The sequence below is a fragment of the Klenkia sesuvii genome (assembly GCF_037083825.1).
GTDB classification, from domain to species: Bacteria; Actinomycetota; Actinomycetes; order Mycobacteriales; family Geodermatophilaceae; genus Klenkia; species Klenkia sesuvii.
Map to the genome: position 1 here is coordinate 1 of NZ_JBAPLU010000021.1, position 57,395 is coordinate 57,395.

At 75.0% G+C, this 57,395-nt stretch carries 51 protein-coding genes, 1 tRNA gene, 1 pseudogene and 1 riboswitch (1 of these 54 running past the window's edge); of the genes and pseudogenes, 21 read left to right on the forward strand and 32 right to left on the reverse strand.

From position 1 onward, the window contains the following. A pseudogene (locus tag TEK04_RS17130) lies at positions 1-233 on the forward strand (hypothetical protein); the annotation flags it as partial. A 95-nt stretch (positions 234-328) separates the two neighbouring features. Beyond that, positions 329-1,531, forward strand: a complete 1,203-nt coding sequence (locus tag TEK04_RS17135; protein ID WP_336405568.1) for an MFS transporter — start codon at positions 329-331, stop codon at positions 1,529-1,531. On the opposite strand, the gene TEK04_RS17140 is transcribed toward TEK04_RS17135, so the two are convergent. Beyond that, complete coding sequence (locus TEK04_RS17140; RefSeq protein WP_336405569.1) at positions 1,532-2,026, reverse strand: hypothetical protein; 495 nt, start codon at positions 2,024-2,026, stop codon at positions 1,532-1,534. Positions 2,027-2,069: 43 nt separating this feature from the next. On the opposite strand from TEK04_RS17140, the gene TEK04_RS17145 reads away from it, so the two are divergent. The 6 genes from TEK04_RS17145 to TEK04_RS17170 all read left to right on the forward strand — a co-directional run bounded on the left by TEK04_RS17145 (position 2,070) and on the right by TEK04_RS17170 (position 12,088). Then, on the forward strand, positions 2,070-4,301 hold the full coding sequence (locus TEK04_RS17145) for a helicase-associated domain-containing protein (protein WP_336405570.1): 2,232 nt from the start codon (positions 2,070-2,072) through the stop codon (positions 4,299-4,301). Between the two features lie 109 nt (positions 4,302-4,410). After that, positions 4,411-5,655, forward strand: a complete 1,245-nt coding sequence (locus tag TEK04_RS17150) for a class I SAM-dependent methyltransferase (protein ID WP_336405571.1) — start codon at positions 4,411-4,413, stop codon at positions 5,653-5,655. Between the two features lie 130 nt (positions 5,656-5,785). Continuing rightward, the gene (locus TEK04_RS17155; RefSeq protein WP_336405572.1) at positions 5,786-6,709 is read left to right on the forward strand and encodes a DUF4240 domain-containing protein; all 924 of its coding nucleotides are present in this window, start codon (positions 5,786-5,788) and stop codon (positions 6,707-6,709) included. Positions 6,710-6,776: 67 nt separating this feature from the next. After that, complete coding sequence (locus tag TEK04_RS17160; RefSeq protein WP_336405573.1) at positions 6,777-8,462, forward strand: DNA repair helicase XPB; 1,686 nt, start codon at positions 6,777-6,779, stop codon at positions 8,460-8,462. 56 nt (positions 8,463-8,518) lie between these two features. Then, positions 8,519-10,135 (forward strand): hypothetical protein, encoded by a 1,617-nt coding sequence (locus tag TEK04_RS17165; protein ID WP_336405574.1) that lies wholly within the window; start codon positions 8,519-8,521, stop codon positions 10,133-10,135. A gap of 186 nt (positions 10,136-10,321) precedes the next feature. After that, the gene (locus tag TEK04_RS17170; protein WP_336405575.1) at positions 10,322-12,088 is read left to right on the forward strand and encodes a DEAD/DEAH box helicase; all 1,767 of its coding nucleotides are present in this window, start codon (positions 10,322-10,324) and stop codon (positions 12,086-12,088) included. A 29-nt stretch (positions 12,089-12,117) separates the two neighbouring features. On the opposite strand, the gene TEK04_RS17175 is transcribed toward TEK04_RS17170, so the two are convergent. Together TEK04_RS17175 and TEK04_RS17180 are read right to left on the reverse strand one after the other, a co-directional pair. Then, the gene (locus TEK04_RS17175) at positions 12,118-12,681 is read right to left on the reverse strand and encodes a DapH/DapD/GlmU-related protein (RefSeq protein WP_336405576.1); all 564 of its coding nucleotides are present in this window, start codon (positions 12,679-12,681) and stop codon (positions 12,118-12,120) included. Then, on the reverse strand, positions 12,678-13,964 hold the full coding sequence (locus TEK04_RS17180; protein ID WP_336405577.1) for an MFS transporter: 1,287 nt from the start codon (positions 13,962-13,964) through the stop codon (positions 12,678-12,680). Before TEK04_RS17180 ends, TEK04_RS17175 begins: the two co-directional genes overlap by 4 nt. Positions 13,965-14,167: 203 nt before the next feature. Between TEK04_RS17180 and TEK04_RS17185 the strand changes: the two genes are divergently transcribed. Further along, positions 14,168-15,586: a glucose-6-phosphate dehydrogenase gene (locus TEK04_RS17185; protein WP_336405578.1), complete on the forward strand. Its 1,419-nt coding sequence runs from the start codon at positions 14,168-14,170 to the stop codon at positions 15,584-15,586. 211 nt (positions 15,587-15,797) lie between these two features. Here TEK04_RS17185 and TEK04_RS17190 read toward each other — a convergent pair whose 3' ends face one another. After that, complete coding sequence (locus TEK04_RS17190; RefSeq protein WP_336405579.1) at positions 15,798-16,544, reverse strand: LURP-one-related family protein; 747 nt, start codon at positions 16,542-16,544, stop codon at positions 15,798-15,800. On the opposite strand from TEK04_RS17190, the gene TEK04_RS17195 reads away from it, so the two are divergent. After that, on the forward strand, positions 16,543-17,841 hold the full coding sequence (locus TEK04_RS17195) for an ArgE/DapE family deacylase (protein WP_336405580.1): 1,299 nt from the start codon (positions 16,543-16,545) through the stop codon (positions 17,839-17,841). The genes TEK04_RS17190 and TEK04_RS17195 overlap by 2 nt on opposite strands. Then, entirely contained in the window at positions 17,838-18,464 is a 627-nt protein-coding gene (locus TEK04_RS17200; RefSeq protein WP_336405581.1) for an HD domain-containing protein, read from the forward strand. Before TEK04_RS17195 ends, TEK04_RS17200 begins: the two co-directional genes overlap by 4 nt. A 45-nt stretch (positions 18,465-18,509) precedes the next feature. Here the strand turns inward: TEK04_RS17200 and TEK04_RS17205 are convergent, their stop codons facing one another. Further along, positions 18,510-18,770, reverse strand: coding sequence for a DUF4031 domain-containing protein (locus TEK04_RS17205; RefSeq protein WP_336405582.1), 261 nt, complete (start codon positions 18,768-18,770; stop codon positions 18,510-18,512). Between the two features lie 32 nt (positions 18,771-18,802). On the opposite strand from TEK04_RS17205, the gene TEK04_RS17210 reads away from it, so the two are divergent. Beyond that, on the forward strand, positions 18,803-19,786 hold the full coding sequence (locus TEK04_RS17210) for a Gfo/Idh/MocA family protein (RefSeq protein WP_336405583.1): 984 nt from the start codon (positions 18,803-18,805) through the stop codon (positions 19,784-19,786). Positions 19,787-19,910: 124 nt separating this feature from the next. Here TEK04_RS17210 and groL read toward each other — a convergent pair whose 3' ends face one another. From groL to thrC, 8 genes are all read right to left on the reverse strand, one after another. After that, positions 19,911-21,536 (reverse strand): chaperonin GroEL, encoded by a 1,626-nt coding sequence (groL, locus tag TEK04_RS17215; protein ID WP_336405584.1) that lies wholly within the window; start codon positions 21,534-21,536, stop codon positions 19,911-19,913. 187 nt (positions 21,537-21,723) lie between these two features. Continuing rightward, the gene (gene wecB / locus TEK04_RS17220) at positions 21,724-22,818 is read right to left on the reverse strand and encodes a non-hydrolyzing UDP-N-acetylglucosamine 2-epimerase (RefSeq protein WP_336405585.1); all 1,095 of its coding nucleotides are present in this window, start codon (positions 22,816-22,818) and stop codon (positions 21,724-21,726) included. Continuing rightward, positions 22,815-23,672: a choice-of-anchor P family protein gene (locus tag TEK04_RS17225; RefSeq protein ID WP_336405586.1), complete on the reverse strand. Its 858-nt coding sequence runs from the start codon at positions 23,670-23,672 to the stop codon at positions 22,815-22,817. The genes wecB and TEK04_RS17225 overlap by 4 nt, the downstream gene beginning before the upstream one ends. After that, positions 23,669-25,537, reverse strand: coding sequence for a glycosyltransferase family 2 protein (locus TEK04_RS17230; protein WP_336405587.1), 1,869 nt, complete (start codon positions 25,535-25,537; stop codon positions 23,669-23,671). The genes TEK04_RS17225 and TEK04_RS17230 overlap by 4 nt, the downstream gene beginning before the upstream one ends. Further along, positions 25,534-26,130 carry an archaeosortase/exosortase family protein gene (locus TEK04_RS17235; RefSeq protein WP_336405588.1) on the reverse strand — a complete coding sequence of 199 codons (597 nt, stop codon included), beginning with the start codon at positions 26,128-26,130 and terminating at the stop codon, positions 25,534-25,536. The genes TEK04_RS17230 and TEK04_RS17235 overlap by 4 nt, the downstream gene beginning before the upstream one ends. Next, a complete protein-coding gene (locus TEK04_RS17240) occupies positions 26,127-27,200 on the reverse strand; it encodes a GAF domain-containing protein (protein WP_336405589.1) in 1,074 nt (357 codons plus the stop codon). The genes TEK04_RS17235 and TEK04_RS17240 overlap by 4 nt, the downstream gene beginning before the upstream one ends. 86 nt (positions 27,201-27,286) lie before the next feature. Next, positions 27,287-28,207, reverse strand: a complete 921-nt coding sequence (locus tag TEK04_RS17245) for a nucleotidyl cyclase domain-containing protein (protein ID WP_336405590.1) — start codon at positions 28,205-28,207, stop codon at positions 27,287-27,289. A 151-nt stretch (positions 28,208-28,358) separates the two neighbouring features. Then, on the reverse strand, positions 28,359-29,648 hold the full coding sequence (gene thrC, locus TEK04_RS17250) for a threonine synthase (RefSeq protein WP_336405591.1): 1,290 nt from the start codon (positions 29,646-29,648) through the stop codon (positions 28,359-28,361). 12 nt (positions 29,649-29,660) lie between these two features. After that, a riboswitch (SAM riboswitch) is annotated at positions 29,661-29,778 on the reverse strand. Between the two features lie 32 nt (positions 29,779-29,810). On the opposite strand from thrC, the gene TEK04_RS17255 reads away from it, so the two are divergent. After that, positions 29,811-30,629: an HAD family hydrolase gene (locus TEK04_RS17255; RefSeq protein WP_336405592.1), complete on the forward strand. Its 819-nt coding sequence runs from the start codon at positions 29,811-29,813 to the stop codon at positions 30,627-30,629. Here the strand turns inward: TEK04_RS17255 and TEK04_RS17260 are convergent. From TEK04_RS17260 to TEK04_RS17300, 9 genes are all read right to left on the reverse strand, one after another. Beyond that, complete coding sequence (locus TEK04_RS17260; protein WP_336405593.1) at positions 30,626-31,489, reverse strand: ABC transporter permease; 864 nt, start codon at positions 31,487-31,489, stop codon at positions 30,626-30,628. The genes TEK04_RS17255 and TEK04_RS17260 overlap by 4 nt on opposite strands. Continuing rightward, complete coding sequence (locus tag TEK04_RS17265; RefSeq protein WP_336405594.1) at positions 31,486-34,356, reverse strand: alpha/beta fold hydrolase; 2,871 nt, start codon at positions 34,354-34,356, stop codon at positions 31,486-31,488. The genes TEK04_RS17260 and TEK04_RS17265 overlap by 4 nt, the downstream gene beginning before the upstream one ends. A 77-nt stretch (positions 34,357-34,433) precedes the next feature. Beyond that, on the reverse strand, positions 34,434-36,005 hold the full coding sequence (locus TEK04_RS17270; protein ID WP_336405595.1) for a LytR C-terminal domain-containing protein: 1,572 nt from the start codon (positions 36,003-36,005) through the stop codon (positions 34,434-34,436). A 21-nt stretch (positions 36,006-36,026) separates the two neighbouring features. After that, positions 36,027-36,386 (reverse strand): DUF3263 domain-containing protein, encoded by a 360-nt coding sequence (locus tag TEK04_RS17275; RefSeq protein ID WP_336405596.1) that lies wholly within the window; start codon positions 36,384-36,386, stop codon positions 36,027-36,029. A 79-nt stretch (positions 36,387-36,465) separates the two neighbouring features. Beyond that, the gene (gene rarD / locus TEK04_RS17280; RefSeq protein WP_336405597.1) at positions 36,466-37,380 is read right to left on the reverse strand and encodes an EamA family transporter RarD; all 915 of its coding nucleotides are present in this window, start codon (positions 37,378-37,380) and stop codon (positions 36,466-36,468) included. Positions 37,381-37,627: 247 nt separating this feature from the next. Beyond that, positions 37,628-38,176 carry a hypothetical protein gene (locus tag TEK04_RS17285; protein WP_336405598.1) on the reverse strand — a complete coding sequence of 183 codons (549 nt, stop codon included), beginning with the start codon at positions 38,174-38,176 and terminating at the stop codon, positions 37,628-37,630. Between the two features lie 142 nt (positions 38,177-38,318). After that, complete coding sequence (locus TEK04_RS17290) at positions 38,319-38,765, reverse strand: PTS mannitol transporter subunit IIA (RefSeq protein ID WP_336405599.1); 447 nt, start codon at positions 38,763-38,765, stop codon at positions 38,319-38,321. Then, positions 38,758-39,066, reverse strand: a complete 309-nt coding sequence (locus TEK04_RS17295; protein ID WP_336405600.1) for a hypothetical protein — start codon at positions 39,064-39,066, stop codon at positions 38,758-38,760. Before TEK04_RS17295 ends, TEK04_RS17290 begins: the two co-directional genes overlap by 8 nt. Before the next feature lie 65 nt (positions 39,067-39,131). Further along, a complete protein-coding gene (locus tag TEK04_RS17300; RefSeq protein WP_336405601.1) occupies positions 39,132-39,893 on the reverse strand; it encodes a DeoR/GlpR family DNA-binding transcription regulator in 762 nt (253 codons plus the stop codon). A 123-nt stretch (positions 39,894-40,016) separates the two neighbouring features. Between TEK04_RS17300 and TEK04_RS17305 the strand changes: the two genes are divergently transcribed. Next, entirely contained in the window at positions 40,017-40,415 is a 399-nt protein-coding gene (locus TEK04_RS17305) for a DUF5313 family protein (protein ID WP_336405602.1), read from the forward strand. Here TEK04_RS17305 and TEK04_RS17310 read toward each other — a convergent pair. Continuing rightward, positions 40,415-40,486, reverse strand: a tRNA-Thr gene (locus TEK04_RS17310). The two genes, TEK04_RS17305 and TEK04_RS17310, sit on opposite strands and share 1 nt — an antisense overlap. Before the next feature lie 177 nt (positions 40,487-40,663). Between TEK04_RS17310 and TEK04_RS17315 the strand changes: the two genes are divergently transcribed. Both TEK04_RS17315 and TEK04_RS17320 read left to right on the forward strand, forming a co-directional pair. Then, positions 40,664-42,031: a S1C family serine protease gene (locus tag TEK04_RS17315; protein ID WP_336405603.1), complete on the forward strand. Its 1,368-nt coding sequence runs from the start codon at positions 40,664-40,666 to the stop codon at positions 42,029-42,031. 69 nt (positions 42,032-42,100) lie between these two features. Beyond that, a complete protein-coding gene (locus tag TEK04_RS17320) occupies positions 42,101-43,369 on the forward strand; it encodes a DUF445 domain-containing protein (protein ID WP_336405604.1) in 1,269 nt (422 codons plus the stop codon). A gap of 3 nt (positions 43,370-43,372) precedes the next feature. Here TEK04_RS17320 and TEK04_RS17325 read toward each other — a convergent pair whose 3' ends face one another. From TEK04_RS17325 to TEK04_RS17350, 6 genes are read right to left on the reverse strand one after another with little or no spacing between them, the layout of a single operon-like run. Continuing rightward, positions 43,373-43,744 carry a cupin domain-containing protein gene (locus TEK04_RS17325; RefSeq protein ID WP_336405605.1) on the reverse strand — a complete coding sequence of 124 codons (372 nt, stop codon included), beginning with the start codon at positions 43,742-43,744 and terminating at the stop codon, positions 43,373-43,375. Positions 43,745-43,780: 36 nt separating this feature from the next. Beyond that, entirely contained in the window at positions 43,781-44,860 is a 1,080-nt protein-coding gene (gene rlmB / locus TEK04_RS17330; protein ID WP_336405606.1) for a 23S rRNA (guanosine(2251)-2'-O)-methyltransferase RlmB, read from the reverse strand. A 49-nt stretch (positions 44,861-44,909) separates the two neighbouring features. Further along, positions 44,910-46,310 carry a cysteine--tRNA ligase gene (gene cysS / locus TEK04_RS17335; RefSeq protein ID WP_336405607.1) on the reverse strand — a complete coding sequence of 467 codons (1,401 nt, stop codon included), beginning with the start codon at positions 46,308-46,310 and terminating at the stop codon, positions 44,910-44,912. Then, positions 46,307-46,810 (reverse strand): 2-C-methyl-D-erythritol 2,4-cyclodiphosphate synthase, encoded by a 504-nt coding sequence (ispF, locus tag TEK04_RS17340; protein ID WP_336405608.1) that lies wholly within the window; start codon positions 46,808-46,810, stop codon positions 46,307-46,309. Before ispF ends, cysS begins: the two co-directional genes overlap by 4 nt. Beyond that, positions 46,807-47,520: a 2-C-methyl-D-erythritol 4-phosphate cytidylyltransferase gene (ispD, locus tag TEK04_RS17345; RefSeq protein WP_336405642.1), complete on the reverse strand. Its 714-nt coding sequence runs from the start codon at positions 47,518-47,520 to the stop codon at positions 46,807-46,809. The genes ispF and ispD overlap by 4 nt, the downstream gene beginning before the upstream one ends. Beyond that, a complete protein-coding gene (locus tag TEK04_RS17350; RefSeq protein ID WP_091057700.1) occupies positions 47,517-47,999 on the reverse strand; it encodes a CarD family transcriptional regulator in 483 nt (160 codons plus the stop codon). Before TEK04_RS17350 ends, ispD begins: the two co-directional genes overlap by 4 nt. Positions 48,000-48,129: 130 nt before the next feature. Here TEK04_RS17350 and TEK04_RS17355 point away from each other — a divergent pair, with 130 nt between their 5' ends. Further along, complete coding sequence (locus tag TEK04_RS17355; RefSeq protein ID WP_336405609.1) at positions 48,130-48,990, forward strand: UbiA family prenyltransferase; 861 nt, start codon at positions 48,130-48,132, stop codon at positions 48,988-48,990. 6 nt (positions 48,991-48,996) lie between these two features. Here TEK04_RS17355 and TEK04_RS17360 read toward each other — a convergent pair whose 3' ends face one another. Then, entirely contained in the window at positions 48,997-50,529 is a 1,533-nt protein-coding gene (locus TEK04_RS17360; RefSeq protein WP_336405610.1) for a cryptochrome/photolyase family protein, read from the reverse strand. Between the two features lie 103 nt (positions 50,530-50,632). Here TEK04_RS17360 and TEK04_RS17365 point away from each other — a divergent pair, with 103 nt between their 5' ends. The 3 genes from TEK04_RS17365 to disA all read left to right on the forward strand — a co-directional run bounded on the left by TEK04_RS17365 (position 50,633) and on the right by disA (position 53,789). Next, positions 50,633-51,190: a copper chaperone PCu(A)C domain-containing protein gene (locus TEK04_RS17365; protein ID WP_336405611.1), complete on the forward strand. Its 558-nt coding sequence runs from the start codon at positions 50,633-50,635 to the stop codon at positions 51,188-51,190. A 42-nt stretch (positions 51,191-51,232) separates the two neighbouring features. Continuing rightward, positions 51,233-52,600, forward strand: a complete 1,368-nt coding sequence (gene radA, locus TEK04_RS17370) for a DNA repair protein RadA (RefSeq protein WP_336405612.1) — start codon at positions 51,233-51,235, stop codon at positions 52,598-52,600. Between the two features lie 106 nt (positions 52,601-52,706). Next, positions 52,707-53,789 (forward strand): DNA integrity scanning diadenylate cyclase DisA, encoded by a 1,083-nt coding sequence (disA, locus tag TEK04_RS17375; protein WP_336405613.1) that lies wholly within the window; start codon positions 52,707-52,709, stop codon positions 53,787-53,789. A 9-nt stretch (positions 53,790-53,798) separates the two neighbouring features. Here the strand turns inward: disA and TEK04_RS17380 are convergent, their stop codons facing one another. Next, positions 53,799-54,518 (reverse strand): MucR family transcriptional regulator, encoded by a 720-nt coding sequence (locus tag TEK04_RS17380; protein ID WP_336405614.1) that lies wholly within the window; start codon positions 54,516-54,518, stop codon positions 53,799-53,801. A 108-nt stretch (positions 54,519-54,626) separates the two neighbouring features. Between TEK04_RS17380 and TEK04_RS17385 the strand changes: the two genes are divergently transcribed. Then, on the forward strand, positions 54,627-55,499 hold the full coding sequence (locus tag TEK04_RS17385; RefSeq protein WP_336405615.1) for an HhH-GPD family protein: 873 nt from the start codon (positions 54,627-54,629) through the stop codon (positions 55,497-55,499). Between the two features lie 76 nt (positions 55,500-55,575). Here TEK04_RS17385 and TEK04_RS17390 read toward each other — a convergent pair whose 3' ends face one another. Beyond that, on the reverse strand, positions 55,576-57,395 hold the 3' portion of the coding sequence (locus TEK04_RS17390) for an ATP-dependent Clp protease ATP-binding subunit (RefSeq protein ID WP_336405616.1). 730 nt of this gene lie beyond the right edge of the window; 1,820 of the gene's 2,550 nt are visible here — the last part of the coding sequence; the start codon falls outside the window, past its right edge; the stop codon is at positions 55,576-55,578.

The window sequence follows — 57,395 nt, forward strand, 5'->3', positions numbered from 1 at the left end:
ACTGGATCGACGGCGGCGCCACCAGCCTCGAGAACACCGCGTTGCTGTGCGAACGCCACCACACCCAGGTCCACCACGGCTACGCACTGCGATGGGACCCCGACGAGAAGCACTGGCGCACGTTCCGCCCCGGCGGCCGGGAGATCATCACTGGCGTCCTCACCGACACCGGCGGCCACCCGCTCCCCGACCTGCACACCGCAGACCCACCCCTGTTCCCGCAGCGGGTCTGACGGGCCAGCGGGTGGGTGCGCCGAGTGCGAACTCGAGCGACACGGCGGGCGGCGGCACCTAGGGTCGGGGCCTCGTGGGGGGAATCGTCGAGACCGTGGCGCCGGCACGCCTGGGCACCGGCTTCCGCTGGTTGCTGGCGTCGTCCTGGACGTCGAACCTCGGCGACGGCATCGCCCTGGCCGCAGGGCCCCTGCTGGTCGCCTCGCTGACCCGCGACCCGTTCCTGGTGTCGCTGGCGGCCGGCGTCCAGTGGTTGCCGCCGCTGCTGTTCGGGTTGCTCGCCGGGGCGGTCACCGACCGGGTGGACCGGCGGCGGCTGGTCGTGGTGGTGGACCTGCTGCGGGCCGGCGTCCTCGTCGTCCTCACCCTCGCCGTCGCCACCGACCACATCGGCATCACCGCCGTGCTGGCCGCCTTGTTCCTGCTGGGCACCGCCGAGGTGTTCGCCGACAACAGCTCGCAGACCCTGCTGCCCACGCTCGTGCACCGCGACGACCTCGCCGTGGGCAACGCCCGCATGACCGCGGGGTTCATCACCGTGAACCAGTTGGCCGGCCCGCCGCTGGGGGCGGCGCTGTTCACCGTGGGCGCAGCATGGGCGTTCGGCGCGGTGGCGGTCCTCGTGGCCCTGGGCGCGGTCCTGGTCGCCCGCATCTTGTTGCCGCCAGCCGAACCCGTGGCCCGCCGGGCGGTGCACAGCCAGATCGTCGAGGGCTTCCGGTGGGTGCGGCACCACGCCGCCGTCCGCACGCTGGTGCTCACCATCTTCAGCTTCAACCTGACCTTCGGTGCCGCCTGGTCGGTGCTGGTGCTCTACGCCACCGTGCACCTCGGGCTCGGCGAGGTCGGGTTCGGGTTGGTCACCACCGCGCAGGCCGTCGGCGGCGTGGCCGGCATCGCCGCCTACGGGTGGATCACCGCGCGGGTCAGCCTGGGCAACCTGCTGCGGGTGGGACTGGTGATCGAGACCCTCACCCACCTCGCGCTGGCGCTGACCAGCTCGCCGTGGGTGGCCATGCCGGTGTTCGTGGTGTTCGGGGCGCACGCGTTCGTCTGGGGCACCACGTCGGTCACCGTGCGCCAGCGCGCCGTCCCGCGCGACCTGCAGGGCCGGGTCAACAGCGTCAACCTGGTGGGCACGTTCGGCGGGCTGGTCATCGGTGCCGCGGTGGGCGGGGTCATCGCCCAGCACACCTCGGTGACCGGCCCGTTCTGGTTCGCCTTCGCGGGCTCGGCGCTGTTCGTCGTCCTCATCTGGGGGCAGCTGCGACACGTGGCGCACGCCGACGCGAACTAGCTAGGCCGGGCGCGCGCCGTAGAGGGTGCCGGCGCCGTCGGCGGTGAGCACCCAGCGGTCGCGGCCTACCTCGGCCACGCGCACCGCACGGCCGTCCAGGCGCTGGACGGCGCGGGTGCGCCAGATGGTGGTCGACTGCAGCCGCAGGTCGACGTCCTCGCCGTCGAGCTCGACCCGCAGGGTGGCCGGGCCGGCGATGCGCAGGGTGCCCGGCCGCCACTCCGTCTCCGCCAGGCCCCGGGTCCAGGCCGCCACCCGCAGCAGCGAGCCGGCACCGGCCACCACAGCAGCCACTCCGCCGAGCACCAGCGCCACGACCACGAGGCCGGCGAAGGGCACCCGCTGCCCGCCCCCCGACACGGCCTGCACGGTCGCCACCGCCAGCACCACCGCCAGGACCACGGCGACCGCACCCCCGCCCAGCCAGCGCAGCGCACCGGCCCGGGTGGCGGCCAGGTCGGTACGGGTCCGCGCGTCGTCGAGGGCACCGGGCACGCACGCGATGCTGTCACCCCGCACGCGTCGTAGCGTTGAGCGGATGGCCACGACCCAGCCGACCCCGGCTCCCGCCACGCTGGCCGCGTGGTTGCGCACCCGCAGCGACGAGCAGCTGGGCGCCCTGCTGACCCTCCGCCCCGACGTCGCCCGGCCCGCGCCCTCCGACGTCGTCGGGCTGGCCACCCGGCTGGCCGTGCCCGTGTCGGTCGACCGCGCCCTCGACGAGCTGGACGCCGGCACGTTGCAGGTGCTCGACGTGGTGCTGCTGGCCACCACCGACGGCATGACCCGCGCCGACGTCGCCGCCGCCCTGCCCGGGGCCCCGGTCGACGAGGCGCTGCGGCTGCTCACCGACCGCGCTCTGCTGTGGGGCGACGACGTCCTGCACGCCCCCGAACCGGTCCGCCGAGCCGTCAAGCACCCGGCCGGTCTCGGTCGGCCGCGCACGCCGCCCCCGGCCGACGTCGAGGGTGACCTCGCCACCGCCGACGACGAGGAACGGGGCGTCCTGGCGGCGCTCGCCGGGGACAACCCGGTCGGTCGGCTGCCGGTCGACGTCCGCGGCACCGCACCGGCCGGCCCCGCGCGCCGTCTGCTGCAGCGCGGTCTGCTCACCCGCATCGACGCCGCGAACGTCGAGCTGCCCCGGCAGTACGGCCTGGCGTTGCGCGCGGACCGGCCCTACGGCCCCGTGCGCACCCGACCCGAACCGCCGACGAGCCAGCGCGACCCCGCGGTGCTCGACCGGCGGGCCGCCGGGGCCGCGCTGGAGACCGTGGGCCGGGTCGGCGAGCTGCTCACCGCCCTCGAGGAGGACCCCGCCGGGCTGCTCCGCAGCGGCGGGATGAGCATCCGCGACCAGAAGCGTCTGGCCAAGACCCTCGGGGTCGACGAGACGTCGGCCGCGTTCCTGGTGGAGGTCGCGCACGCCGCCGGGCTGCTCGACCTCGGCGGTCCGCACCGCGACGAGTGGCTGCCCAGCCGCGGGTACGACACCTGGCGCGAGCAGCCGCTGCCCGAGCGGTGGGCGCTGCTGGCCGCGGCCTGGCTGGACTCGGTGCGGCTCATCGCCCTGGTCGGGCAGCGGGACACGGGCGGCAAGGCGGTCAACGTGCTCTCCCCCGACGTCGTCCGGCACACCATGCCCGCAGTGCGCCGCGTGCTGCTGGAGGCCCTCGGCACGCTCCCCGCCGGGCACGGCCTGGCCACCGACGACCTGCAGGACCTGCTGAGGTGGCAGAGCCCCCGGCGGGCCGACCGTTTCGTGCTCGTGCCCGACCTGCTCGCCGAGGCCGAGCGCCTCGGGTTGGTGGTCGGGGGTGCGCTGTCCTCCGGCGGGCGCGGGCTGCTCGCCGGCGGCGAGGACGGCGCCGCGGACGGCGTGCGCGGGTTGCTGCCCGAGCCGGTCGACCACGTGCTGGCCCAGCCCGACCTCTCCCTCGTCGCGCCCGGACCGCTGGTCGCCGACCTGGCCCGCACGCTGGCGACGGTGGCCGACGTCGAGTCCTCGGGCGGGGCGACGGTGTTCCGGGTGTCGGAGGCCAGTGTCCGGCGGGCGCTGGACTCCGGCTGGTCGGCGCCCGAGCTGCACGACTTCTTCGCCGCCTCCTCGCGCACCCCGGTGCCGCAGGCCCTGGACTACCTGGTCGACGACGTGGCCCGCCAACACGGCCGGCTGCGGGTGGGCTCGATCGAGAGCTACGTGCGCAGCGACGACCACGGCCTGCTGTCCCAGGTGCTGTCGGACCGGCGGACCGCGCCGGCCGAGCTGCGCCGCCTGGCCCCGGGGGTGCTGGTGAGCGGGTTGCCGGCCGACGAGGTGCTCGAGGCGCTGCGGGCGTGCGGTTACGCGCCGGCCGGGGAGTCGGCCGGGGGCGCCGTCCTCACGCGGCCACCGGGGCGGCCCCGCGCGACCGCGCGGCCGGGCACCCGACCACCGGCCGGGCCGCGTCCGCTCGGGGGCGAGGAGGTGGCGGCCACCGTCCGGGAGATCCGGGCGGGGGACGCCGCGCTCGCGGCCCGCCGGGAGGACGCCGCCCGGCACGTGCCCGGGGTGACGACGGCGACCACCCTCGAGCTGCTGGGCCGGGCGGTGCGGGAGCAGAAGCAGGTGTGGCTGGGGTACGTCGACGCGCAGGGCTCCGGCAGTCGTCGCGCGGTGCAGCCGCTCACCCTGGGTGGCGGGTTCCTCAACGGGTGGGACGAGGGGCGGGGCGAGCAGCGCACGTTCGCTGTGCACCGGATCACCTCGGTGGACCTCGTCGACGACTGACGGAATGCACCACCCCGTGATCGACTTGTCCTGATGGTTGGTCCGGACAACGAGTCGGTGGTGGATGGGCATGTCGGGTGGGCGAACGGTCGCGGCGAGGTTGGCGACGGTGCTGGGGACCGTGCTGGGCAGCGCGGAGCTGCCGGTGCGGTTGCGCGGCTGGGACGGGTCGGTCGCCGGCCCGTCCGGTGCGCCGGTGGTCGCCGTCCGCAACCGGCGCGCGCTGCGCCGGCTGCTGTGGTCACCCGGCCAGCTCGGCCTCGGGCGCGCCTACGTCTCGGGCGACATCGACATCGAGGACGACGTCTTCGACACCTTCACCGCGCTGAGCTCGGCCGGCCGGTTGGCCGAGACCGGCCCGATGCGGCCGCTGACCCTGACCGAGCGCGCCGCCCTGCTGCGCACGGTCGCCGACCTCGGCGGACTGGGCACCGACCCCGAGCCGCCGGCCGAGGAGGCCGACCTGGGCCGGCACGGGCTGCGGCACACCCGCCGCCGGGACGCCGCGGCCATCGCCCACCACTACGACGTGGGCGACGACTTCTACGAGTACGTGCTGGGCCCCTCGATGGTCTACAGCTGCGCGGTATGGGACACCCCCGACGTCGGCCTCGACGCCGCGCAGGAGGCCAAGCTCGACCTCGTCTGCCGCAAGCTGGGGCTGGGCGAGGGCGACCGGTTGCTCGACGTCGGTTGCGGCTGGGGCTCCATGGCCATCCACGCCGCCGGCCGGTACGGCGCCACCGTCGTGGGCATCACCATCTCCGAGGAGCAGGCGACGCTGGCCCGCAAGCGGGTCGCCGAGGCCGGGCTGACCGACCGGGTCGAAATCCGGGTGCAGGACTACCGCGAGGTCGCCGACGGCCCCTTCGACGCGATCAGCTCCATCGGCATGGCCGAGCACGTGGGCCGGGCACGGCTCGGCGACTACGTCGACCAGCTCGTCGGGTTGCTGCGCCCGGGCGGCCGGCTGCTCAACCATGCCATCGCCTGGAACGCCGGCGAGACCAGCTGGGACGAGGACACCTTCATCGCCCGCTACGTGTTCCCCGACGGCGAGCTGCTGGGGCTGGGCGAGATGGTCGGCGCGATCGAGCGCGGCGGCCTGGAGGTCGTGGACGTCGAGGCGCTGCGCCGGCACTACGCCCTCACCCTGCGGGCCTGGGTGCGTCGGCTCGAGGAGCGCTGGGACGACGCGGTCGCGGCCGGCACCGAGGGCCGGGCGCGGGTGTGGCGGCTGTACATGGCCGCCTGCGCACTGGCCTTCGAGGGCGGTGCGATGGGGGTGGACCAGGTGCTGGCGGTCAAGCCCGGCGGCGCACAGCCCCCGCTGCGCCGCACCGCCTGGGTCTGACGCCCGTCCGGGTCCCACGCCGTCGGGGTCCCACGCCGTCCGGTTGCGGGGTTCCCGCCCCCGGGACCGCCCCGGAGAGGGCGAGAACCCCGCACTCCACGTGCACCGTCGTCCTGGGAGGATCCCGGGCATGCCGACGCGCCGCGCCGATCCCCTGCCCGAGGACGAGTTCTGGCAGCTGATCGCGCTCCTGGACGGCCAGCCCGTGGGCGAGCCGGTGCTGCGGCTGACCGCGGAGCTGGAGCGGCGCGGACCCAGGACGTCGCGCGCGTTCGCCGAGCGGCTGGCCCTCGTGCTCTTCGAGCTCGACCGGGAGGCCCTCGCCGACCGCACGATCCGCTGGGCCGACGCCCCCGACGAGCCGCCGATCCCGCTGTCCGACGACTCCTTCCTCTACCTGCGAGCCGCGGTGGTCGCCGCCGGGCGCGATGCGGTCGCCGCGGCGATCGCCGACCCGACGTCCCTGGAACGCCGACCGTGGGACGACGGCGAGGAACTGCTGTACGTCGCCGGTGACCACGAGACGTCGGTCAGCTACGAGACCGGCTCGAACGAGGCGCACTGGTCACCGCGGCCCGCGTACGACGAACACGGTCGCCAGCCGGTGGCGCTGCTGGTCAAGGACGCCACCGAGACGGTCGAGGGGTGGGAGCCCGACGGCACACCGATGGTGATGGAGCTCTTCGCGAGGTGGGTGGACGACGAGGTCACCTGGCAGGTGGTCGGGGACCTCTGCTCCGCCGTGACCGAGGGCGGCGGGCTGCCGGAGCCGGACCTCGACCAGCTGGTGGTCACGATCCGTTTCGCCGACGAGCCCGACTCGGGGACCGCGGTGGCCCCGAGGGTGCAGGACGAGTTCGGCGGGCTGGTCACCGAGGGCACCCGGACCTTCCCGCGGGCGACGGGGGTCGCGTGGACCGGCGCGGACGTCGCGACCGCCCTCCGCGCGCTCGGCGCCGAGGTCCTCCTCGCCTGCCTCCCGGACGACCACGGTGGGCGCCCCGCGCTGGACTCCTGGGCCACCACCGGACGGCACCTGCTCAGCCCGGGCTGACCTGCGGCGGGAAGGTCCTGTCGGTGCACGCGGTTACCTTCTCGATGGACGGACGCGGAGGAGAGCTGTGAGCGACGGACCCCTGATCGTGCAGTCGGACAAGACCCTGCTGCTGGAGGTCGACCACCCGCAGAGCAAGGAGTGCCGGGCCGCGATCGCGCCGTTCGCGGAGCTCGAGCGCTCCCCCGAGCACGTGCACACCTACCGGGTCACCCCGCTCGCGCTGTGGAACGCCCGTGCCGCCGGGCACGACGCCGAGCAGGTCGTCGACGCGCTGGTGCGGTACAGCCGCTACCCGGTGCCGCACGCGCTGCTGGTCGACGTCGCCGACACCATGGACCGCTTCGGCCGGCTGACCCTGGCCAACAACCCGGTGCACGGGCTAGTGCTGACCACCACCGACCGGGCGGTGCTCACCGAGGTGTCGCGCAGCAAGAAGGTCGCCCCGATGCTCGGCCCGCGCATCGACGAGGACACCTTCGTGGTGCACCCCTCCGAGCGCGGCCGGCTCAAGCAGGCCCTGCTCAAGGTCGGCTGGCCGGCCGAGGACCTCGCCGGGTACGTCGACGGCCAGGCGCACCCCATCGAGCTCGACCAGGAGGGCTGGCACCTCCGCGACTACCAGCAGGCCGCCGCCGAGGGGTTCTGGGCCGGCGGCTCGGGCGTCGTCGTCCTGCCCTGCGGGGCCGGCAAGACGCTGGTCGGCGCCGCGGCCATGGCCGAGGCGAAGGCGACCACGCTGATCCTGGTCACCAACACCGTCGCCGGGCGGCAGTGGAAGCGCGAGCTCATCGCCCGTACGTCGCTCACCGAGGACGAGATCGGCGAGTACTCGGGCGAGCGCAAGGAGATCCGCCCGGTCACCATCGCCACCTACCAGGTGATCACCACCCGCCGGAAGGGCGAGTACCGCCACCTCGACCTCTTCGACGCCCAGGACTGGGGCCTGATCGTCTACGACGAGGTGCACCTGCTGCCCGCGCCGATCTTCCGGCTGACCGCCGACCTGCAGTCCCGCCGCCGGCTCGGCCTCACCGCGACCCTGGTGCGCGAGGACGGCCGCGAGGACGACGTCTTCTCCCTCATCGGGCCCAAGCGCTACGACGCGCCGTGGCGCGACATCGAGGCGCAGGGCTACATCGCCCCGGCCGAGTGCATCGAGGTCCGGGTCTCCCTCGACGACGAGGAGCGGATGACCTACGCCGTCGCCGAGCCCGAGGAGCGCTACCGCATCGCGGCCACCGCGTCGTCCAAGCTGCCGGTCATCCGGCGGGTCCTCGACCGGCACCCCGAGGAGCAGAAGCTGGTCATCGGCGCCTACCTCGACCAGCTCGAGGACCTCGGCCGGGCGCTGGACGCACCGGTCATCCAGGGCTCGACCACCAACCGCGAGCGGGAGAAGCTGTTCGACGCGTTCCGGTCCGGGGAGATCCGCACGCTGGTGGTCTCCAAGGTGGCGAACTTCTCGATCGACCTGCCCGAGGCCGCCGTCGCCGTCCAGGTGTCGGGCACCTTCGGCTCGCGGCAGGAGGAGGCGCAGCGGCTGGGGCGGGTGCTGCGACCCAAGGCCGACGGCCGGCAGGCGCACTTCTACACCGTGGTCAGCCGCGACACCCTGGACAGCGAGTACGCCGCCCACCGGCAGCGGTTCCTGGCCGAGCAGGGGTACGCGTACACGATCGTCGACGCCGCGGACCTGGCCGGCCGCGGCGAGGTCAACGGCCCCGACTGGGTGGACGAGCCCTCGGACTGACCTCGGCTGCACCGCAGTCGTGCAGTCGACGACCACGGCTGCCGAGATCATCAGGCGTGGACTACGTCTGGCACCTGGTCGCCACCGTCGCGGTGGGCGTCGTCGTGCTGCTGGTCAGGGACGGCCTCGGCGCACGGCGCCGTCGGCGGCACGCGCTCGGTGCCGTGGTGCGCTGCTCGGGGCGCCTGGGGCTGGACGGCGCCCGGCCCCGTCGTGGTCGCCTGGAGCTGGCCGGGTCGGGCGTCCGGTGGACCGGTGGGCCGACCGACCCGCCCGTCGTCCTGAGCGGCTCGCTCGTGCTCGCGCACACCCCGGAGGCCCCGGCTCGCCGCCTGCAGGACGAGGCCGACGAGGGGCTGCTGCACCTGGCCCTGCCCTCCGGGCGCACCGCCGCGCTCCGCCTGCGGACCCGGGACGTGCCCACCGTCGCCGCCGCCCTCGCCTCCGACGCCCCGGACGGCCTGCGCCCCGGCTCGGCACGCCGGGCCGGCGTCCGACCCTGGGCGGTCGTGAGCCTCGGGCTGGCCGGGATCTGGGTCCTGCTCTGCGGCTGGTCCGTGCTCAGCGGTTACACCGTCGAGTCGACCGTCACCGGTCCCGGCAGCGAGAGCGGGTTCTGCCAGGTCCGGTGGCCGGTCCCGGGCGGCGGCGAGACCTCCGCGGAGGTCTCCTGCGACGACCTGCCCGCGGGCGCCCGGCTGACCATCTGGGTGATGGGCCCGCCGTTCCCCGGTTCCGACGAGCCCTTCTGGGTGGTGGCCACCGTCGTGGTGGTCGCCGGGCTGGTCGGCGCCCCGGGCGCGGTGCACGTCGCACGGCGCCTCCGCATGCCGCGCGTCGCCGCGGTGGCCCCGGTGCCGTGGGACGCGCTGCGGGTGGACCGCCGGGAGCTGACCTGGGCCGACCTCGCGGCTGGCCCCGGGGAGGACGCGGCCGACGTCGCCCGACGGTTGTCCCCCTTCGGCCTGCGCCGCACCCCGCCGGGCAGCTGGGAGTCGGCACGCCGACCGGGTGGGGCGCAGGTGCCCGGAGCGCCCCGGCGGCTCGTCACCACGCTGTGGTCGCCGTGGACCGGGGCCGGCCTCGGCGTCGCGTTCAGTTCTGCCGTCACCGGCGCCGGCGGTCTCGTCGGGTGGGGACTGCTGGCAGCGGGGGGGTTCACGGCCTGGCGGGTGCCCCGCGCGGTGGACACCTGGCGGCACACGACCGCCGTCCACGCAGCCGCCCGGGTCTCCCCGGTGCCCGCGCCGGGGCTGCTCACCGCTACCACCTCCGGCCGGCCACAGGTGCTGCTCACCGGCGTGCACGGCAACGCACTCGCCGTCCCGCTCGTGGAGCCCCTGCCGGCCGGGACGGTGGCCGCGTTCGCCGCGGGCGCCGGTGCGGACCTGCGGCTGCGGGGCACCGCCGAGCCCGGCGCCGCCTGCCTGCTCGAGCTGCCCGATGGCCGCCTGCTGCTGCCGGCCGGTCCGGCCCAGGTGCTCGACCGGGCTGCTCTGCACGCCCTGCTCGCCGTCCCCGACCTGCTCCCCTCCCCCGCCCCGTGGCCCGACGACGTGGGCGACGACGACTGGGACGAGGACCGGGACGAGGACTGGCCCGAGGACGACGGGGACGACGACGGGGACGACGACGGGGACGACGAGGACGACGACCCCCGCCGGCCGCGCTGACGCGCGGGGCGCACGGGACGGAACGGTCCGACGCAGACGAGACGTGAGCCACACAGCGGCCGAGGTCATCCGCGAACGTGCAGGTCAACCCCGTACAGGTCGTGCCTCTACACGACGACGGGCGGCACACGAAGGGCAACCCGGCCTGGGCGTGTCGGTCGATCCCGGGTCAAGATGGACCACGCCATGGCCTCTCCCGCACCCGTCTACGCCGCCGGCGCCCGCCCCCTCCGCGCGTGGCAGCAGCAGGCCCTCGAGCGCTACGAGGAGACCTCCCCCAAGGACTTCCTGGTCACCGCGACCCCGGGTGCCGGCAAGACCACCTTCGCCCTGACGCTGGCCGCCCGGCTGCTGGCCCGCCGCGAGGTCGCCCGGGTCGTCGTCGTCGCCCCCACCGACCACCTGCGGCTGCAGTGGGCCGACGCCGCCGACCGCGCGGGCATCGTGCTCGACCCCGGCCTCACCAACGCCGTGGGTCCGGTGCGCGCCGGGACCCAGGGCTACGTGACCACCTACGCCCAGGTCGCCGGCAAGCCGATGCTGCACGCCGCCCGGGCCACCGCGGTGAAGTCGCTGGTCATCCTCGACGAGATCCACCACGCTGGCGACGGCCTGTCCTGGGGCGAGGCGGTGGCCGACGCCTTCGGCATGGTCGCCCGCCGGCTGTGCCTCACCGGGACCCCGTTCCGCACCAAGGTCGACGAGCGCATCCCGTTCGTGCGGTACGAGGAGGACACCTTCGAGGCCGACGACGGCGAGCGGGGCGTGGGGCTCGCGAGCCGGGCCGACTACACCTACGGGTACAAGGAGGCGCTGGCCGACAGCGTCGTCCGGCCCGTGGTCTTCGCGGCCTACACCGGCACCGCGCGCTGGCGGAACTCCGCCGGCGAGGTGGTCGCCGCGTCCCTGACCGAGGCCGGCACCAAGAGCGTCGAGATGGCCGCCTGGCGCACCGTGCTGGACCCCAAGGGCCAGTGGGTGCCGCACGTCATCGCCGCCATGGACGAGCGGATCACCCACCTGCGCGAGCACGGCATGCCCGACGCCGCGGGCCTGGTGCTGGCCTCCGACCAGGACGACGCCCGCGCCTACGCGCGCATCGTCCGCCGGATCACCGGCAAGGCACCCGAGCTGATCCTCTCCGACGACCCGAAGGCGTCGAAGAAGATCGAGCGCTTCGCCACCGGGTCGGCCCGCATCGCGGTCTGCGTGCGCATGGTCTCCGAGGGCGTTGACATCCCCCGGGCCGCCGTCCTGGCCTGGATGACCTCCTACCGCACCCCCCTGTTCTTCGCCCAGGCCGTCGGCCGCGTCGTGCGCGCCCGCGACCCGCAGGAGTCCGCGACCGTCTTCCTGCCCGCCGTCCGGCCACTGCTGGCGCTGGCCGCGTCGATGGAGGAGCAGCGCAACCACGTCATGCCGCCGCCGCGGAAGACCGAGGAGGACCTCGAGGAGCTCGACCTCCCGCCGCGCGAGCCCCGCGAGGGCGCACTGTCCCAGCACGAGATGCTGGAGGCCGACGCCCGGTTCGCCCACGTCCTGCACGGCGGCACCGCGCACACCGGCGCCGGCAACCGGCCCACGGCGCTGGCCGCCGAGGACGAGGAGTTCGTCGGCATCCCCGGGCTGCTCACCCCCGAGCAGACCGCCGAGCTGCTGAGCAAGCGGGACGACGAACTGCGGCTGCGCATCGCGGCCAGCCACAAGCACGACGACGGCGACGTCATGCTGGTCGAGGAGCACCCCGACGAGCACGAGACCAACGGCTGGCGCGACGCCGCCGAGCTGCGCCGGGAGATCAACCGGCTGGTGTCCCGGGTGTCGGCCAAGACCTCGACGCCGCACGCCGTGGTGCACACCCAGCTGCGCCAGTCGGTGCCCGGTCCGCCGTCGGCCAGCGCATCGGTCGACGTCCTGCGGATGCGCCGGGAGCGGCTGCGCACGATGCTCTGACGCCCTGCCGGGGGGGGTCAGCGCGGTGCTCATGGCGAGGGCCGGCGCAGCGGGACCGCCTCCGGGGGCACCACGACCGCGCCGTCCGGGACGTCGGTGCGCACCACGGCACCGGCACCCACCACCGCGCCGTCGCCGACCCGCACCGGGCCCACGACGACGGCGTTCGCACCCAACCGCACCCGGTCGCCGATCACCGGTTGGCCGCGGCCGGTGTGCCCGACCGTGACGCCCTGGTTGACCCAGCAGTCCGCCCCCACCGAGGACGCGGTCAGCACCGTGCCGTAGCCGTGCTCGACGAACAGGCCCGGCCCCACGTGCGGAGCACCGATGTGCAGCGACGCCAGCGGCGGGTAGGTGCGGCGCAGCAGCCAGCGCAGCACCCTCGGCAGCGGCGTAAGCCGGTGGTGCACGACCGAGCGGAACTCCGGGTGGTGCACCACCAGCCGGCCGAACCGGGCGCGCGGCGAGAGCGCCGCCCACCCCGGCCGCGGCAGGCACTCCACGAACCGCTGCGCGTCGCGGCGCAGGTAGGGCCCGGCATCGGCCCGCTCCACCACCCACCACAGCGGCGCGGTGAGCACGCGGCTCACCGCAGCTGCGAGCCCTTGGTCTCGGGCAGGGTCAGGATGGTCAGGAACGCGATGACCGCGGCGCCGGCGACGTACCAGAAGAAAACCAGCGGGTGGCCGGCCTCGCTCAGCGCGGTGATGACCAGCGGCGCGGTGCCGCCGAAGACCGCGACCGTGAGGTTGTACCAGGCACCGATGCCCACGCCGCGCAGCTCGGTGGGGAACAGCTCGCTCATGATCGCCGGCGCGATCGAGGCCAGCAGGGCGTAGAGCACCAGCCCGACGCTGAACACCACGACGAGGGAGAACAGGTTCGGCTGCACCAGGAACGACAGCGGCACGATCAGGACGGCGATGGCGCCGGACCAGACCAGCATCTGCGGCTTGCGGCCGAACCGGTCCGACAGCGCGCCGAAGGGGTAGCAGGCGGCGACGAACAACGCCGTCCCGATCGACAGCGCGATGAACACGTCGGTGCCGTCGGCGTCGCGGAAGTTGATCGCGAACGGGGTGAGCGCGGAGAAGAACGTGTAGTAGCTCAGCGTCGACAGCATGGTGAAGGCGCACAGCTGGGCGACCGCCCGCGGGTGGTCGCGCAGGGTGAGCCACAGCGGGTTCTTGGTGGCCCTGGCCTTCTCGGCGTTCTCCTCGAACTGGTCGGTCTCGGCCAGCGACCGGCGCAGCCACAGCCCGACGATGCCCAGCAGACCGCCGACGGCGAAGGCGATCCGCCAGCCCCAGGCCTGCAGCTGGTCCTCGCTCAACGCGCTGGTCAGCGCCACGCCCATGAGCGAGGCGACCAGCAGGGCGCTGCCGGTGGAGATGTAGAAGAACGCCGAGTAGCGGCCCCGGCGCGCCGGCGGGGCGATCTCGGCCAGGTAGGCCGACGCGTTGGACACCTCACCGCCCAGGCTCATGCCCTGCGCCACCCGCGCCAGCAGCAGCAGGACCGGCGCCAGCCAGCCCACCGCCTCGTAGGTGGGCAGCACCGCGATCACCAGCGAGCCGCCGGCCATCAGCAGGATGGTCAGCAGCATGCCGGCCTTGCGGCCCTTCAGGTCGGCGAACCGGCCGAGCAGCCAGCCGCCCAGCGGGCGGAAGAAGAACGCCAGCGCGTAGGTCGACGTGGCGCCGATCAGCGCCAGGGCCTCGTTGTCGCTGGGGAAGAACTGGCCGGCGAAGTACACGACGAAGGTCGCGTAGACCGTCCAGTCGAACCACTCGACCGCGTTGCCGATGCTGGCCGAGACCAGTGTCTTCACGGGGAGCTTGTGCTCGACCTCGGGTGCTGCGGTGGTGGACACGGGATCTCCCGACGAGGCGGCACTGGGACCCGCGTCACGCTAGCGACGCCGCCCCTGGCCCGCGCGCCGGGGTCGCACGCGCGCGGCCTGGCCGGAGGGCGCCGGCGCCGGACCCTGAGAGCAGCCTCATGCCGATCCACAGGCATACGTCGAGGTGGTGCGGGCATGGTCGCGCCGGAGAACCGCGCGACGAGAGGACGACCGTGCCCGAGAACGGGACCACCGACACCGACCTGCCCCCCACGATCTTCGTGCTCTACGGAGCCACCGGTGACCTCGCCCGGCGGATGGTGCTGCCGGCCTTCTACCAGCTCGCCCAGCACGGCCTGCTCCCGAAGGAGTGGCGGCTGGTCGGCAACGGCCGCGGCGACGTGTCGCACGAGGACTTCCAGGGCCGGGTGCACGACGCGCTCACCGAGTTCGGACCCAAGCCCGAGGACGGGCCCTGGGACGACTTCGTGGCGAACCTCCGCTTCGCCGGCGGCGGGTTCGACGAGACCGACCCCGGCAGCCTCCTCGACGTCCTGGAGGAGACCAAGCAGGAGATGGGTGGGGACCCCCAGCACGTGCACTACCTCGCCGTCCCGCCCTCGGCGTTCGAGAAGCTGACCAAGGGCCTCGAGGAGCACGGCCTGGCCGAGGGCTCCCGGGTGGTCTACGAGAAGCCCTACGGCACCAGCCCCGAGTCCTTCCGCGAGCTCGACGAGCTGGTGCTGTCGGTGCTCGACGAGGAGCAGGTCTTCCGCATCGACCACTTCCTCGGCAAGGAGGGCACCCAGGACCTGCACGTCCTGCGCTTCGCCAACGGGCTGTTCGAGCACGTCTGGGACCGTGAGCACGTGCAGCAGGTGCAGATCGACGTCCCCGAGACCCTCGACGTCGCCCAGCGCGCCGAGTTCTACGACGCCACCGGCGCCACCCTGGACATGCTGGTCACCCACCTGTTCCAGGTCGCCGCCGAGGTTGCCATGGAGCCCCCGGTCGACCTGTCCCCGGCGTCGCTGCAGGAGGCCCGGGAGTCGGTGCTGGCGGCCTTCCGGCCGCTGGCCAAGGAGGACGTCGTCCTCGGCCAGTTCGAGGGCTACACCGACATCGAGGGCATCGACGACGACTCGACGACCGACACCTTCGTCGCGGCCCGGCTCTGGGTGGACACCGACCGGTGGCACGGGGTCCCCTTCTTGCTGCGTACCGGCAAGAAGCTCGCCGCGTCGGAGCAGAAGGTGTCGCTGGTGCTGCGCAAGCCCGACGGCCCGGTCACCCACGTGCCCGCGCACGGCAACGTGATCACGCTGTCGCTGTCGGGCGCCGGTGCCCTCGACCTGGACTTCGTGGCCAAGAAGCCCGGGCCGCAGCTCGAGCTCACCCAGACCCGCACCACGCTCGACCTGGCCGACATCGAGGGCGGCACGCCGCTTCCGCCGTACGTGTCGCTGATCCACGACGTCGTGACCGGCGACCGGTCGCTGTTCACCACCAGCACCGGGCTGGCGAAGGCCTGGGCCGCCGTGGAGCCGCTGCTCGACGACCGGCCCGAGGTGCAGACCTACGCAGCCGGGTCGTGGGGGCCGGCCGCCGCCGACGAGCTGGCCGCGCCCTGCGGTTGGCTGCTGGGCCAGTAGGAGGACCCCCTGCGGGGGGCCCGACGACGAAGGCCCCCTCCCAGGAGGGGGCCTTCGTCGTGCGGTGGGGTCCGGACCGGACGCTGGTCGCCTCGCGGCGAGTTGCGCATCCGGGGCTCCAGCCTCGAAAGAGCGGTATTCCCCGGCGGCAGTTATCCAGTGGAGCCCGGGGACACAGGTCGCCCGGCCCGGACGACGTCCACCGTACGCCTCACCCGAAGCCGCGGTCGTCCTGCTTGAGCGCCGTGTCCACCGTCAGCGCGCTGGCCAGCACCAACGAGGCCAGCGGCTCCTCCAGGCGCCGGTGCACCTGCACGGCGTAGTTGTCCGCGGTGGTGAACATCGTCCGCGCGAGGCCCTCCCAGGTCTTGGTGATCCGGGCGACCTCGGTGCCGGTGTGGTCGGTGATCGCGAAGTTCCACGCCCGCCAGTTCTCCGCCTGGATCGCCCCCACCACCTGGCCGCCGACGACCATGTCGAAGCGGATCTTGCCGAAGGCGTTGGCCTGCACGATCTCCCCGACCGGCTCGCCGGAGGCCCGGCTGACCTGCACCCGCGACTTCACCAGCTTCGCGGGCCGGTGGAGCACGAGCACGACACCGGTGGCGTCGCGCACCTCGAGCCGGTGGGTGAGGAACTGGTCGATCGAGGAGACGAACCGCAACGCCTTCTTCGCGGCCGACTGGCCCACCTCCACGACGGCGCCGATCTGCTGGCCGTGTGCGTCTGCGACCTTGTACTCGTTGGTGAGCTCGATGAGCTTGGTCTTCTGCTGCACGACCAGGACCGGCTGCTCGAGCAGGATCGACCGCCCCTGCTGGTGCTGCGGCTGCTGGTACTGCTGCGGCTGCGGTGCGGCCGGCTGCTGGAGGTGCTCGGTCCAGCCCTGCCCGTCCCACCAGCGGGACGCCGAGCTCCCGGCGGGGTCGGGGTACCAGCCGGGCGGCGGAGACGTCATGACGGGCAACCTAGTGCGCGAGACTGTGCCGGTGGCCGACCTGACCGACGCCGAGGCCCGCGTCCTGGACGCCGTCGACGAGACCTGGCTGCTGGACCGGCTCCGGGAGCTGGTGTCGGTGCCGTCGGTGGGCGGTTCACCGGCGGAGTCCGACGCCCAGCACATCGTCGCCGGCTGGCTGCGCGCGCTGGGCGCCGAGACCGACGTGTGGGCCATCGACCTGGTCGAGGCCGCGACCGCCGACGACGCCCCGGGCCAGGAGGTCGCGCGCGAGGAGGCCTGGGGTGTGGTGGGCACGCTCGGTGGCGCCGGGGAGCCCGGGTTGGTGCTGTGCGGGCACACCGACGTCGTCCCGCCCGGTGAGCTCGACCTGTGGCCCGGTGACCCCTTCACGCCCCGGCTGACCGGCGGTGCGCTGCACGGTCGCGGCACCTGCGACATGAAGGGCGGGCTGGTGGCCGCCCTCGCCGCTGCCCGGGCGGTGGCCGCGGCCGGGGTGCGGCTGGCCCGGCCGCTGGCCGTGCACAGCGTGGTGGGCGAGGAGGACGGCGGTCTGGGCGCCTGGGCCGCGCTCCGTCGGGGTCACCGCGGTGCGGCGTGCATCATCCCCGAGCCCACCGCGGGGGCCGTCATGACCGCCAACGCCGGCGCGCTCACCTTCCGCCTCACCCTCACCGGGTTGGCCGCGCACGGCGCGATGCGCGACCAGGGGGTGAGCACCGTCGAGCTGTTCGGCCACGTGCACGCGGCGCTGCGCGACTTCGAGGCGTCGCGGCAGCGCGACGTCGAGCGCTTCACCGGCACCGCGCTGCCCTACGGGCTCTCCATCGGCACCGTGCACGCCGGCGACTGGTCCTCGACCGTGCCCGACCGGCTGGTCGCCGAGGGCCGCTACGGCGTGCGGGTCGACGAACCGGTGGAGACCGCCCGCGCCGCCTTCGAGGCCGCGGTCGCCGCTGCCTGCGCCGGGCACCCGTGGCTGGCCGACCACCCCGCCCGGGTCGAGTGGGTCGGGGGCGCGTTCGCCAGCGGTCGGCTCCCGCAGGGCTCGCCGCTGCTGCCCGCCGTCGCGCAGGCCGTCGTCGACGCCGGCCGCGCCCGTCCGACCGAGCGGTACGTGCCGGCCGGCACCGACCTGCGCCTCTACGCCGCCGCCGGCGTCCCCACGCTGCACTACGGCCCGGGCGACCTGGGGCTGGCGCACTCGCCGCGCGAGCAGGTGCCGGTCGCCGACCTCGGCCACGTGGCCCGGGTGCTCGCGCTCACCGCGGTGCGGCAGTGCACCGTGGAGGCATGACCGTCCAGTTCGAGGACTTCGCCGCCCTGACCGAGGACTCCCCCACCGCCCGCACCGAGTGGGCCGCGCTGGTCGACGCGTGGGGCGAGCCGCACCGCCGCTACCACGACCTGGCGCACCTGGCCGCCGTCCTGGGCGTGGCCGGCGAGCTGGCCGGGCACGCCGCCGACCCCACCGCCGTCGCCCTGGCCGCCTGGTACCACGACGTGGTCTACGACCCCACCGCCACCGACAACGAGGAGGTCAGCGCGCAGCGGGCGCTCGCCGGGCTGCGCGGGCTGGTGCCCGACGAGCGGCTGGCCGAGGTGGCCCGGCTGGTGCGGCTGACCGCCGGCCACGACCCGGGTGACGACGACGCCGACGGCGCGGTGCTGTGCGACGCCGACCTCGCCGTGCTGGCCGCCCCGCCGCAGGCCTACGCCGGCTACGCCTCCGCCGTCCGGGAGGAGTACGGGCACCTGGACGACGCCACGTTCACCGCCGGCCGCATCGCCGTCCTGGAGTCGTTGCTCGACCTGCCGAGGCTCTACCGGACGCCGACCGCCCAGCCCTGGGAGCCCGCGGCCCGGGCCAACCTGGCCGCCGAGCTGCAGCTGCTGCGCGCGCGGGTCGACTCGGCATGACCACTGCGCAGTCCCGCCGCGGAGTGCGCAGTGGGCATGCCGGGATCAGCGCTTCCTGATCCGCAGCCCGGCGGCGAGCAACCTCGCGAGCAGCTCCCGGCAGGACACCGACTCCGCCCCGGCGGCGACCGCGACCTCGTGCAGCTCCTCGGGGACGTCGTAGTGGTCACCCTGGAACGCCCGCCGCGGGATGCCCAGCTCGGCCTCGACGAAGGCGTGCAGCTCCTCGTAGGAGGTGTCGCTGACCAGGTGCGACCACAGCCGCCCCCGCCACGGCCAGACGGGGGTGTCGATCAGCAGCGCCACGGGCCCAGTCTCCCCCCGCTACCGTCGCAGGGGTGACCACAACGACCCGCTGGGGCATCGTCGGACCGGGCCGCATCGCGGAGAACGTCGTCCGGGACTTCGTGCAGGTGCCCGGGGCGGAGGTGACCGCCGTCGGCTCGCGGTCGCTGGACCGGGCGCAGGGCTTCGCGGCCCGGCACGGCATCGGCACCGCGCACGGCTCCTACGCCGACCTCGTGGCCGACCCCGACGTCGACGTCCTGTACCTGGCGACCCCGCACCCGCAGCACCACGCGGTGGCCCTCGACGCGATCGCCGCCGGCAAGCACCTGCTGGTGGAGAAGTCCTTCACCGCCACCGTCGCCGGCGCGCAGGAGGTCGTCGACGCCGCCCGGGCCGCGGGGGTGTTCGTCATGGAGGCGATGTGGACCCGCTTCCAGCCGGCGGTCGTGCGGCTGCGCGAGCTGGTCGCCGACGGCGCGATCGGCGAGGTGCGCAGCGTGCAGGCCGACCTGGGCGTGGCCCGGGAGTACGACCCGGCCGACCGGCTGTTCGCCCAGGAGCTCGGCGGCGGCGCACTGCTCGACCTGGGCGTCTACGTCGTGTCGTTCGCGCAGATGCTGCTCGGCGACCCGGACACGGTCACCGCGACCGGGTCGACCTTCCCGACCGGGGTGGACGCCGAGGCCGCGCTGCTGCTGGGGTACGCCGACGGCCGCGCCGCCACGCTGCTGACGTCGTTGCGCAACGCCCTGCCGGGCCAGGCGCGGGTGTTCGGCACGCAGGGGTGGGTCGACGTCCTGCCCCGGTTCCACCACCCGGCCACGATCGTGCTGCACCGGGCCGGCGCGGAGCCCGAGGAGATCACCCTCCCTGCCTCGGGCACCGGCTACAGCCACGAGCTCGCCGAGGTGCACGAGGGCGTGCTCGCCGGGCGCACCGAGTCGGCGGTGATGCCGCTGGCCGACACCCTCGCGGTGATGCGGGTGCTCGAGGAGGCCGCGCGACAGCTCGGCGTCGAGTTCACCGAGGCCTGACACGCGGACGGGGCCGCCCTCCCGGAGGAGGACGGCCCCGCCGTCATGCAGGTGACGCGATGGAACGGCTACGTCGCCCCCCGCGGCGCACGGAGTGCGTCGCGGGGGGCGACGTGGTCCTTCATCAGAAGTCCATGCCGCCCATGCCGCCGTCGCCACCGGGCATGGCCGGGGCGGCCTTCTCCGGCTTGTCAGCGATGACGGCCTCGGTGGTGAGGAAGAGCGCCGCGATGGAGGCGGCGTTCTGCAGCGCCGAGCGGGTGACCTTGGCCGGGTCGATGATGCCCGCGCCGACCAGGTCGACGTAGTCACCGGAGGCGGCGTTGAGGCCCCACCCGGTCTCGGAGTTGCGCACCTTCTCGGCCACGACGCCGCCCTCGAGGCCGGCGTTGACGGCGATCTGCTTCAGCGGGGCCTCGAGCGCGACGCGCACGATGTTCGCGCCCGTCGCCTCGTCACCGTCGAGCTCCAGCTTCTCGAACACCGAGCTGGCCTGGGCGAGGGCGACGCCACCGCCGGCGACGATGCCCTCCTCGACGGCCGCCTTCGCGTTGCGCACGGCGTCCTCGATGCGGTGCTTGCGCTCCTTGAGCTCGACCTCGGTCGCGGCACCGGCCTTGATGACGGCGACGCCACCGGCGAGCTTGGCCAGGCGCTCCTGGAGCTTCTCGCGGTCGTAGTCGGAGTCGGACTTCTCGATCTCGGCGCGGATCTGGTTGACCCGACCGGCGATCTGGTCCTGGTCGCCGGCACCCTCGACGATGGTGGTCTCGTCCTTGGTCACCACGACCTTGCGGGCGCGGCCGAGCAGGTCGAGACCGGCGTTCTCGAGCTTGAGGCCGACCTCCTCGGAGATGACCTGGCCACCGGTGAGGATGGCGATGTCGCCCAGCATGGCCTTGCGGCGGTCGCCGAAGCCGGGGGCCTTGACGGCGGCCGACTTGAAGGTGCCGCGGATCTTGTTGACCACCAGGGTCGCCAGGGCCTCGCCCTCGACGTCCTCGGAGATGATCAGCAGCGGCTTGCCGCTCTGCATGACCTTCTCCAGCAGGGGCAGCAGGTCCTTGACCGAGCTGATCTTGGAGTTGACGACGAGCACGTACGGGTCGTCGAGGACGGCCTCCATGCGCTCGGTGTCGGTGACGAAGTAGGGCGAGGTGTAGCCCTTGTCGAAGCGCATGCCCTCGGTGAGCTCGAGCTCGAGGCCGAAGGTGTTGCTCTCCTCGACGGTGATGACGCCTTCCTTGCCGACCTTGTCCATGGCCTCGGCGATGAGCTCGCCGATGGCCGGGTCAGCGGCGGAGATGGAGGCGGTGGCAGCGATCTGCTCCTTGGTCTCCACGTCCTTGGCGGTCGAGAGGAGGTACTCCGAGACCGAGGCGACGGCCTTCTCGATGCCCTTCTTCAGGGCCATCGGGTTGGCGCCGGCGGCGACGTTGCGCAGCCCCTCGCGGACGAGGGCCTGGGCCAGCACGGTGGCGGTGGTGGTGCCGTCACCCGCGACGTCGTCGGTCTTCTTGGCGACCTCCTTGACGAGCTCGGCCCCGATCTTCTCCCACGGGTCCTCGAGCTCGATCTCCTTGGCGATGCTCACACCGTCGTTGGTGATGGTGGGGGCACCCCACTTCTTCTCCAGCACGACGTTGCGGCCCTTGGGGCCCAGGGTGACCTTGACGGCGTCGGCGAGGGTGTTCATGCCCCGCTCGAGGCCGCGGCGGGCCTCTTCGTCGAAGGCGATCATCTTGGCCATGTGGTGGTGTCCTCCATGCGTGGCTCGCTGCTAGGCCGGGCGGTGCCCGCGACGGACGACACCCGCGTCGTGGACGCTCCTGCGGCCCACGCGCCGGTGCCTCACCGAACCGACCTGGTTGGCACTCGGATACCCCGAGTGCCAACCACGAGTCTGGCACTCGACCCAGGCGAGTGCAAGAACGGGGTCACCCCAGGGCGGGTACCCGGGCGGCGGCGAGCACCAGGGCGGCGATGCGCTCGGCGGCCCGGCCGTCGCCGAAGGGGCTGGGCCGGTGGGCGAGCTCCTCGGGCCACCCGGGGCGCAGCAACCACTCGGCCGCGGTGCCCACGGCCCCGGGCGCGGCCAGCACCGCGAACCCGGCGTCGACCGCCTCGGGCCGCTCGGTGCTGGTGCGCACCACGACCAGCGGCTTCCCGAGCACCGTGACCTCCTCCTGCACCCCCCCGGAGTCGCTCACCAGCAGCCGCGCCCCGGCCGCCAGCGCGAGGAACGTGGGGTGGTCGACCGGTGCGGTGCACCGCACCGCGGCCGGGACGACGGCCCCCGACGCGGCCAGCGCGGCGCGGGTGCGGGGGTGCAGCGGCAGCAGCACCGGCAGGCCGAGCTCGCCCAGCGCGTGCAGCAGCGCCTGCAGGCGGGCCGGGTCGTCGGTGTTCTCCGGGCGGTGCACGGTGGCCAGCACGTAGCCGTCGGGGCGCACCCCGTACTGCTCCTGCAACGCAGCCCGCCGCGCGGCGTCGGGCAGCGTGCTCCGGGTCGCCTCGACGATGGTGTTGCCGGTGACGTGCACGGACGCCGGCGGGGCGCCGGCGCGCAGCAGGTGCTCGGCGTTGCCCGCGGTGGCGGCGCAGTGCACGTCGGCCACCGCGCCGATGACCAGCCGGTTGATCTCCTCGGGCATCGCGCGGTCGTGCGAGCGCAGCCCCGCCTCCACGTGCACGACCGCGATGCCGAGGTGGTGGGCGGCCTGCGCGCCGGCGTTGGCCGAGTTCGTGTCGCCCTGGACGACGACGACGTCGGGCCGGTCACTGCGGAACCACTCGGTGAGCCCGGTGAGCATCGCCGCCACCTGGCCCGCGCGGTCGCGGCCGCCGATGCCGCGCAGCGGCTGGATCGGCCGCGGCATGCCCACGCCGGCGAAGAACACGTCGGTGAGCGCGGCGTCCCAGTGCTGACCGGTGGCCAGCGGCCGGGCTGCCGGGCCCAGCGCGGCCACCACCGGCGCCAGCTTGATGATCTCGGGACGGGTGCCCATGACCACCGCCACCCGCGGGGTCATGCCGTGCGCACCGCGACGCCCCGGCGCCGCACCCAGCGCGCCGCGAGGACGGCCCAGCCGGCCACGACCGCACCGGCCACCACCGTCCACCCGGTCAGGGGCACCGCCGGCACCGCCACGGTGGCGACGTTGAGCCCGCAGGTGGAGGTCGCGACGTCGACCCGGGTGCCGTCGGCGAGCAGGCTGACCGACAGCGCGGCGACCTGCACGCTGCCCGCGCCCTGCGGGGCGGTCTGGCCGTTGAGCAGCAGGGTGGCCACCCCCGGCACCGACAGCCCGGCCCCCACCGCCGGCGAGGACGCCAGCGGGACGACGGTCGGGACCGTCAGCGTGGTGGTCCGGACCCGGGCGTTGACCAGCGACGAGGCCGCCGTCGTGGCCCCGGTCGAGGAGGCCGTGCAGCGCGAGGAGATCGCGTCGGCCAGGACGTCGACCGGCAGGGCGCCGCCGAGCAGCCGGAGCGACACCCCGCCGGTGCCCGGGGCGACGAGGCAGCTGCCGTCCGCGCCGATCGTGACGCCGCCGCCCGCGCCGACCAGCGCCGAGCACGCCGCCGAGGTGCCGTCCCCGTTGGCGACGGCCTTCTGCACCAAGGTGCCGGAGGTGATGAGGGTCTGCGAGCCCAGCAACGCCAGGGCCGGTGCCGGGTTGCCGGTGGTCGACCCGGTCTCGCCGTCGTGGGTGGCGGTGACCGCACCCGAGGAGGCGGGGCTGCCGCCGAGCAGGGTGATGGACGCCGCGGTGGCCGAGGCCGAGGCCGTGTCGGCCGAGGCCGGCGCCGCCCCCAGGACGACGAGCGCGGTCGCCAGGGCGGTCACCGTCCCGGCGCGGCGACGGAGGTCGGTGAGGGTCACGGGTGCTGCTCCAGGTCGCTCGGGTGCTCGGGTGCGGGGGCGGTGGGGGCCGGCGGGCGCTGGGCGGCGGGCGGGGCGGCCGGCCGCGAGGTCAGCACCGGGGACAGCCGTTCGGTGGCCGGTCCCGCGGGGTCGACCGGAGCCGGTGCCGCCGGGGCCGCCGGGGGAGCCGGTGCCGCCGGGGCCGCCGGGGCGGCCGGGGGCGCAGCGGTCACCGGGGTCGTCCGGGCCGCGGGCACGGTGGGGCGCGGGCGCCGCCCGCCCGGGAGGAGGGGCTGCGCCGCCGTGGGGGGCTCGACCGGGGGCGCGGCAGGGGGGGCGGCGAACACCAGCCGGCCGGTCGACGGCTCGGCCAGCGTCGTCCGGCCGGTGGGCCGGGCATCCCCTTCGGAGACCGGCGGGCCGACGTCGAGCACCCACCCCGCCGCCGGGGGCGGTTCGGCGAACAGCGACCGCTCCCCGGCGTCGGGGGCCCGGCCCGGCGCGGGCAGGTCGAACCGGCCCGACCCGGCCGAGCCGGTGCGGGGCGTCTTCTTCCAGTCCCGGCGTCCGCGCAGGATGCGGACGAAGGCCCACCAGACCGCCACCTGGAGCAGGTAGGCGTAGGCCACGTTGAGCAGCCCGAGCGCGACGGCGCGCCGGCGGCTCACCGACCCGCCGCTGCGCACGCGGTAGACCGGCCCCCAGACCACGTGCGGCAGGACGCCGAACAGCGCGGCGAGCGGCACGAGACCCCAGGCGCCCGCGGCCCACCAGTCGCCGACGCCGTCGCCGGTGGTGGTCATGTAGTGGACCTGCACCGCCACGGCCGCCGGGAAGACGATCGAGCCCAGCAGCTGCGACCAGGGCACCCACAGGTAGTAGGCGATCTCCAGCGCGCCGGGCAGGCTGACCCGGGGCGAGCAGATGATCGGCCAGAGGTAGCGCATGCACTGCATGCCGCCCTGGGCCCAGCGGCTGCGCTGCCGCAGCAGCGCGCCGACCCGCGGCAGCCCGGTCTGCGCCACGAACGTCTCGTCGCAGTACTCGGTGCGGGCACCGGTGAGCAGCACGTGCAGGCCGAGCTCGAAGTCCTCGAGCAGGGCGCCGTGCCACGGCGTGCCGAACTCCTCGGCGATGCGGTCCAGGGCCGACATGCGGGTGAACTGGCCGTTGCCGCCCATCCCGACGCTGCCGGTGCGTCGCCGCAGGCTCTGCATCGCCGCGATGGGGCCGGTGAACTCCAGGTCCTGCAGCTGCACCAGCCAGGAGTCACGACGCCGGGCCGGGACGTCGTCGAGGGCGACGAGGGCGGCCAGGTCGGCGGCGGCCAGCCCGTCGACGTCGTCGGTCACCCGCACCTGCACCTGCACCGCCGCCACCCGCGGGTCGACCAGGTAGCCGCAGATGACGTCGGGGGCCAGCCGCTCGAGCCGGGCATCGGCGTCCAGGACGCCGACCACGACGCGGTGCCGGTCGGCCCCGGCCGGCAGCGCGGCGTCGATGGCCCGCCAGGCCGCGTTCAGCGCCGCCCCCTTGCCGCGGCGGGCGTCCGGGAGCCGGCGGGTGACCACCCGCAGCTGCGGGAACTGCTCGCCCAGGTCGGCCAGGACGCCGGGCGTGAGGTCGGTGGAGCCGTCGTCGACGACCCAGAGCGTGACCTCGGGGAAGGTCGCGAGCAGGTGCCGCACGGTGCCGCCGACCACCAGCTCCTCGTCGAGGCAGGGCACGACGAAGTGGAAGTCGTAGCCGGCGCGGCTGCCCGGGATGCCGTCGGCGCGGGCGAGGAAGGGCCGCATGATGAACACCACGTAGAGCAGGAAGGCCACGCAGAGCAGGAACGCGGTGGTGTTGAGCGCGGCCAGCGCCAGGTTGTCGGCGTTCACCGCAGGGGCTCGAGGTCGAGCGGGTCGGGCCGGGCGGAGGGGTAGGTGCCGCGCAGCAGCACGAGCAGGAAACAGGTGCCGGCCACCACGAGGCCCAGCGTGCTCACCGCGGTGCCCACCAGCACGTGGGTGCGGGCGTAGCCGACCTCGGGCCCCCAGGTGACCATGCCGGCGGTGATGGCCAGCATCCGCGCCTGGTTGACCGCCAGGATCACCAGGACGGCGGTGCCCAGCGAGGCGATCGCCCGCAGCGCCGGGATGCGCCGCACGGCCAGCAGCACCGTGGTGGCCGCGACGAAGGGCAGCAGCAGGAACGCCGCAGTGCACCCGACGGTGACGTCGATGCCGGTGGCCTGCCCGTCGACGCTGAACAGCACCGAGCGTCCCAGCTGGCGGGCGTCCTCGACCCCGACCAGGCGGGCGAGGGGCACCGCGGCCGCGGCCTCCCAGCGTTGCAGCCGGTCGGCCTCGACCAGCATCAGCACCAGGGTCAGCACGCCGCCGGCCACCATGCCGGGGCGCACGAGTCCGACGTCGGCGGTGCGGTCGGTCTCGGTCGACAGCAGCCAGGTGTCGGGGACGCCCGCGGTCATCGGCCTCGCCCCGCCTGCTCCCGGCGAGCGGCGACGAGCGCGTTCTCGGCCCGGGCCCACGTGGTCGCGATCGGCTCCAGCCCGGCCCGCATGGTGTGCGCGGTCGCCGTCGTGAACCCGGCACCCTCCAGCCGCGCCTGCACCAGGCCGGCCGTGCGCGTGACCTGCGAGGTCTGCAGCCCACCCGCGAGGATGCCCAGCTGGCGCGGGCCCACCCGGGCCAGCTGCACGTCGCCGGCGGCCTCGCGGGCCACCGCCACCGCTCGCCGCAGCGACCGCACGGTGCGCACGACACCGAGGTCGACCAGCGCCAGCCCCACCGGGTCGCCGACCGGGGTGGACAGCTGCTCCTCGGTGGCCAGCAGCGACGCCCAGCCCCGCCGGTTGGGCAGGCGGGTGACGTCGTCCTGGCTGCCCAGGCTGCGCTCGAAGCTCTCCTGCCGGCGCCCGACCAGGGCGGCGATGTCGGCGCTCAACGACGCCTGCAGCGCGGCGGCCTGCACCGTCAGCAGCTCGGTCCAGTTGCGGTCGGCGGTCTCCAGCGGCTGGGCGCTCAGCCCGGCCAGCGAGCCCAGCTGCCGCCCGTCGGGGGCCACCAGGGCGATGCCGAGGTAGCCGTGCAGACCCCAGCCGTCGGCGATCCGCCGGAGGTCCGGTGCGGGGTCGGCGCCCAGGTCGCGGATGGCGACCGCCTGCGGGCCGGTGAGCAGGTGGTGGCACAGCGACCGGTCGCGGGCGACGGGGGTGCCCGCGGTGTACTGGGCCGCCCGGCTGCTGGCCCAGGCCGCACCCGGCGCGGTCGCGCGGGCGGTTCGCTGGACGGCCAGCCCGGTCCAGGTGTCCTCGGTCAGGCGGGTGACGGTCCACGCGTCGACCCCGCCCAGCGTGCCGAGCAGCGAGAGCGCGGCATCGGCCCCGGGCAGGGTGCCGCGCGACCACACGGCGGCCCGGTCGGGCAGCGCGGGCCCGCCGACGCGCGTGTCGAGCACCTGCACCGACGGGGCGATGGCGAACTCGTCGGCCCAGCCCCCGGCGCCCCGCACCGGGGCCTCCACCTGCCGCACCACCACGCCACCCACTTCCAGCTACTTCTGTTCCGGATCGTCATCCCCCTTATCGGCAGGACGGCGGGGCGTGCGACCCCCCGGGACGGGGCTCAGCCGGCGGCCGTCGCGGCCCGCACCCGGAGCAGCGCGTCCTCGGCCCGCCACCAGGTACCCACCGCACCCTCCAGCGGGTCGCGCAGCGCCCACCCGCTGGTCGCGGTGTAGCCGGCCGCGCGCAGCGCCGCCTGCGCAGTCGCGGCGACCTCGGCCGGGTCGGCGTCGCCCGGGCCGCCGGCCACCACCCCGAACTGCCGGCCGCTGACCCGGCTCACGCCCAGGTCGCCGAGCGCCTCGCGCAGCACGTCCCCGGCCCGACGCACCCCGCGCACCGTGCGCACGAGGCCGACGTCCAGGAGCACGACGGACATGTCCTCACCCAGCCGACCGGCCCGGACGCCCTCCTCCTGCAGGAACAGCCCCCACCCGCGCCGGTCGGGCAGACCGGTCACGCCGTCGGCGCTGGCGCGGGCGCGGTCGTGCGCCGCGCGCCGCTCGTCGGCCGCGGCCTCCAGAGCCGACGTGAGCCGGCGACCCAGATCCGCCGCGGCCACCGCCAGCCGGGTGGCGAAGCGGTCGGCGTCGACGTCGTCGCGGGCGTCGGAGGAGTAGCCGTACACGCTCCCCAGCCGCCGCCCGTCGGGCCCGAGCAGCGCCGCCCCGCCGTAGGCGGACACCCCGTACCGCTCCGCGACGGAGCGCAGCGCCGGGTCGGCGTGCTGGTGCAGGTCGCGCTCGACCACCGGCCAGTGGTCGACCAGCAGGTGGTGGCAGGCGGTGTGCTCCACGGGGAGCACCCGCCCGACCGAGGTCGCCCGCCCCCCGGAGCGGGCCGCCAGGCCGGTCCAGGTGCGGTCGGTCATCCGGCTGACGACCGCCGCCTCGTACCCGTGGCCCGCGGCGAGGTCGTCGACGACGTCCTCAGCTGCCGCGGCGAAGGCCGCCGCCCGGCCGACCCCGTGCACCGGTGCCACCGCACCCGCAGACCGACGTCCCGACCGCCCGAACACGTCCATCGATCCCTCCCGCACCCAGAACGGAACCATTCCGTCCGAATGTGTTCTGGATCGGCAGCCGCCCGGGCGACTTGAGCCGACCGGGCACCCCCTCCGGGGGACCGGGTGCTCAGGCGATGAGGCCGGCCTGCCGCAGCGACCGCAGGGAGGGCTCGACGCGGTGGGTCGGACCGACCACCGGCGCCAACGGGTCGAGGGTCTTGAGCCCCTCGCCGGTGTTGAGGACGACGGTCTCGGCCGCGGGGTCCAGCAGCCCAACCTCCACCAGCTGGCGCAGCACGGCGGTGGTGACCCCGCCCGCGGTCTCGGCGAACACCCCGGTGGTACGGGCGAGGTCGCGGATGCCGGCCACGATCTCCTCGTCGCCCACCCGGCCGACCGACCCACCGGTGCGGCGGATCGCGTCGAGGGCGTAGGGGCCGTCGGCGGGGTTGCCGATGTTGAGCGATTTGGCGATGCCGGTGGGCTTGACGGGCTTGACGACGTCCCAGCCGTTCTCGAACGCGGTGGCGATCGGGTCGCAGCCGGCCGACTGCGCGCCGAACACCTTCCACGGCGTGTCGGCGACGATGCCGGCGGCCACCAGCTCCTTCCAGGCCTTGTCGACCTTGGTGAGCAGCGAGCCCGACGCCATGGGGATGACCACCTGGGCCGGGATGCGCCAGCCCAGCTGCTCGGCGATCTCGTAGCCGACGGTCTTGGAGCCCTCGGCGTAGTAGGGCCGGACGTTCTGGTTGACGAACGCGGCGTCCTCGAACTCGTCGGTCTCGGCCAGCTCGCTGGTCAGCCGGTTGACCTCGTCGTAGGAGCCCTCGACCGCGACGAGGGCCTGGCCGTACACCGCCGACTGCACGATCTTGCCCGGCTCGAGGTCGCTGGGCACGAAGACGTAGGAGGGCAGGCCGTTGCGCGCGGCGTGCGCGGCCACCGAGTTGGCCAGGTTGCCGGTCGAGGCGCAGGCGATCTTCGTGTAGCCGAAGCCCTTGGCCGCCGTGGCGGCCAGGCTCACCACGCGGTCCTTGAACGAGTGGGTGGGGTTGGCCGAGTCGTCCTTCACCCACAGCGGGGCGGTGAAGCCCAGCTCGTCGCCGAGGCGCTGGGCGCGCACCAGCGGGGTCATGCCCGGGTCCAGGCTGACCCGCTGGGCGGGGTCCTGGCCGGTCGGCAGCAGCGGGGCGTAGCGCCAGATGTTCTGCGGCCCGGCCTCGATCTGCGCACGGGTGACCGCACGCATGAGCTCGGGGTCGTAGTCGACCTCCAGCGGGCCGAAGCACTCGGCGCAGGCGTGCTCGGCGATCAGGCCGAAGGTCGCCCCGCAGTTGCGGCACACCAGGCCGCGGGCGGGGTTGGCCGGGATCCCCGACGGGGCCGGGGTGTGAGCGGGAGCGGTCAGGGTCATGCGACGACTACCTCCTCATCTTCCCTGCGACGGGGTCGTCGACCGCGCAGGACGGATGGGGCACCTGCTGCTCGCGCAGTGGTTGCCGGGGCTTCATCGGGCCGTGTCCCTCTGCCCCTCTGGATGAGTGGAACGTCGAGAGCCTACTGCAGGATGGGCCACATGCCCGTCGCCATCGTCTACACCGACCTCGACGGCACGATGGTCGGCCCGCGCGGGTCGTTCGTGCACACCGCCGACGGCGAGCTGACCACCGAGCCCTGGACGGCGCTGCTCGAGCTGCACCGGGCCGGGGTCCCGCTGGTGCTGGTGTCGGGCCGCACGCACGCCCAGCTGCTGGAGGCCGGCCGGGTGTTCGCCGTCGACGGGTCGATCGCCGAGCTGGGGTCGCTGGTCAGCTGGGCCGGCGGGCGCGAGACCCACCTGCTCACCGGCGAGCTGCCGCAGGAGTTCGCCGGCCGCGCGCCGGTCGAGGTCATGGCGGAGCTCGGCGTGGTCGACGCGGTGGTGGCCACCTGGCCCGGCCGGGTCGAGTGGCACGCCCCGTGGTCGAGCACCCACGTCGGCGACGCGATGCTGCGCGGCCGGCTCGACACCGCGGAGGTCGACGCCTGGCTGTCCGAGCAGGGCTGGGGCTGGCTCACCCTCAAGGACAACGGCCGGGTGCCGCGCACCCCGCGGGTGACCCTGGCGGTCGAGGGCGACCCGCACGTCTACCACCTCATGCCGCGCGGCATCGGCAAGGGCCACGCCATCGCCTGGGACCTCGCGCGCCGCGGCCTCGACCCGGCCGACGCCGTCGCGGTGGGCGACTCGGTGAGCGACCTGGAGATGGCCGACGCCGTCGGCCGGCTGTTCGTCACCGCCAACGGCGCCGCCGTCCCCGGCATGGCCGACGCCGTCGCCGCGCTGCCGAACGTGACCGCCACGGACGGCGCGATGGGCCTCGGCTGGGCCGAGGCCGTGCGGGCGTCCCTCTAGGAGGTGACGTCGCGGCGGGCGAAGTGCCGGAAGGCCAGCACGGTGAACAGCGCCGCGTAGAGCAGCGACTGGATGACGCCGCGGTAGAGGTCACCGCTGTCGACCGGGGTCTGCAGCAGGTCGGTCCAGGCGAACTCCTCCGCGGTCGGGAAGTAGTCCCGGACGGCGCCGAGCTGCTCGACCTGGTCGAGGATGGCGAACACGAACATCGTGAACACCGACCCGCCGACGGCGGCCAGCGGCGCGTCGGTGACGGTCGAGAGCCAGAACGCCAGGGTGCCGACGACGAGCAGGTGGACGGCGAGGTAGCCGACCATCCCGGCCAGCCGCAGCAGGCCCTCGCCCTGGTCGATGCCGATGCCGATCGGGGTCTGGATGTCGGCGAACCCGAAGGCGATCCCCCCGGCCAGGACGGCGACCAGCGTCACGGTCAGCAACGCGGAGACGCTGAGCACGAACGCCGCCGCCCACTTCTGCCGCAGCAACCGCATGCGCGGCACCGGGGTGGCCAGGGCGTAGCGCAGGGACCCCCACTGCGCCTCGCTGGCCACGGTGTCGCCGAAGAAGAGGGCGTAGACCACGACCAGGAAGAAGGAGGTGGTGGCGAACAGCACGAACAGCGTGAAGTTCAGCCCCGACGCAGTGGCCACGTCCACCAGGTTCAGCCGGCCGTTGGCCTGCGCGTCCTCCGAGGCCCCCAGCTGCAGCGCGGCGATGAGCACCAGCGGCAGAGCGACCATGAGGGCGAAGACCCCGATGGTGCGGCGGCGCTTGAACTGCCGGCGCAGCTCCACCGACAGCCGCAGGGTGCGCTCGGGCCGGTACCCGGCGACGGCGCCGGTGGTCTGCACGGTGCTCATGACTCCCCCACCAGCGACAGGAACGCGTCCTCCAGGCGACGACGCGGGGTGACCTGCTCGACCCCGACGCCGGCCTCGACCAGCGCGGCGACGGCCTGGGCGCGGCCCAGGTCGCCGAGCTCGACGACCAGCCCCTCGTCGGCCCGCTCGACCGCGGCACCCAGCCCGGTGAGCACCTGCTCGGCCCGCTGCGGGTCGCCCTCGACGACCAGCAGCACCGCTCCCCCGGTGCCGATGATCTCCTCGACGGTGCCCTCGGCGACCTTCTGGCCCTTGGCCATCACGACGACGTGCGAGCAGGTCTGCTCGATCTCGGCCAGCAGGTGGCTGGAGACGATGACCGTGCGGCCGGTGGCCGCGTAGTCCTGCAGCACCTGCCGCATCGCATGGATCTGCGGCGGGTCCAGCCCGTTGGTCGGTTCGTCGAGCACCAGCAGGTCGGGCAGGCCGAGCATCCCCTGGGCGATGGCCACCCGCTGCCGCATGCCCTGGGAGTAGGAGCGCACCCGCTTGTCCAGCGCCTTCCCGAGGCCGGCGATTTCGATCGCCTCGTCCAGGTGCGCGTCGGCCAGCGGCCGGCCGGTCGCCGCCCAGTACAGCTCGAGGTTGTCCCGACCCGACAGGTGCGGCTGCAGGCCGGTGCCCTCGACGAACGACCCCAGCCGGGACAGCACCGGTGCGCCCGGCGTCGCCGGGTGGCCGAAGACCGAGATGGTGCCCTCGGTGGGCCGGATCAGACCCATCAGCATGCGCAGCGAGGTGGTCTTCCCGGCCCCGTTGGGGCCCAGCAGGCCGAGCACCTGACCGCGGCGCACCTCGAACGACAGGTCCCGGACGGCGGTGAACCCGTCCTTGTAGCTCTTCGTGACACCGGTGAACCGCAGCGGCACGTCCTCGCCGTCGGGCTCGACCACCGAGAGCTGCCGGCGCCGGCGGGCGCCCCACAGCTTCGCCACGACCACCCCGCCGACGGCCAGCGCGGCCAGCACGCCGAGCAGCACCCACCACCGCGTCGCACCCGTGGCGCTCTGCACGCTGCCGGTGACGGTGGGCGCGGCGACCGCGGCACCGTCGGCCAGCCCCACCGCGTACACCGACGACTCGGCGGGGGCGGCGAAGGCCTGGTCGGTGGAGGACACCAGCACGCGCATGGTGTGCCCGGCCTCGAAGCGGTGCACGATGCCCGGCAGCGTCACCTCGACCTCGGTGGGCGCGGTCGGGTCGGTCGACAGCCCGGTCAACGACAGCGGCGCGACCAGGCCCGCGGGCAGGGTCTGCGCGCCGTCGGCCGCGACGTCGTAGAGCTTGGCGAACAGCGTCGCCGTGCCCGTCGGGGAGGACACGGTCAGCGTCACGGTCGAGGCGCCCACGACGTCGACCGCGTCGTCCAGCGGCTCGGAGTCGAAGGCGGCGAACTGGCCGGGGATCTCCACCGTCGTCCCGCCGAGCGCGGCGGTCACGGCACCGAGGCCGGGCACGGTGGTGATGGCCGCCGGGTTGCCGCCGGGCGGGGTGACGACCGGGGAGGTGGTGCCCGACAGCGGGACGGCGACCCGCTGCACGGGGTCACCGGTCAGCCCCGGGTAGGCCGCTGCCGTCTCGGTCTGCCCGCCACCGCGCACGCTGCCGGCGGCCGCGCTGACCCCGGTGGGCACGGGGAAGGTGAACCCGGTGCCCGGGTCGGCGCCCTCGCCCCGCAGGTGGACGTCGAACCAGCCGGCGACCAGGTCGCGCAGGTCGGCGGTGTCGCCCTCCGAGGCGCTGGCGTCGTGGCCGCCGTCGTACCAGACGACCCTCACCGGGGTGCCGTTCGCCGCGATGCCGCGGGCGTTGGCGTCGGCCTGCCCGAGGCCGAAGAGGGAGTCCTTCGTGCCCTGCACCAGCAGGGTGGGTGCGGTGATGCGATCGAGCACACCAGCCGGGGACGACCGGTCAAGCACCGTGGCGATCTCGGGGGTGAGCGTGCCGCTGGCCGCAGCCGCCTGGTACGCGGCGCAGACCTCGGCCCGGAACCGGCCGCAGGTCAAGGCCTGCTCGACGGCCGCGGAGTCCAGCGTCGAGGGGTCGACGTCGGGGAGCGCGCCCCCGGACCCCGCGGTGGCCCCACCGGTCAGCGAGGCCAGCAGGCCGTCGCCGGTGGGCACCGACCCGGCCCCGAAGAACAGCCCGGACCACAGCCGCTTGAACACCCCGCTGCCCCCGGTGCTCGGCGTGGCCGCCGGGGTGCTGCCGTCGACGGCGCCGGCCTGGGACGGGAAGAGGGCGGTGGTGAGCGAGTTCCAGGTGATTTGCGGGGCGATCGCGTCGACCCGGTCGTCGTAGGCCGCGCCCAGCAGGGCGAGCGCCCCGCCGTAGCTGGCGCCGGCCACGCCGACCCGCGGGTCGCCGGGGGCGTCCAGCTGCACGTCGTCGCGCGCGGCCAGGACGTCGAGCAGGGTGGACAGGTCGGCCACCTCGTAGCGCGGGTCGTCGAGGCCGATCTGCCCGGTGCTGGCACCGAACCCGCGCGCGGAGTAGGTCAGCACCACGTAGCCGCGGGCCGCCAGGTCGCGGGCGTCGGCGGCCACCGACTGCTTGCTGCCGCCGAACCCGTGGGCCAGGACCACCGCCGGGGCGGGGTCCGCGGCGGTGGCCGAGGCGGGCACGTAGGTGGTGGTGTCCAGCTCGACGGCGTCGGCCCCGGCGCCGGAGGGCACCGTGGCGTCGTCGGTGGCGACGTCCTCGGCGGCGCGGGCCGGGGCGGCCGCGGGGACGGCGACCGGCAGGGCCAGCAGGGCGGCGGCGAGCAGGACGGTGGTGAGGGCCGCGAGCGCCGCACGTGCGCCGGGGCGCGGGCGGGGACGCACGAGCCCGGCGGTGGGACGCACGGCGGGTGAACGGACGGTGGACGGCCTGTGTTCCGCGCCCGGCCGACCTGTGCGTCGACCGTGCCCGGCGGGTCGGCTCAGGGCTGCCAGTTGCCGGTGGCCACGACCACCAGGCCGGGGTCGGGCACGCCGTCGATGTCGAAGAAGCGCTCCGCCGGGCCGCCGGAGATTTCGGGGAACTGGGCCTGCAGCGTGGCCGCGGCCTGCTCCTGGGTGGCGTCCCCGGCGGTGTAGAAGACCGTGGTGGTGGCGATGTCACCGCCGCTGTAGAGCCCGGGCTCGAGCACCTGCCAGCCCCCGGCGGCGAAGGTGCTGCCGATGTCGCCGGCCAGGCCGTTGACGTCGGTGGCGTTGAGGACCGTCACCGGGGCGAACACCGGGACGGCCGGGGTGGTCGGCGCCGCGGTCGTCGGGACCGCCGTGGTCGGCGCCGCCGTGCTGGGTGGCGCCGTGCTGGCCGGCGCGGAGGTCGGGGTGCTCGCGGCCGACTCGTCGCCGCCGGGCCGCTGGAACGCCCAGACGGCGAGCACGACCAACGCGACCACGACCACGACGACCAGGCTCAGCACCAGTCCGCGCGAGGCCCGCCGCCCCTCACCGGGCAGCGGCGGGATCGGGGTGATGCCCTGGCGCCGCTCCTCGCGCCGGCGCACCGCGTCGACCGCCTGCCGCTCGGCCCGGGTGGCGGCCCGGCCGCCGAGCACACCGGTCTCACCGCTGGCCGGCCCGCGGCCGACCGCCGGCCGACCGGCACCGTCGGTACCGGGGTCGGTGCGGGGGTCGGTGCCGGGGTCCGTGCGGGGGTCGGTGCGGGGGTCCGTGCGGGGACCGTCGGCCCCGCGCCGGTCGACGTCGGGGACCTGCCTGGGCGGGACCGGTGGTGGCGGCGGTGGGGTGCTGCGCCGCTCCCCCGACGACGGCACCGCACCCGGGCGGTCGGCGACGCGGCGCTCGGCGCCCGACCAGCCGGCCGAGCCCCCCGGCGCACCGCCCGCGCCCCCGTCGGGCGTGCCGCCGGTCGGGGTCGGCGGCTCGAGCGAGGTCGCCCAGCTGGGCAGCCCCGAGGTGACCGGACCGCGGCCGGCCGGCGGCCGGTTGCCCGGCAGCGGGTCGACCGACGTGCGGGGACCCGACGGCGCCGCGTCGGCGCGCCCGGTGGGAGGTGCGGTGGACTGCTCGGGGGACGGGTCGGCCGAGGCGTCGGGACGCCCTGCGGAAGGGGCGGGGGGCGGCGTCGGCAGGCCCCGGGTGGCCGGCGGTGGGACCGCCGGGGTGCGCGGGACCGCTCGCGGCGGCGTCGGGGGCGGCGGGGCCGCACCCGCTCGGCGGCTCACCGGCGGGGAGGTGTCCTGCCGGCCCGGAGCGGCCGGGATCCCGGCGACGTGGGTGCGCGGCCCGGCCTGGGCGGCGGGCCGGCCGGTGGCACCGGGCTCGACGGCAGGGGTGCGCCCGGACATGGGGTCGGGCCCCGGGGGCAGCAGGCCCTCGCGGCGGCGCTCGGCGCGGCTGCGCCGACCGAGGGTGCTGGCGTGGTCGTCGGCGTGGTCGTCGACGGGGTCGTCGAACGGGTGGCCGCCCTGGTCACCGCCCTGGCCGCTGTCGTCGGGGGTGCCGTCGGGCTCACCGTCCGGTACGCCATGCCTCCCCACGGTGATCGAGACTAGTCGGCGTCAGAGGTCGGTGCCCAGGGTGCGGGCCGAGCGCCGCCGCTGCCGGGTCGCGCGCATGCGCCGCAGCCGACGGACCAGCAGCGGGTCGAGCGCGAGCGCCTCGGGCCGGTCGATGACGCCGTTGAGCACCTGGTAGTAACGGGTCGCCGAGAGCCCGAACTGCTCCTTGATGGCGGCCTCCTTCGACCCGGCGTGGCGCCACCACTGGCGCTCGAAGGCCAACACGTCGCGCTCGCGCCGGGGCAGCCCCGCGGCCGCACCGCCGTCCTGCTCGACGGGCCCGTCGCCGGCCGGACCGGCCGGCCCGGCCTGCCCGGCGGGGTGCTCGGGGTCGGGGGCAGGGAGGGCGTCGCTGCTCATGGGTGGAGTCTCCTGCGTGGGTGGGGGCGGTGGCGAACCGGACGGGGTGCGGGGGCAGGTAGCCCGCCCGAGCCGCCGCTCACAGGCCCGCCGGGGCCGGCACGGGGACGGCCCGCCGGGCCGCGCGGCCGGCCCGCAGGCCGTCCACGGTGAAGATGACCAGTGCGAGCCAGACGACGGAGAAGCCCACCACCCGGGCTGGTGGCATCGGCTCCCCGTTGACGAACACCCCGATGGCCAGCTGCATCAACGGGGTGACGTACTGCAGGAGACCCACGGTGCTCAGCGGGATGCGCCGGGTGGAGGCCGCGAACAGTAGCAGGGGCACCGCGGTGGCGATGCCGGAGCTGGCCAGCAGCAGCAGGTGCCCGGCGCCCGCGTCCTCGAGGGAACCGGCGCCGCGCACCTGCAGCACCACCAGCACGACCAGCGCGGGGAGGACCAGCAGCAGCGTCTCGACGAAGAGGCCGGGCGCGGCCGCGACCCGCACGAGCTTCTTCATGAGCCCGTACGTCGCGAAGGTGCCGGCCAGCAGCAGCGCGATCCACGGTGGGCGGCCGTTGTCCACCGTGAGCACCACGACCGCGACCGCGGCGGTGCCTACGGCCACCCACTGCAGGGCGCGCAGCCGCTCGCCCAGGAACGCCACGCCCAGCAGCACGCTGACCAGCGGGTTGATGAAGTAGCCGAGCGACGTCTCGACGACGTGCCCGGCGTTGACCGCCAGCACGAAGGTCAGCCAGTTGCCGGTGACGAGCACGGCGGCGCCGGCCAGGATGAGCACCGTTGGGCGGTCGGCCAGCGCCTGCCGCACGGCCGGCCACGACCGCAGCGCGGTGAGCAGCAGCGCGACGAAGACGAGGGACCACACGATGCGGTGCGCGACGATCTCGACCCCGCCGGCGGGCTCGAGCAGCGGGAAGTACAGCGGGAAGGCGCCCCACAGCCCGTAGGCGGCCAGCCCCAGCAGGACGCCGGTGCGCCGATCGCTCATGCCGGGAACAGTAGGGCCGCGCACCGACAGTTCCGCGGGGCGGTAGGGACGACGAGAGGACCCCGCGCGTGGACGTGGCACCCCTGCTGGCGCTGGCCGTCGCGGCGGTGGCGGTCACCGCGGTGGCCCGCCGGCTGGGCTGGCAGGCACCGCTGCTGCTCGTGCTGGTGGGCTTCGCGGCCAGCTTCGTGCCCGGGGTGCCCGAGTTCGCCATCGACGGCGACCTCGTGGGTGGGCCGGCTCTGGGTCACGCCAGCGCGAGCACGACCCCCAGCGCCGCCCCGGCCAGCAGCAGTCCGACCATCGCCAGCACGCGCACGGTGGCGCCGGGGTGCCCGTTGGCCGGGGCGTCGGGTCGGGTGGGCATCCCCCAGACGCCGGCCGCGCCGCGCGGCACCGTGTAGCGCCCCTGCTCCTGGCCGGCCCAGACCGCCCGCCCCACGACGTCGACCACGGCGGGCCCGGCCTTGTGCAGCGCCCGGGACTCGACCGTCACCCCGCCGACGTCGTCGCGCAGCACCACCTGCGTGGCCCGCGCGTTGGCCGTGGACCCGACCGCGGTCAACCGGGCCAGGTCGACGCCCTGCCGGCCCAGCAACCCGGTGCCCTCGAGCACCCGGCCGTCGCAGCGGACCGACCAGACCGTGTCCTGCCAGATGAACCCCATCGCGAGCAGGGCGAGGATGGCCGGCAGGAACCACAGCACCACCTGCACCTTGCTGCCGCCGAACCAGGCGACCTCGTAGCCGCCGAACACCGACGCCCCCAGGAGCAGTGCGCCGAGCAGGACCAGCACGCCCGTCCGCAGCCCCGGCGGCACCCGCTGGGGCTCGCCGAGGGGCCGACCAGGCCCGGGGGCGGACCGTACTGGGGCTGTCCGTATGGGGGCTGCGAGGGCTGCACCGGGGCATCGTGCCACCGCCCTCCCCCGGCTCAGGTCAGTTGGCGTCCTGGACCGTGAGCAGGTCGAGCACCTCGGCGGCGTCGGTGGCCGCACGCAGCCGGGCCGCCCGGTCGGGGTCCAGCAGCACCTCGGCGAGCGCGGCCAGCACCGGCAGGTGTCCCTCGCCGACCGCGGCGATGCCGATCACCACGTGTGCGGTCCCGTTGCCCCAGTCGACGCCGCCGGGGTAGCGGACGACGGTCATCGCATCGGCGCGCACCGCGGCCTTCCCGCTGGCCGTGCCGTGCGGGATGGCCACACCCTCACCCATGTAGGTCGAGACCGACGCCTCGCGCTCGAGCATCGAGTCGGTGTAGGAGGGGTCGACGGCGCCGGCCGCGACCAGCAGCTCCCCGGCCTGGCGCACGGCCTCGGTGCGGTCGGCCGCCCGTTCGTCGAGCCGGATGCGGGAGGGGTCCAGCAGCCCCCCGAGGTCAGCCATCGATGGTGGTGCCGCCGTGGATGGCAGCCACGACGTCGTCGACCGCCGGGTCGCCCACGAAAGCGGTGAACGCCACCACCGGCCGGTCGCCGGCGTGCGTCCGGGTGCGGTCGACGAGCTTGCTGTGGGTCAGCACCAGGTCGGCGTCGGCCGGGATGGCGTCGAGCGGGCTGTGCTCGATGACCACGCCGTTGTCCTTCAGCCGCTTCTTGAGCTGGTTGGCCATGAGCACGCTGCTGCCCATGCCCGCGTCGCAGGCGATGACCAGCTTGCGGACCTGCGAACCTTCGACGCTCGGCATGGGGGCTCCTGCTCGACGGGGGACGGCCGCGCCCAGCTTCCCATCCCTCCGCCCACGGCGCGGGGTCAGACCCGCCGCACCCGCGGCCCCGCCTCGGCGAGCTCGGCGGCCGTGCGGGCGTCCAGCCCGGTGTCGGTGATGAGCAGGTCGACGGCGTCGAGCTCGGCGAAGCGGGCGAAGTGGTCGCGGCCGACCTTGGTGTGGTCGGCCAGCAGCACCACGCGCCGGGCCGCGGCCACCATCGCGGTCTTCACCGCCGCCTCGGCCGGGTCGGGGGTGGTGAGCCCGCGCTCGACCGAGACCCCGTTGGTCGCCAGCAGCGCGAGGTCGACGTAGATCCCCGACAGGGCCGACAGCGCCCAGGGGTCGACCGAGGCCAGCGTGCGCCCGCGCACCCGGCCGCCCAGCAGCAGCACGGTCAGGTTCGGGAAGGAGGCCAGCCGCCCGGCCAGCGACAGCGCGTTGGTCACCACCGTCAGCTCGCGGTCGGTGGGCATGAGGTCTCCCAGCCGGGCGGTCGTGGTGCCGGCGTCGATGAGCACCGCACCCTCGTCGGGCAGCTCCGCGATGGCCGCCTTGGCGATGCGCTCCTTCTCCGCGGTGAGCACGACGTCGCGGGCGGCGACCGGCGGCTCGAAGCCCAGCCGCTCCACCGGGATCGCCCCGCCGTGCACGCGGCGCAGCACGCCGACCCGCTCGAGAGCCGTGAGGTCCTTGCGGATGGTCTCCGGTGCGACGTCCAGCTCGACGGCCAGCTCGCTGACCTCGACCCGGCCGACGGCTCGAGCTGCCCGCAGGATGTGCTCCTGCCGTTCCTCCGCGTACACGCGCTCCCCCTGGTCGACCCTGCTGGGGCAGTGCTTACGGGCCGGGGCGGGCGCAGTCAAGGCCGAACGGTCAGGCCGCCGGTGGCGCGCGTCACGCCCCGTACCGGCCTATCGTCGGCAGGCGTGGCGAACGCGCGGCCCGGTCCGGCCCGGTGGGTCTGGTACGCCCTCGGCGGCGGGCTGCCCCGTCGGTACGCCGACTGGGTGCTCGCCGACACCACCGGCCCGAGGTGGGCGGTGCGCCACCTGCTGCGTGCCCTGGTGCAGCTGAGCCCGGTGCTGCTGGTCTGCCTGCTCGCCGTCCCCGTGCCGCTGTCCTACCGGCTGGCCGCCTGCGGCGGCGGGGTGCTGCTCGGGCTGCTGTTCTCCGCCGCCTACATGACCGAGACCACCGAGCACCGCGCCGTCAAGGCGGGGTGGCCGCCGGGCACGACCCGGCGGGTGCGCGAGGAGCGCGCCGAACGGGCGGCCGTCGAGCGCGGTGCCCGGTACCGCCGGGACGGCGCGGGCTCCTTCGACTGAGCCCCGTGTCCGGATCGAACGGACGACCTTCCGCTTACAAGGCGGGTGCTCTACCACTGAGCTAACGGGGCGGGTGGTGACGGGGCGGGCTGCCCGCAGCACGTTACCGGCCGGCCGGGCGCGGGCCGACCGCACCGGGTCACGCCGTCCAGCATCCTCACAGGCCACGTGCAGCGCCGGGATAGCCCCGGCGCCCATGGTGGGACCAGCGAGCGGAGAGGCCCTCGCGACGTGGGGAGGAACCACCAGTGACCGAGCAGAACCGTCCCGGCGACGAGGCCGGACAGCACGTCGACCGGTACCCGGGCCTGCCGGCGCAGCCCCAGAGCCAGCAGCCGCCGCACCCCCAGGCCCCGCACCCCCAGGGGCAGTACCCGCAGGGTCCGTACCCGCAGGCGCCGCGCCCCCAGGCCCCGTACCAGGGCTGGACCGGTCAGCCGCAGACCCCGGGTGGCCACGTCGGCCCGCCCCCGGCCTTCACCCCGCCTGCGGCACCGACCCCGCCGACCCCCCGGGCCCGCAGCGGCCGCTGGCGCATCGCCGTGGCCGGGCTGGCCGCCGGCGCCCTCATCGGCGGCGGCGCCGGCGCCGGGGTGGCCACCCTGGTCAGCACCCACGGGTCCGGGGCGGCCGCGGCGACGGCGGCGCAGAACGTGGTCATCACCGACCCGCAGGACGCGACGTCGGCCACCGCCGCCGCGGCCAAGGCCGAGCCCAGCGTCGTCACCGTCTACGTCACCGACCGCTCCGGCGCCGGGTCGGGCTCGGGCGTGGTGCTCACCGCCGACGGCTACGTGCTGACCAACAACCACGTGGTGTCCCTGGACAGCAGCACCAGCTCCGCCACGGTGCAGGTCACCACCTCCGACGGCACCCTCTACGACGCCACGGTGGTCGGCACCGACCCGACGTCGGACCTGGCCGTCATCAAGCTCGACGGCGCCTCGGACCTGACCCCGGCCACCTTCGCCGACTCGAGCAAGGTGCAGGTCGGCGACCAGGCCGTGGCGATCGGTGCCCCGCTGGGGCTGTCCAACACCGTGACCACCGGCATCGTCAGCGCCCTCGACCGCGCCGTGGCCACCGGGTCGGACCAGAGCACCACCGTCATCGACGCCATCCAGACCGACGCCGCGATCAACCCGGGCAACTCCGGCGGCGCCCTGGTCGACGCCGCCGGCGAGGTCATCGGCATCAACTCGGCGATCGCCACGGTGGCCGGCGGGCAGGGTGCGCAGCAGTCGCAGAGCGGCAACATCGGCGTCGGGTTCGCCATCCCGGCCGACACCGCCCAGCGGGTGGCCGGGCAGATCATCCGGGACGGGCACGCCACCCACGCCCTGCTCGGGGTCAGCGCGCAGACCGCGTCGGCCAGCGGCTCCGAGGTCGGCGAGGGCGCCCAGGTGGCCCAGGTCGCCTCGGGGGGCCCGGCCGCCGAGGCCGGCATCCAGGTGGGCGACGTCATCACGGCGATCGGCGACCGGGAGATCACGACCTCCACCGAGCTGACCGCCGCGGTGCGCAGCGCCTCGCCGGGTGACCAGGTGACGCTGACCGTGCGGCGCGGCAGCAGCACCGACACCGTCGACGTCGTGCTCGGGTCCGCCTCGAGCTAGCAGCCGGGTCCTCCCCGAGGGGGCCGGTACCGCCACGCGGTACCGGCCCCTGCTGCATAGCCTGACCCGGTGACGGCCCCTCTCCCGCTGACCGGCGCGCTCGACGACCCCGCCCGGGCCCGCGACCTGGCGAAGATGAAGCGCCTGGCGACCGGGCTGTTCGTGGCCGCCGCGCTGGTGTTCCTGGCCTGCGTCCTGTTCGGGGGCGACCGCACCTGGGTGGGCTACGTCCGGGCCACGGCCGAGGCGTCGATGGTGGGCGCGCTGGCCGACTGGTTCGCCGTCACCGCGCTGTTCCGGCACCCGCTGCGGCTGCCGATCCCGCACACCGCGATCATCCCGCGCAAGAAGGACCAGATCGGTGAGAGCCTGGGCACCTTCGTGCAGGAGAACTTCCTCACCCCGGCCGTGGTCGACGAGCGGTTGTCCGGCTACGACGTCCCGGGCCGCATCGGCGAGTTCCTGGCCACCCCGGGGCGGGCCGAGCGGCTGGCCGGCGACGCGGGGACCGCCGTCCGGGCGCTGTTCGACCTGCTCGACGACGACGTCGTGCAGGACGCCGTCGGGTCCCTGGTCGATCGCAAGGCGCGCGAGACCCCGGCCGCCCCGGTGCTGGCGCGGGTCATCGAGGCCGTGGTCGACGGCGACAAGCACCAGGACGTGCTGTCGGCCGGGCTGACGGGGCTGGCCGGGTTCCTGCGCGAGAACCGGTCGCTGTTCCGGGCGCAGCTGTCCGACGCCTCCCCCGCCTGGGTACCCGACTGGGTCGACGACCGGGTGTTCGTGCGTGCCTTCGACGGCGTGCAGCGGTTCCTCGCCGAGGTCGGCGCCGACCCGGCGCACGAACTGCGCCGCTCCTACGACGCGCGGCTGCGGGCCTACGTCCACGCGCTGCGCACCGACCCGGCCACCGCCGCGAAGGTCGAGGAGTTCAAGGCCGAGCTGCTCGACCACCCCGCCGTCCGCACGTGGTCGGCCGGGCTGTGGGGCACCGCCAAGACCGCCCTGCTCACCGCCGCCGACGACCCCGACTCCGCGTTGCGCGCCCGCGTGGCCGACCTGGTGCGCCGGGCCGCGGTGCTGCTGCGCGAGGACGAGACGGTCCGCACGCAGGTGCAGAAGCAGACCCGGCGGGCCGCGCGGTGGGCCGTGCAGCGCTTCAGCGGCGACGCCGCCGAGCTGGTGAGCACCACGGTCGCCCGCTGGGACACCGAGGAGACCAGCCGGCGCATCGAGCTGCAGGTCGGCCGCGACCTGCAGTGGATCCGGGTCAACGGCACCGTGGTCGGCGGCCTGGCCGGCCTGGTCATCTACACCCTGGCCCAGCTGCTGGGGTGACCCTCAGCCGAGGCTGAACCCCGTCCACTCGAAGCCGGGGGACACCACGCAGCTGACCAGCACCTCGTCGTCCACCGGCGCCGCGCTCTGCCGCACCCCGGCCGGGACGAGGACCTGCGGGTGGGCGGCGTCCAGACGCACCTGGTGCTCCCCCACCTGCAGGTCGAGTGCGCCCGGGCCGTGCCAGAGCCACAGCTCGTCGGCGTCGACCGTGTGCGGCGCCGAGGACTCCCCCACGGCCAGCAGGTACAGGATCGCGGTCGCCTGCGGGCGCCCGCCGTCGCCGGCCGGGCCGGTCCAGGTGCGCCGGAACCACCCGCCCTCGGGGTGCGCGGCCAGGTCGAGGCGCTCGGCCGTGGCCGGCCGATCGCTCACCGGACCCCCGCCCACCGGACCCCCGCTCCCCGACGATCACGGACTCCCGGACGACCCGATGCGGCGTGGCGCGCGCACAGGTCCGTGATCACCGGGGAGGGGGGCGGGGTCAGCGGGGAGGGGGCGGGGCCAGCTGGGAGGGGGGCGGGATCTGCGGCGGGCGGAGGCCGCCGCGTAGAGGGCGAGGCTCGCGGCGACGCTGACGTTCAGCGACTCGGTGTCCTTGGTCATCGGGATGCCGACGACGACGTCGCACCGCTCGCGCACGAGCCGGGACAACCCGGTGCCCTCGGCGCCCACGACCAGGGCCAGCGGGTCGGCGAAGCCGTCGAACTCGTGCAGCTCCATGTCCGCGTCGTCGCCGGCCAGGCCCACGGTCTGCAGGCCGGAGTCCTGGTAGGAGGCCAGCGCGCGGGGCAGGTTGACCGCGCGGGCCACCCGGATGCGGGCGGCCGCACCGGCCGAGGTGCGCCAGGCCGAGGCCGTCATGCCCACCGCGCGGCGCTGGGGCACGACGACGCCGTGCGCGTCGAACGCCGCGGCCGACCGCACGACGGCACCGAGGTTGCGGGGGTCGGTGACGCCGTCGAGGGCCACGACGAGCGGCGCCCGGTGGCCGTCGCGGGCGATGTCGAGCAGGTCGTCGGGGTGCGCGTAGTCGTAGGGCGGCACCATCAGCCCGATGCCCTGGTGCAGTGCGCCGTCGCTCATGCGGTCGAACTCGGCGCGGCCGACCTCGAGCAGGGGCAGCCCGCGGTCGGCGGCCAGCTGCACGGCCTCGGCGATGCGCTCGTCGGTGCCGCCCCGGCTCGTGTCGCCGGTGACCACGTAGAGGGCGGTGGCGGGGATCGCCGCGCGCAGCGCCTCCACCACCGGGTTGCGGCCCAGCAGCAGCTCGGGCTGCTCCTCGCTGCGCTTGACGGCCCGGGCGCGGTTGTCCCGGCGGGCGGCGGCGGCCTTGGCCTTCTTGAACGCCGGGTGGTAGGGCCGGTCCTCGGCCTTCGGGGTGGCGCCGCGGCCGGCCAGCGACCGGCGGTTGTGCCCGCCGGTGCCGGTGGTGGCGCCCTTCTTGCCGGCGCCGGACGTCCGGCCGCGCCGCTGGCTGTTGCCCGCCATCAGCGGGTCACCTCTTCCTCGTCGATCGTGGTGCTGCTGCCGCCGCGGGTCACCGGGAGAGCTCCCACCGGGGGCCGGACGGGGTGTCCTCGACGACGACGCCGAGGGTGGTCAGCTGGTCGCGGACGGCGTCGGCGGCCGCGTAGTCCTTGCGGGCCCGGGCCGCGGCGCGCTGGTCGAGGGCCAGCCGCACCAGGCCGTCGGTGACCTCGGTCAACCGGGTGTCGGTGCCGCCCTCGGCCCACTGCGGGTCGAGCGGGTCCAGGCCGAGGACGCCGAGCATGGCCCGCACGGCGCCCAGCTCGGCGGCCACGGCGGCGTCGTCGCCCTCGGCCAGCGCCGTGTTGCCGGTGCGGGCGTGCTCGTGGGCCACCGCGACGGCCGCCGGTGTCCCGAGGTCGTCGTCCAGCGCGGCGGCGAAGGCGGCGGGCAGCGGCCCGCCCTCGGTGACCCCGACCCGCTCGACCGCCCGGCGCACGAACGACTCCAGCCGCCGGTAGGCCGCGCCGGCCTCGGCCAGCGCCGCGTCGGTGAACTCGACGGTCGAGCGGTAGTGCGGGGCGACCAGGTAGTAGCGCAGCTCGACCGGGCGCACGCGGGTGACGACCTCGTCGACGAGGGCGGTGTTGCCCAGCGACTTGCTCATCTTCTCCCCGCCGAGGGTCACCCAGCCGTTGTGCAGCCAGTACCGGGTGAAGGGGTCACCGGCCGCGCGGGACTGGGCCTGCTCGTTCTCGTGGTGCGGGAAGCGGAGGTCCAGCCCGCCGCCGTGGATGTCGAACTCCTCGCCCAGGTACTTGTGGGCCATGGCCGAGCACTCGAGGTGCCATCCGGGCCGCCCCCGGCCCCAGGGGGTGTCCCAGGACGCGGTCGCCGGGTCGGTGGGCTTGTGCGCCTTCCACAGCGCGAAGTCGCGGGGGTCGCGCTTGAGGTCCTCGGTGTCGGAGTCGGCGGCGGGCTGCAGGTCCTCGACCCGCTGCCCGGTGAGCTCGCCGTAGGCCGGCCACGACCGGACGTCGAAGTACACGTCGCCGCCGGCGGCGTAGGCGTGCCCGCGCTCGACCAGCCGGGCGATCATCTCGACCATCTCGGGCACGTGGCCGGTGGCCCGCGGCTCGTAGGTGGGCGGCAGCGTGCCCAGCACCTGGTAGGCGCGGGTGCAGGCCAGCTCGTTGCGGTAGGCCCAGTCCCACCACTCGACGCCGGCGGCGGCGGCCTTGGCCAGGATCTTGTCGTCGACGTCGGTGACGTTGCGGACGAACGTGACCTCGAGGCCGCCGTGGGTGAGCCAGCGGCGGAGCACGTCGAAGGCCAGCGCGGCGCGCACGTGCCCGATGTGCGGGGGGCCCTGCACGGTCAGCCCGCAGACGTACATCGACACCTCGCCGGCACGCAGGGGCGTGAAGTCGCGCACGGCGCGCGCGGCCGTGTCGTACAGGCGGAGGCTCACTGCGCCGAGTCTACGGAGGTCCCCGGCGCGCTCCGGACCACGAGCGCGGTGGCCACGGCCGCCCGGCCCTCCCCGCGACCGGTGAGCCCGAGACCGTCGGTGGTGGTGGCGGTCAGCCCGACCGGGGCGCCCAGGGCCGCCGAGAGCACCCGCTCGGCCTCGGCCCGGCGCGGACCGACCTTGGGGGTGTTGCCGATCAGCTGCACGGTGGCGTTGCCCACCACCCAGCCGGCGGCGGCCAGGGTCTCGCGGACGTGCACCAGCACGTCGGCCCCGCGGGCGCCGGCCCAGCGGGGGTCGTCGGTGCCCAGCAGACCGCCGATGTCCCCCAGCCCCGCGGCCGACAGCACCGCGTCGATGAGCGCGTGCGCGACGACGTCGCCGTCGGAGTGCCCGGCGCAGCCGTCGACGCCGGGCCACTCGAGACCGGCCAGCCAGCAGGTGCGCCCGGCCTCGACGGGGTGGACGTCGGTGCCGGTGCCGACCCGGGGCAGCGTCACCGGGCCACCGCGTGCCGCTCGGCCAGGACGAGGTCGTGCGGCACCGTGATCTTGGCGGCGAGCTCGTCGCCGGGGACGGTGTGCACGGGCACGCCCAGCGCCCGGACGACGGAGGCGTCGTCGGTGAAGACCTGCTGGTCGGTGACGGCGGCGTAGGCGGCCACCAGCGTCGCGCGGTCGAACCCCTGGGGGGTCTGCACCCGGCGCAGGGCAGCCCGGGCGACCTCGGCGACCACGCGGTCGCCGTCGACCTCGACCGTGGTGTCGACCACCGGCAGCACGGGGACGACGGCCCGCGCGCCGGCGGCCAGCGCGGCCAGCACGCGCGCCACCACCGCGGCCGGGGTGAAGGGCCGGGCGGCGTCGTGCACCAGCACCGGGCCCGCCCCGTCGGCGCACCGCGCGAGGGCGTTGCGCACCGACCCGGTGCGGGTGGCGCCGCCGGGGACGAGGGCGACCTCGGCGGGCAGGACGGCGGCGAAGGCGTCGCGGTGCTCGGCCGGGACGGCGACGACGACGTCGGTGACCCCGGCGTCCAGCAGGCCCGCGACGGCGTGGGCGACGAGCGGGCGTCCGCCGACCTCGACCAGGGCCTTGGGCACGGGCGAGCCGGCGCGGACCGCGCCCAGACGCACTCCGCTCCCGGCCGCGACGACCAGGGCGGTCGCGGGTCCGGGAGCGGTGAAGTGGTGCGGGGGGTTCGTGCTCAGCTGGCGAGCACCTCGTCGAGCAGCACCTCGGCCTTGTCCTCGTTGGTGCCCTCGGCGAGCGCGAGCTCGCTGACCAGGATCTGGCGGGCCTTGGAGAGCATGCGCTTCTCCCCGGCCGACAGGCCACGGTCCTTGTCGCGGCGCCACAGGTCGCGGACGACCTCGGCGACCTTGTTCACGTCGCCGGAGGCCAGCTTCTCGAGGTTGGCCTTGTAGCGGCGCGACCAGTTGGTCGGCTCCTCGGTGTGCGGGGCGCGCAGCACCTCGAAGACCTTGTTCAGGCCCTCCTGGCCGACGACGTCGCGGACGCCCACGATCTCCGCGTTGTCGGCCGGGACGCGTACGGTCAGGTCGCCCTGGGCGACCTTGAGCACGAGGTAGGCCTTCTCCTCGCCCTTGATGGTGCGCTTCTCGATCGCCTCGATGAGCGCAGCGCCGTGGTGCGGGTAGACGACGGTCTCGCCGACAGTGAAGCCCATGTGTGTGTGACCCCTTTCGCTCCGCCCAGAATACCACGGGACGGGTGGCACCGGACTGGTTGGTCCTGCCAAATGTGCAGGTCAGGGGCTTGTCGCTGGTCAGGACGGGGTTGACAGAGGGGTGGTCGGTGTGCCTGTGGACGACGAGGGCGGCTCCCCGGGGGCCTGGCGGACGGTCTCGGCGATGGCGCTGGCGACCCATCTGGGACCCACCGTCGCGGTCACCGCGGTGGCCACGCTGCTCGCCGCCGCCGCCGACGTCGGCGGCGCCCGCACGGTGCTCGTGGCGGTGGCGGTGCTGGCCGGGCAGGCGTCGATCGGCTGGAGCAACGACTGGCTGGACGCCGACCGCGACGCGGCGGTCGCCCGCACCGACAAGCCGACGGTGCAGGGCGTGGTCACCCCGGCGCGGCTGCGCGCCGCCGCGCTCACCGCCGTGGTCCTCGCCGTGGTGACCTCGCTGGCCCTGGGCCCCGCGCCCGGGGTGCTCCTGCTGGGCGTGGTCGCCGGCGGCTGGGCCTACAACGCCGGGCTCAAGCGGACCGCCGCCTCCCTGCTGCCCTACCTGGTCGCCTTCGGCCTGCTGCCCGCCGGCGTGGTCGCGGCGGCGCCCGGCACCCCGGTGGCCCCCTGGTGGCTGGTGGCCGCCGGCGCGCTGCTGGGCGGGGCGGCGCACCTGGCCAACGTGGCCCCCGACCTGGAGGACGACGCCGCCACCGGCGTGCGGGGCCTGCCCCACCGGCTCGGCGCCACCGTCTCGGCCCTGGTCGCCGCCGGGCTGCTGGGGGCGGCGTCGCTGGTGCTGGTGCTCGGGCCGGACGGCCCGCCGTCCGTGCCGGGCTGGGTGGCGCTGGTGGTCGCCGTCCCGGCCCTGGTCGTGGCCTCCCTCGCCGGCACCGAACGGTTCCGGGCCGCCGCCTTCCCGGCCGTCATGCTGCTGACCGTCGTCGACGTCGTCCTGCTCGTGCTCGGCGGGGCCGCCCTCCGGTAGCCGAGCTCAGAAGGGGTCGGTGCCGCGGGCGCGCTCCTGCTCGACGACCGCCTCGAGGTCCTTGAGCCGGTTCAGCCCGGCCAGCGGCTGGGCCATGCGGCGGTTGCCCCGCAGCACCGGTTCGACGCGGTCCAGGAAGCCCCAGTAGCCGGCGGTGAACGGGCACGCGTCCTCGCCGAGCCGCTTCCTCGGGTCGTAGCGGCACCCGCCGCAGTAGTCGCTCATGCGGTCGATGTAGGCCCCGCCCGAGGCGTAGGGCTTGGTCGCCAGCACCCCGCCGTCGGCGTGCTGGCTCATGCCCACCACGTTGGGCACCATCACCCAGTCGTAGCCGTCGACGAAGGTGCGGTGGAACCAGTCGGTCATCGCGGCCGGGTCGATGCCCCGCTGCAGGGCGTAGTTGCCCAGCACCATCAGCCGCGGGATGTGGTGCACCCAGCCGCGGTCGCGCAGGTCGCCGACCACCCCCGAGAGGCAGGCGGCGTCGAGGTCGGCGGGGTCGAGGTCGGCCAACCACGCCGGGACGGCGGCGCGCGCGTCGAGGGCGTTGCGGCCCCGGTAGTCCCGGCCCAGGTGCCAGTACAGGTGCCAGATGTAGTCACGCCACCCCATCACCTGGCGCACGAAGCCCTCGACCGAGTTCAGCGGCAGGTCCTCCTCGCGGAAGGCCTGCTCGGCCCGCTGCACGACCTCGGCCGGGTCGACCAGCCCCAGGTTCATCGGCGCGGACAGCAACGAGTGGGCCAGCCACGGCTCGTCGGCCAGCATCGCGTCCTCGTGCGGGCCGAAGGCGGCCAGCCGGTGGGTCAGGAAGTCGCGCAGCCGGTGCAGCGTCTCGCGCCGGGTCGCCGGGAACAGGCGTGGGCCGTCGGCGCCGACGAAGGACACGTCGCCGTCGCGCTCCCAGCGGTCGAGGTCGGCGCGCACCTCCTCGTCGACCTCGTCCTCGGTCGGCAGCCACGGCTCGGGCGCCGGGGAGCGGCCGTCGGCCGGCGGGGGCTCGCGGTTGTCGTGGTCGAAGTTGTACTTCCCGCCGGTGGGGTCGGCGCCGTCCATGAGGACGTCGTGGTGCTGGCGGGCGGCCCGGTAGAAGTCGTCCATGAGCAGCCGCTTGCCCCCGTCGGTGCCGCGGCCGGTGGCCCAGCGCCGGAAGGTCTGCTCGTCGGTGACGAACCCCCGGGAGGCCAGCACCTGCACGCCGTCGCGGCCCAGCACGAAGTCGCGCGCGGCCCAGGTGGTGGGGGCGCAGACGCTCAGCGGTTCGTCGACGGAGTCCAGCGCCTCGCCGTAGGTGTCCACCTGGAGGAAGCGCGCGCGGTCGCCCAGCTCGGCCGCCCGGTGGCGCAGCGCCGAGAGGACGAGGTGCGCCTTCTGCCGGTGGAACCGGCGCCGCCGGAACACCGACCGGGCCTCGACGAGCAGCACGTCCTGGTGCGGGTCGTCCAGGAAGTGCGGGCCCAGCTGGTCGGCGAAGCACCACCGCCGCGTGCCCGGCGCCCGCGCCGGGAAGTCGGCCAGGGCCGGGTCCTCGTCAGCCACACCCGCTCACCTCCACGCGCGCATCGTGGGGTGACCGTTAGGCTCTGCGCGACTCGAGTCGACGAAGCCCGGGGTTCCCCGGTGCCGTAGGAGGTCCCCCGCCGTGAACCGCGTTGTGCGCGCCGCCGCCGTCGGTGTGCTGCTGCTGTCCCCGGTGGTCCTGTCGGCCTGCAGTGCGGGCCAGATCGCGCAGACCGCGACCCAGGACCGCGACATCCGCGGCGGTCAGGGCGACGTGGGCGACATCCACCTCCGGACGGCCACCACCGCCTACCCGCAGAGCGGGCGCTACGACGAGGGCGGCGACGCCCGCCTGCTCGTGGCGATCGCCAACTCCGGCGACGCCGACGACGAGCTGACCGACATCTCGGGCCCGGGCTTCGAGTCCTACAAGGTCGTCGACTCCTCCTCCGACGAGGAGTCGCCCACCGGCTTCACGATCCCGGCCGGGCAGAACGTCTACGTCGGCGACGGCGGCCCCGCGGTGACCCTGACCGGGCTCACCGAGCCGCTGACCCCCGCCCAGGCGCTCGAGGTCACCTTCACCTTCCGCGACGCCGGCGAGGTCACCGTGCCGGTGCTCGTGGGCACCCCGAGCCTGGACCTGCCGCGCGGCGAGGGCTTCGACTTCCACGAGGAGGAGGGCGGGGGCGAGGAGTAGTCGCTCCCCGGTTCTGTCGTACCCCGGCGGCACCATGGCAGCGTGCCGCCGACCGTCGTGAAGTCCCGCCCCGCCCACCGCTGCAGCGAGTGCGGGTTCGCCGCCACCCGCTGGATGGGGCGCTGCCCCGAGTGCCAGGCCTGGGGCACCCTCACCGAGGTCGGCGGGGGCGCCTCCGGCGGCCTGCGGGCCGTCTCCCCCGGCCCGGTCACCGGCCGGGCCCGCCCGATCGCCGAGGTCGAGCTCTCGGGGTCCACCGCGGTGCCCACCGGCATCGGCGAGTTCGACCGCGTGCTCGGCGGGGGGCTCGTGCCCGGCGCGGTGCTGCTGGTGGCCGGCGAACCCGGCGTGGGCAAGTCCACGTTGCTGCTCGAGGTGGCCCACCGGGTGGCCGAGGCGCACGGGCCCACCCTCGTGGTGTCGGGCGAGGAGTCGGCCGCCCAGGTACGGCTGCGGGCCGAGCGCATCGGCGCCCTGCACCCCCAGCTGTTCCTGGCCGCCGAGACCGAGCTGTCGGCCGTGCTGTCGCACGTCGAGGACGTCAACCCCTCGCTGCTGGTGCTCGACAGCGTGCAGACGGTCCGCTCCCCCGCCGTCGACGGCACCGACGGCGGGGCCACCCAGGTGCGCGCGGTGGCCAGCGCCCTGACCGGCATCGCGAAGTCGCGCGGCATGACCGTCATCCTGGTCGGCCACGTGACCAAGGACGGCGCCATCGCCGGCCCGCGTGCCCTGGAGCACCTGGTCGACGTGGTCATCGGCTTCGACGGCGAGCGGCACTCCACGCTGCGCATGGTGCGGGCCACGAAGAACCGGTTCGGGCCGGCCGACGAGATCGGCTGCTTCGAGATCGGCGACGGCGGCGTGGTGGGCGTGCCCGATCCCTCGCACCTGTTCGTGTCCAAGCGCTCGGTGCCGGTGGCCGGCAGCAGCGTCACGGTCACGATGGAGGGCAGCCGGCCGTTGCTGGCCGAGGTGCAGTCGTTGGTCGCGCAGTCCACCGGTGGCGGGTCCCCCCGGCGCGCGGTCAGCGGTCTGGACCCGCAGCGCCTGGCCATGATCAACGCGGTGGTCGAGCGGCGGGGCGGGGTGCCGCTGGCCGCCGCCGACGTGTTCGCCGCCTCCGTCGGCGGGGTGCGCATCCTCGAGCCGGCGGCCGACATGGCGGTCGCGCTGGCCATCGCGTCGGCGGCCAAGGACAAGGCCCTGCCGGTGGGCATGGTGGCCTTCGGCGAGGTGAGCCTCTCGGGCGAGGTCCGCCGGGTCGGGGGCACGTCGCGGCGGCTGGCCGAGGCCGCCCGGCAGGGGTACACCCTGGCCGTCGTGCCCCCCGACCCCGGGCCGGTGCCCCGCGGCATGCGGGTGGTCGAGATCCCCGACCTGGGCTCGCTGCTGAACCGGTTGTTCTGACCGTCGCCCGAGGTCACCGGCAGGTCACGGGCCGCACGCGGGCCCGGCCACCCGCCGACCCGTCACCTAGACTCGGGCCGTCCGACCACCTGACCGAGGAGCGATCGTGCCACCCGTGGATCCCGACGTCGCTCTGCGCGAGCTGCTGGGGCGCATCGCCCCCGGCACCGCGCTCCGTGACGGGTTGGAGCGGATCCTGGCCGGGCGCACCGGTGCCCTCATCGTGCTGGGCTACGACCAGGTCGTGGAGTCCCAGTGCACCGGGGGGTTCGCCCTCGACGTGGCACTGTCGGCCACCCGGTTGCGCGAGCTGGCCAAGATGGACGGCGCCGTCATCGTCTCCGCCGACGGCAGCCGCATCGTGCGCGCCGGGGTCCACCTCATGCCCGACCCGACCATCCCCACCGAGGAGTCGGGCACCCGGCACCGCACCGCCGAGCGCGTGGCCCTGCAGACCGGGTTCCCGGTCATCTCGGTCAGCCAGTCGATGCACATCATCTCGGTGTACGTGGCCGGTCGCCGGTACACCCTCGAGCACCCCACGACGATCCTGGCGCGCGCCAACCAGGCGTTGGCCGCCCTCGAGCGGTACAAGCTGCGGCTCGACGAGGTGGCCAGCACCCTGTCGGCGCTGGAGATCGAGGACCTGGTCACCGTCCGCGACGCCATGAGCGTGAGCCAGCGACTGGAGATGGTGCGCCGCATCGCCGACGAGATCGAGGGCTTCGTCGTCGAGCTGGGCACCGACGGCCGGCTGCTGGCCCTGCAGCTCGACGAGATGCTCGCCGGTGTCGAGGAGGACCGCGGCCTGCTGGTGCGCGACTACCTGCCCACCGAGGGCCAGCGCACGCCGGTGGGCGACCAGGTGCTCACCGACCTGCGCGCGCTCAGCGCCACCGAGCTGCTCGACCTCTCGGCCGTGGCGCGCTGCTACGGCCTGCCCACCTCACCCGACGCGCTCGACTCCCCGGTCAGCCCGCGCGGCTACCGGTTGCTGGCCCGGGTGCCCCGGTTGCCCGCCGGCATCATCGACCGCCTGGTCAGCCACTTCGGCGGCCTGCAGAAGCTGCTGGCGGCCACCATCGAGGACCTCCTGAGCGTCGACGGCGTCGGCGAGGCCCGGGCGCGGGGCATCCGCGAGGGCCTGTCCCGCCTGGCCGAGACCTCGATCCTCGACCGCTACTCCTGAGGCGGGGCCTCAGGCCACGAGGGTGAACGGGGTGGGGTCGCCCACCTTGGTGTCCAGGCGCCCCTGCAGGCTGTAGGCGCCCGCCGGCGGTGCGCTGCGCGGTGCGGTGCAGGCCGGCTCGCTGGTCAGCCCACCCCACTGCAGCGGGAAGCCCACGGCCTCCCCGGCGGCCAGGACGCGGGCGTCGCTGCTCACCTCGGGGAAGCAGTCGTTGCTTCCCCACACGCGGGCGCCGGCCCCGTCGAGCAGGACGATCTCGCGCAGGCCGGCGTCCAGCGACCGGGTGCAGGGCACCCCCGACACGTTGGTGACCACCAGGGTCATCGTCGGCTTGCTGCCGACCGTGGCCTGCGGGGCGCCCGGGAGCACGTCGACGGCGACCATGTCGTCGGTGCACGGCTGGCCGGGGTCGGGGGCCGCGGCGGTCACCGGCGCGGCCGCGGTCTCCTCTGCCGGCGGGGCCGCCGACGCGGTCGCCGAGCCCTCCTCGGGCGCGGCCGGGGTCTGCACCGAGGCCAGCGACGGCACCACCTGCTCCAGCGACGGCGCCTCCAGCGACGGCTGCGCCGGGCCGGAACTGGCCGCCACCTGCGGATCGGTCTCCGTGGTGGGCACCGTCGAGGCGACCAGCCAGCCGCCCCCGCCCAGCAGGGACGCCGCGATGCCCAGCACGAGGGCCCGTCGACGCCAGTAGACGCCGGCGGGGAGGTCACCGACCGGGTGCAGCACGGCGCGAAGGCTAGCGCCGACCGGTCGGCCGACCCGTGCGGCTCGCCGAGCAGGCACGCACGGTTCCCCACCCACCCCGCGCACCCCGACCTGGGAGACTGGCGACCCGTGACCCACGCCGCGCCCGGGGACCTGATCGTCGACTGGTACGCCGCAGCCGCCCGCGACCTGCCCTGGCGCGCGCCGGGGGTCGACGCCTGGGCCGTGCTGGTCAGCGAGGTCATGCTCCAGCAGACGCCGGTGGCCCGGGTGGAGCCGGTCTGGCGGCAGTGGCTGGCCCGGTGGCCGACCCCCGCCACCTTGGCGGCCGAGCCCACCGGTGAGGTCATCCGGGCGTGGGGGAAGCTGGGCTACCCCCGGCGGGCCCTGCGCCTGCAGGCCGCCGCGGCCGTGATCGCCGCCGAGCACGACGGCGTGGTGCCCGACGACGTCGACACCCTGGAGTCGTTGCCGGGCATCGGCAGCTACACCGCTCGAGCCGTCGCCTGCTTCGGGTACGGCCAACGCCAGCCGGTGGTCGACACCAACGTGCGGCGGGTGGTCGCCCGGCTGGTGCACGGTCGGGCGGAGGCGCTGCCGGCCCGGGCATCGGACCTCGGTGACGTCGCGGCGCTGGCGCCGGCCGACCACGACCGGGCGGTGCGCTTCTCGGTGGCGGTGATGGAGCTCGGTGCGCTGGTCTGCGTGGCCGGCACCCCCCGCTGCGGGGTCTGCCCGGTGCGCGGCGTCTGCGCGTGGCGACTGGCCGGGTCACCGGCCCACGACGGGCCGGCCCGGAAGGTGCAGAAGTTCGCCGGCACCGACCGGCAGGTGCGTGGTCGCTTGCTCGACGTGCTGCGCGCGGCCACCGGACCGGTGGAGCAACCCGAGCTCGACGCCGTGTGGGACGACCCGGTGCAGCGCGGCCGCTGCCTGGACTCGTTGCTGGTCGACGGCCTCGTGGTGCAGACCGACGACGCCCGCTTCGCCCTCCCCGGCTGAGCTGGGGCCCGGTACGGCGGAGGCCGCCACCCGCGGTGCGGGTGACGGCCTCCGTCGGTGCTGCGGTGCTACCGGGTCATTCGCCCTTGGTGAGCGAGGGGCCGGAGCCGTTGTCCTCGTCGTCGGCGCCCGAGAGGGCCACCGGCGGGGTGTCGGGGACGTCGATCGGCTTGGTCTCGCCGCGGAAGGTGAAGGTCGACTTCGTCGGGTCGTCGGCCTCCTCCACGTCCACCACGATGATCTGGCCGGGGGCCAGCTCGCCGAAGAGGATCTTCTCCGACAGCGTGTCCTCGATCTCGCGCTGGATGGTGCGCCGCAGCGGGCGCGCACCGAGCACGGGGTCGAACCCGCGGGACCCGAGCAGCTTCTTGGCCGCCGGGGTGACCTCGAGGGCCATGTCCTTGTTCTGCAGCTGGCTCTCGACCCGGGTGAGCATGAGGTCGACGATCTGGACGATCTCCTTCTCGGCCAGCTGGTGGAACACGACGATGTCGTCGATGCGGTTGAGGAACTCCGGCCGGAAGTGCTGCTTGAGCTCCTCGTTGACCTTGAGCTTCATCCGGTCGTAGTTGCTCTGGTCGTCGTTGCCGACCTGGAAGCCCAGACCCACGGCCTTGGAGATGTCCCGGGTGCCGAGGTTGGTGGTCAGGATCAGGATCGTGTTCTTGAAGTCCACGATCCGGCCCTGGCCATCGGTCAGGCGGCCGTCCTCGAGCACCTGCAGCAGCGTGTTGAAGACGTCGGCGTGGGCCTTCTCGATCTCGTCGAACAGGACCACCGAGAACGGCTTGCGCCGCACCTTCTCGGTCAGCTGCCCGCCCTCGTCGTAGCCGACGTAGCCGGGAGGGGCACCGACGAGCCGCGACACGGTGAACTTGTCGTGGTACTCACTCATGTCGATCTGGATGAGCGCGTCGTCGTCGCCGAACAGGAAGTTCGCCAGCGTCTTGGCCAGCTCGGTCTTCCCGACGCCCGAGGGGCCGGCGAAGATGAACGACCCACCGGGACGGCGGGGGTCCTTGAGCCCGGCACGGGTGCGCCGGATGGCCTGGCTGACGCTCTTGATGGCCTCTTCCTGGCCGATGATCCGCTTGTGGAGCTCGTCCTCCATCTTCAGCAGCCGGGAGGTCTCCTCCTCGGTCAGCTTGAAGACCGGGATGCCCGTCCAGTTGGCCAGGACCTCGGCGATCTGCTCGTCGTCGACCTCGGCGACGACGTCCATGTCGCCGGCCTTCCACTGCTTCTCGCGCTCGGCCTTCTCGCCCAGCAGCTGCTTCTCCTTGTCGCGGAGGTTGGCTGCCTTCTCGAAGTCCTGGGCGTCGATCGCCGACTCCTTCTCGCGGCGCACGCCGGAGATGCGGTCGTCGAACTCGCGCAGGTCCGGCGGGGCGGTCATGCGCTTGATGCGCATGCGGGCACCGGCCTCGTCGATCAGGTCGATGGCCTTGTCGGGCAGGAACCGGTCGGAGATGTACCGGTCGGCCAGCGTGGCGGCGGCGACCAGCGCGCCGTCGGTGATGCTGATCCGGTGGTGCGCCTCGTAGCGGTCGCGCAGGCCCTTGAGGATCTCGATGGTGTGCGCCAGCGTCGGCTCGGCGACCTGGATGGGCTGGAACCGCCGCTCGAGGGCGGCGTCCTTCTCCAGGTGCTTGCGGTACTCGTCGAGCGTGGTGGCGCCGATGGTCTGCAGCTCACCGCGGGCCAGCATGGGCTTGAGGATGCTGGCGGCGTCGATCGCGCCCTCGGCGGCACCGGCCCCGACGAGGGTGTGGATCTCGTCGATGAACAGGATGATGTCGCCGCGGGTGCGGATCTCCTTGAGGACCTTCTTCAGCCGCTCCTCGAAGTCACCGCGGTAGCGGGAACCGGCCACCAGGGCACCGAGGTCGAGGGTGT

What these genes read in the sequence shown, in the direction of transcription:
- TEK04_RS17145 (WP_336405570.1), top strand. Translation starts at nt 2,070, where the DNA reads ATGGCCACGACCCAGCCGACCCCGGCTCCCGCCACGCTGGCCGCGTGG.
- TEK04_RS17155 (WP_336405572.1), top strand. Translation starts at nt 5,786, where the DNA reads ATGCCGACGCGCCGCGCCGATCCCCTGCCCGAGGACGAGTTCTGGCAG.
- TEK04_RS17170 (WP_336405575.1), top strand. Translation starts at nt 10,322, where the DNA reads ATGGCCTCTCCCGCACCCGTCTACGCCGCCGGCGCCCGCCCCCTCCGC.
- TEK04_RS17195 (WP_336405580.1), top strand. Translation starts at nt 16,543, where the DNA reads ATGACGGGCAACCTAGTGCGCGAGACTGTGCCGGTGGCCGACCTGACC.
- TEK04_RS17190 (WP_336405579.1), bottom strand. Translation starts at nt 16,544, where the DNA reads ATGACGTCTCCGCCGCCCGGCTGGTACCCCGACCCCGCCGGGAGCTCG.
- TEK04_RS17200 (WP_336405581.1), top strand. Translation starts at nt 17,838, where the DNA reads ATGACCGTCCAGTTCGAGGACTTCGCCGCCCTGACCGAGGACTCCCCC.
- groL (WP_336405584.1), bottom strand. Translation starts at nt 21,536, where the DNA reads ATGGCCAAGATGATCGCCTTCGACGAAGAGGCCCGCCGCGGCCTCGAG.
- wecB (WP_336405585.1), bottom strand. Translation starts at nt 22,818, where the DNA reads ATGACCCCGCGGGTGGCGGTGGTCATGGGCACCCGTCCCGAGATCATC.
- TEK04_RS17235 (WP_336405588.1), bottom strand. Translation starts at nt 26,130, where the DNA reads ATGACCGCGGGCGTCCCCGACACCTGGCTGCTGTCGACCGAGACCGAC.
- thrC (WP_336405591.1), bottom strand. Translation starts at nt 29,648, where the DNA reads ATGACCCTGACCGCTCCCGCTCACACCCCGGCCCCGTCGGGGATCCCG.
- TEK04_RS17255 (WP_336405592.1), top strand. Translation starts at nt 29,811, where the DNA reads ATGCCCGTCGCCATCGTCTACACCGACCTCGACGGCACGATGGTCGGC.
- TEK04_RS17260 (WP_336405593.1), bottom strand. Translation starts at nt 31,489, where the DNA reads ATGAGCACCGTGCAGACCACCGGCGCCGTCGCCGGGTACCGGCCCGAG.
- TEK04_RS17275 (WP_336405596.1), bottom strand. Translation starts at nt 36,386, where the DNA reads ATGAGCAGCGACGCCCTCCCTGCCCCCGACCCCGAGCACCCCGCCGGG.
- rarD (WP_336405597.1), bottom strand. Translation starts at nt 37,380, where the DNA reads ATGAGCGATCGGCGCACCGGCGTCCTGCTGGGGCTGGCCGCCTACGGG.
- TEK04_RS17290 (WP_336405599.1), bottom strand. Translation starts at nt 38,765, where the DNA reads ATGGCTGACCTCGGGGGGCTGCTGGACCCCTCCCGCATCCGGCTCGAC.
- TEK04_RS17295 (WP_336405600.1), bottom strand. Translation starts at nt 39,066, where the DNA reads ATGCCGAGCGTCGAAGGTTCGCAGGTCCGCAAGCTGGTCATCGCCTGC.
- rlmB (WP_336405606.1), bottom strand. Translation starts at nt 44,860, where the DNA reads ATGGCGGGCAACAGCCAGCGGCGCGGCCGGACGTCCGGCGCCGGCAAG.
- TEK04_RS17350 (WP_091057700.1), bottom strand. Translation starts at nt 47,999, where the DNA reads ATGGGCTTCACTGTCGGCGAGACCGTCGTCTACCCGCACCACGGCGCT.